This window comes from Paenibacillus sp. A3 (genome assembly GCF_001399685.1).
Classification (GTDB): domain Bacteria; phylum Bacillota; class Bacilli; order Paenibacillales; family NBRC-103111; genus Paenibacillus_G.
Window position 1 is genome coordinate 1 of record NZ_JTHN01000078.1, and the last position, 57270, is coordinate 57270.

The window sequence follows — 57270 nt, forward strand, 5'->3', positions numbered from 1 at the left end:
TTTTCAACGCTGGCAGCCCAGTTGCACAGGTCTGGTAAGACAAGCCTCTGCCTGTTTCTTGGAAGGTGTCGTTCCACCTCGCAAGGAAGTGGTTAAAGACAAAGCGAGCGCATCCAAACATCTGATGGATCAGCGTCGTTTGCTCCTCCGTAGGGTAGATGCGAAAGCGAAAAGCTTTATGATGCAACATGCGGGATTTACCTCCTTTGGTGATTTTATGATAATTATAGCACATACGTTCGCATTCATATGCAAGAGATGCTGATTCATCTCCCCCTTATCGAAGAGGGAGTCTTCTCAGCCTTAACAATAAAATCTGTAGTGGAGCTTACGGTAAACGTTCCTGGAGCAGTTACAAATTTATCAGCTTTGGTTAAATAATTATGCGCAAACGTGAATGTGTAATTTGCTACTGCCTGTTCTTGGTCCAAAAATACCTATAAACACCACAATTGAGGTATTTATGGGTTTCCGCCCCCCCCCCTGCGAAGGGCACTTCCTCTCCAATCCGCTTTGCGCCATCATCTCTCTAGCTTATTTTCCCATTCTTCCAAGTAGATCATCTGCGTCAAAGGGGACGTGTCCAGCTCAATCGGGCAAATAAACTCCAGCGAATTGCCGTCCGGGTCCTCAAAATAAATAGCTGCGTGCGCGTGCGGCCGGTTGGGCAGCACGATGGGACCCGTCGGCGCAAACCCGAAAGCTTCTCTCACCTCGATCCCCTTGTCCGCGAGCCACTGCTTGGCCCGCTTTATATCCTCCAGCTCCACTTGAAAGGCGATATGCCTCAACGACGGATGGTACGGGACGTTCACCTGTTCCGCCTCCCACAGACCGAGCCAGCTCTTTCCTTTCTCAATCCAGAAAAAGGTCAGGCCGCGGCCTTGATGCGCCAGTTCCAGGCCGATGTTTTCATAAAAGGCGATGGATCGCTTCAGATCTCTTACCGGCAAATGCGCTTCGTACAGTCCTTGGATCACGTGGATCGCCACCTTTCCAGTTTTAGAATTCTCCCTTTCGATTACAGTGTAGCACAAAACCACATAGTAACCCATATTTTTCCAGTTTATTTTAACAGCCAAAAAATTCACCCAGAAAATACCTAACGATTTTAGCGAATTGTGTCGATAAAAGGAGATGATCACATCAAAGGAGAGATACATAATGGATAAACATCACTTTATGCTATCGGTCGGGAGAAAGCTGTTCTTGTCTTTTCTGATCCTGATCTTGCTGCTGGCCGGCTTGGGCCTCACCTCACTGGGTCGGGGGGCAAAGATGCAATCCAAGACGGAGGAAATTACCGGCGCTTGGCTGTCAGGAGTAGGGATTGCCAACAACGTCAACTACTTGACAGAACACGTTCTTGTTCTGCAATATAAAATTTTGACCAATCCGGAAGTCGCCAAAAAACAACTATACATCCAGGAAGCCGATGCCACGTTTGCAGAGATCGACAAGCAACTGGATCTGTACAGCGAGACGTTCGTTAGCGACGAAGATCGCATCAATACGGAGCAGCTTCGGGCGAAATGGAACAGTTATAAAGAAGTTTACGACCGTACCCTCGTGTTGGGCAAGCAAATCGACCTGGTTCGCGGCGCGGTGAAACAGGAAAAAGAACTCACGGCGATGATGGGGCAATCCCAGCAAACCTATGACGAAATGCAGAAACTGCTGAATAAAATGATCAAAATCAATAACGACGGCGCCAAAATGGCGACGCAGGAAAGCGGACAAATCTACCTAAGCACTATCGAGCTTACGATCGGGATGATCGCCATTTCGGTCATAATCGGAATCGCCTTGGTCATCGTGATGATCCGCATCATATCCAGGCCCGTGAAGCTTGTATCCGAAGCTCTGCACCGGGTGGCCGGCGGCGACTTGACGGTCGAACCGCTCGCGGTCAAGCAAAAGGACGAGATCGGAAGTCTGGTCGTTTCCCTAAACGACATGGTATCCCATCTAAAAATGACCGTGGTGCAGATACAAGAGGCATCCACGACGGTTGCCGCTTCGTCCGAGGAGCTGCAGGCCAGCTCGGAGCAAAATACGGTAGCGACCAAAACCGTTACGCTGTCCATCCAAGAGATGGCCTCCGGTACGGAGAGTCAGCTGATGCGCTCGGACGAAACCGGAAGAGCGATGGAAGAGATGGCCGCAGGCATTCAACGCATCGCCGAAACGACGTCGGACGTATCCGAATTGTCTCAAGAATCCGCTATCCAAGCGCAGCATGGTAACGACGCCATTCAAGCGGCGAGAAGCAGAATGAACGCCCTGAGCGAATCGGTCGGGCAGGCGGGCGACGATATCAAGACGCTGGAGACGCATTCCGTGAACGTCGGCAGCATTCTGCAGATTATCAACGACATCGCTTCGCAAACCGGTTTGCTGGCGCTCAACGCCTCCATCGAGGCGGCAAGAGCGGGAGAGCATGGACAAGGCTTCGCCGTCGTCGCGAACGAGGTGAAGAAGCTCGCCCAGCAGTCTGGAGAAGCCGTTCAAAGCATCTCGGACATCATCACGCAGATTCAAACCGATACGTCCAAAGCGGTGCTCACGATGAACCGCAGCTTGTCGGAGGTTCGCATCGGACTCCAAGCCGTGACCGAGGCGGATGAAGCGTTCCAGCAAATCACCCGTACCGCGAGCGACGTATCCGGCAAAATTCAGGAAGTGGCGGCGGCAGCCGAAGAAATGGCGGCAAGCTCGGAACAGGTGTCCGCTTCCGCTTCGGAGATGAACCAAATTGCCAGACAGGCCGCCGAATCGGCGCAGACGATTGCCGCTACAACCGAAGAGCAGCTCGCATCTGCGGAAGAAATTGCTTCGTCCGCGGAATCGTTAAGCCGGACGGCGCAGGATTTGTCCGAACTGGTCAACCGGTTCAAATTGTAAGGGCGCTCCCGGCGTCCAAAAAAAAGGGAAGAAGTCCCTGCAGCGTTGAAGCTGCGGACTTCCTCCCTTTTTCATTTCACATTAAGTTTCATGCTTATATTTTAAACTTGCGGACCAGCGTTTCCAGATTTTCCGCCTCCCGGCTCAATCCTTCGGACAAGAAGGAAACCTCCTGCACCAAAGCGGTTTGCGCTTGGGTTTTGTCATTGACGATCTGCACGCCATCCAGAGATTCTCTGGCAACATCGGCCATATCGGAGACGGAGGCGGCAATTTCCTCCGAGCCTGCCGCCATTTCCTCCGAAATGGCCGAAACCTCTTGAATTTGGGCGGCGACTTCTTTGGTGGCCTGCAATATTTTTTGGAACGAGTCGCTGGCAGCCCGCACCTTGTGGCTGCCCAAGGCCACCTCTTCGCTTACCCGCTGCATGGCTTTGACCGTTTCCGTCGAATCGCTGCGAATTTCCTGGAGCAGCTCGGCGATCTGTCCTGCCGAGGCTGCGGAGCCTTCCGCCAGCTTGCGGATTTCCGCCGCCACGACCGCGAAGCCCCGGCCATGCTCGCCCGCCCGGGCCGCTTCGATCGAAGCATTGAGCGCAAGCAGATTCGTTTGCTTGGACAACGTGGCGATCGTATCCGCAATTTGCCCGATGTGGGACGAACGCTCGTCCAGCTTGGACACGATCTGGGCGGAGTTGTTGACGGACTCGTCGATCTGATCCATTTGCCGCTTGGCCTGCTCCATATGTCCGAAGCCGTCCACAGCTTCTTTCTCCGTATCCACGGCGGCCTCGGACAGCTCGGTAGCCGATTCGGCCACCCGCTGCACGCCTTTGGCCATTTCTTCGATGGCCCGCGATCCGTCCAGCGTGTTCTGCACCGAAATGACGGCCCCCTGCTCGATCACCGCCATCCGTTTGCCGATTTCTTCGGTTGCGGCAGAGGTTTGCTTCGTATTGGCAATCAGTTTCTCCGACGTCTCCCATACTTTCTCGGAGGTGCCGGTAATCTCCTTGATCATGCCGTGCAGACTGTCGAGCATCCGGTTAAGCGAGCCTGCGATTTCGCCGATCTCGTCCTTCGTATTGGAGGTCAGTCTTGCCGTCAGATCGCCGCCGTTGCTGGCAAGCTCGGCAATTTTCCCATTCACCGTTTTTAAAGGCCTCAGCTTGATAAAGATCAAGGCAAAAATGCCGAACAAGGTCAAGAACGTCACTACCAGCAGGATCACGGCGAAGTTCATCATAGAGGTAGCCGTCTGACGGGCCGCGTCCGCTTCCTGCTGCGCCCGGTTGTTCATCTTGGTTTGAAACTGCTGGATATAGCCCATAATTTCTTTTTTGCTGGCATCGTATTGTTCGCCGAACATCAGCTTCCGGGCGCTGTCAAAATTTTTCTCCTCCACCGCCTTCATGGCGGCTTCCTCGGTTTTGATCAAGGTGTCGGAGCTATTCTTCGCTTTCTCGATCAAGTCCAGCTCTTCCTGCGGAGCTTCAAGCGCTTTCAGTTGTTCGACGACCTTATCGCGCGACTTGGTCTCGTTGACCTCTTTCCAATAATTATCATGGTGCCGCTTGTCCCCGAACTGGACATATCGTCTCATCTCATCGGTCAAGTAATCGGAGCCGTTCTTCAAGTCAAAGCCGAGCTGCTTGAACTGCGCCTGCCGTTGTACCGCCAGCCGTTCCTGGGCGATGCCATCCTCCAGCTTGCTGACACTGAACCAGTTGAGCAGCGATAATACCAATAAAAGTCCGCCCATCACCTTTAACCAGCTTGAAATCTTCATCCGCAGTCCCCCTGATGTCTTGATTTTATTCGACATTTTTCAACATATTTATCGACATTTTTAGACAAGAATTTGATATGTATTTTTTTACTTTACTATTTTTTCGACAAATTTAATAAGGAGAAAAGGTTGCGGCGGGCGGAAGAAGTAAGGTGAAAGGTAATCTGAAACGTTAAAGTCGCTTGGGGGTGCTGGTTCGGGGAGCGGCTTACATGCCACGCATCAATAAGCGGCCCGGAGAGGAGGAGGCGAAGGCGTATGCCTCACTTGGAGAGCAGGCGTAATATTCCGTTGGAATTTCGCGAACGTCCGGTCATAGGGCGCGGAAGCTCCATAGCAGCGGGAAATCCGGCTAGCGGCTTCCTTGCGCCAGCAGCACGACAAACCGGCATACCCTGAAGGATATGCCGGCGGTCGAGTGACGCTGCGGACTATCTCTCCCCCACCGATTCGGCGAGAAAATCAACCAGATGCATCGCTTGCATCGTCTTGTCTCTCCCGTGGCGGTGCACGCCCCATTTCATCTGAAGCAGACAACCCGGATTCGCCGTTAGAATGACGTGCGCCCGGGTGCGCTCCACCTGCTCCATCTTATGGTCGAGCACGCTGGCGGACATCTCCGGCTGCGTCAAGTTGTAGATCCCGGCGGAGCCGCAGCAGCGGTCGGCGTCGGGCAGCTCCTGCAGCTTCGCGCCGGGCACGGTCCGGATCAGCTGCCGCGGGGCCGATGCGACGCGCATCACGTTGCGCAGATGACACGAGTCCTGGTATGTGACCGTCACCTGGCCGAGCGGCTTCAGCGGCAGCGGACGCCCTTCGGCGAGCAGCTCCGACACGTCGAAGACCTGCGAGGCAAACCGGCGGGCCTCCGCCGCCTCGGGATCGCTGTGAAGGAGGTGGTCCACCTCCTTCAGGGTAGCGCCACAGCCGCCGGCGTTGCTGACGACGGCATCGACGCCGGCCGCGCCGAAGGCGGCGATGTTGGTCCGGGCCAGACGGCGGGCGCTCTCCCGTTCGCCGGCATGGGCGTGCAGCGCGCCGCAGCACGTCTGCGAGGCCGGGACCACGACCTCGTAGCCCGCCAGGCGCAGCAGCTTGATCGTGTTCACGTTCGTCTCCGTGAACAGCACGTCCATGATGCAGCCGCGGAACATCCCGACCCGGCCGAGACGTTCGCCTTCGGCCGGGATCACGAGCAGCGATTGTCCGCCGTCGCCCTGTTCCCAGCGGGCAGGCAGGCCAAGCTTCTCCCAACGGCGGATGACGCCGTCGCCGGCCGCTTGCGGCAGCACCGCTTCCATCTCGCGCATATGAGACGGAAACAGCTTCATGACGCCGAGCCCGCGCGCCAGCTTCTGCAACCCGCTCGTTTGGTAGAGCTTCAGCGACGAGCCGAGCAGCCGCATCCGGCCGTGATGCGGAAACAGCCGCTCCATGAACAGCCGCTTCACCGTCCGTACCGGCCATCGCTCGGCGGTTACCGCCGCGATCGACTCGCGGGCCTGTTCGATAAGCTGGCCGTACTTGACATCCGACGGGCAGGCCGGCTCACAAGCGCGGCAGCCGAGGCACAGGTCCATCTGCGAGCGGAACGCCGCGTCCGGCTCCATTTTGCCGTCATAGACGGCCTTCATCAATGCAATCCGGCCCCGCGGTGACGCCGCCTCCAGCCCCGTCTCCAGAAACGTCGGACAGGCCGTCTGGCAAAAGCCGCAGCGCATACAGTTGGTAAGCTGATCGGGATCGAGCGTGAGCCGCAGCTTCTCGGTCAATGGTTTGATCTCCGTGCTCACGCGTCATTCACCGCCTTTCGCCGCCGGATCGCGGCCGTCCTCAAGCGCGGCGCCGGGCGAATCCGTTTCCGGCGCATCGGCTTGCTCCGGCCCCGCGGTTCCGCCCGCTTCGTTCTCCGCTCCCGGCTCCGACGTAAACACAACGCGCTTGCGCGTCTCCGCGAACAGCTTGCCGGGATTGAGCAAGCCGTCCGGGTCGAACGCATGCTTCAGCCGCTTCATCAGGCTGATGCCGGACGCGCCGACCTTCCATTCCAGATACGGCGCTTTCACATGCCCGACGCCGTGCTCCCCGGTGATCGTGCCTCCGAGCCGGATCGCCACGTCGAAAATTTCCTCGAACGCCAGCTCCACCCGGTGAATCTCCTCCGCATCCCGCGCATCGGTCATCGCCGTCGGGTGCAGGTTACCGTCACCCGCATGGCCGAACGTGCATATCCGCACGTTGTGCTTCGCCGCAATGCGCTGCACCTCCAGCACCATGTCGGCAATCTTCGAGCGCGGCACCGTCGCGTCCTCAAGAATGGTTGTCGGCCGCAGCCGGGAAAGTGCTGCCAGCGCACTGCGCCGGGCTTCCATCACCTTGGCCCCTTCCTCCGGCGTCTCGGCCACCTTCACCTGGATCGCCCCTTCGCGTCTGCAGATCGTCTCGATCAGCTGCAGGTCCTTCTCCACCTGCGCCTCGTCGCCGTCCTGCTCGATCGCCAAGATCGCCTGCGCATCGACCGGTAGGCCGATTTTGGCGAACGCCTCCACCACCTCGATCGTCGCCTGATCCATAAACTCAAGCGTACAGGGCGTAATCCGGTTCGCGATAATCTGCGACACCGTCCGCGCTGCCGCCGGCAAGTCGGCAAACACCGCAATCATCGCCCGCCGGTACGCCGGCTTCGGAACAAGCTTAACCGTCGCTTCCGTCAAAATCGCCAGCGTGCCCCCAGACCCTACGAGCAGCCTCGTCAAGTCATAGCCCGCGACATCCTTCACCAGCTTGCCTCCCGTCCGCAGCACCTCGCCGCTCGCCAGCACCGCTTCAAGCCCGATGACGTAGTCCTTGGTCGTGCCGTACTTGAGCCCGCGCAGCCCGCCTGCGCCAAGGGCAATGTTGCCGCCCATCGTGCAGATAATCATGCTGCTCGGGTCCGGCGGATAAAACAGCCCCGTCTCCTCGACGGCCGTATGAAAGCGCTTAGTATTCAGACCCGTCTGGAACGTCGCCGTCAGGTTGTCCTGATCGATCTCCAGCAGCCGGTTCATCCGCGCCATGACCATGATCAGCCCGCCGTGCAGCGGCACGACGCCCGCACACAGATTGCTGCCCGCCCCGCGGGTGACCACCGGAATCCGATGCTGGGCGCAGACGCGCATCACCGCCGCCACTTCTTCCGTCGAAGCGGGGAAAATGACGCCGTCCGGCATCGATTGATACAGCGGCGTAGCATCGTAGCTGTACGAAACGAGCGTTTCGGTATCGTCACGGAACCAAGCGTCCCCGACAATCCTTCTTAATTCTTGACAGACCGTTGCAGCCAGCAAAGCGTTCCCTCCCGTATGTCCCTGGATTAATCAGGTCATCTGATGACTTTATTATAAAAGGACCCGGTTCCCTTCGTCAATGCTTCAGTGCCCCGCAAGGCGACATGATTCGCCCGGGTAAACATGGTACAATAAGGGAAATCTTGCACGCTGTCACTTAATGCATAGCCGCTGCATAATGTCGGCTTATGTCTCGACAGGGAGGAAAACCATGGATTTTTTTCCATCTCCAAGGGGTCCTTTCGACGGACCGCCGCCCATATTCAGCATCATTTTCACGCTTGCCCTTATCATCATCGTAGGTACCGTCTTGTACAAGATTTTCTCTTCCGTCTCCGTCTGGTCCGCAAACAATGCGTCCGAGCGCCTTACCGTCCCCTGCCGGGTCGTCGCCAAGCGCACGCAGGTGTCGGGCGGGTCCGGGGATTCGAGCGCGTTTACGAGATATTACGCGACCTTCGAATTCGAGAACGGCGAGCGGGTGGAGCTTCCTTTGAAAGGCCCCCAATACGGGCTGATGGCCGAGGGGGACTTCGGCGAGCTGACGTATCAAGGCACCCGCTTCATTGATTTTGTCCGCATGAGAAAGGAAGAGCATTCATGATCCGCAAAGGCTATGAAATCGTCGCCGACGCCCTTCGCGAGCAAATCGAGCAGGGCGTCTGGCCGGTCGGTTCCCGGATCGACTCGGTCGAGCAGCTCGCCGTGAAGTTCGGCGTCGGCCGCTCCACGATCCGGGAAGCGCTCATGTCGCTCAAAGCGCACGGCTGGGTGGACGTCCGCCATGGCGGCGGAACGTTCGTGCTCCGCAATAGCGGCGCGCTTCAGATCGAAGCGCCCGAGATCGGGAACGTGGAGCAGCTCCGGCAATGGCTTGAGCTGCGCTTCATCCTGGAAACCGAAGGCGCGGCGCTGGCCGCGGCGCGCCGCAGCAACGATCATCTGATCGAGCTGGACAAGATCCTCGCCGAGATGGCTTCCCTGGCCGACGAGGACAAGCTGGAGCAATGCGATATCCGGTTTCACCTGAAGCTGGCCGGAGCGTCCGGCAACGAGCTGCTCGTACGCACGCTGGAGACGCTTTTCCTGACCATGGGTCCGGCGATGCGGGAAAGCCGCCGGCTGTGGCTGTTCGCGGAGCAGAGTCAGACCGTCCGGCTCTCCGAAGAGCACCAAGCTATCGTCGACGCAGTGAGACTGCAGGACGCCGCCCTTGCCCGAGAACGCGTCGCCTCCCACTTGCGCAAGGTGGAGCAGATGCTCCGCCGTTTAACCTACGAAGCCTGACGGCATACGGCAATGTGCATACGAAAAAGCCCGCCGGCATCCTCCGGCGGGCTTTCCTCGTTTAATGGGCGGTTCCGCCCTTTTTCAACCATTCGCAGCCGTCCGCGCAGGAGCAGAGCGCCTTCTGCACCGAGCACCACGAACGCTTCGCATAATAAATCGGCACTTCCTGTTCCTTCGCTTGCTGCTTGATGGCTTTGGTCAGATTATGATTGACGTAATCCGTCAGCACAAGCACCGCGTCCACCTTTTCCGGAATCCCCTTCTTCACCATTTGGCATTTGCGTCCGGACATATGCATCACTTCGTCAAAACCGATATTCGCCAGATGATCGGGCATATTGCCCAAATGATCCGCTCCTACGACCAAAATCGACGGCATGTTTCAAGCCTCCTTTTCGTTAACGGGCTGTCTCCTGAGAGAGCCTTCCGTGCATGTATTTTTATCGTGTCTGCCTTCGATTCTCGTTATTTCGCGCCCGCGAGCAGCTTGAGCTTCCGTTCCTCGCGCTCGGCACTGCTCATCCGCGGACAGGTATAGCAATATCCGTGGTCCGTATCCGTCTTGTAAGCGAGACAGCAGCTGACTTTCATCCGCATCCGCTCTCCGGGCTTGCGCGGGTCGTCGATGTAGCGGAACTTCACATCGAGCGGATGCCGCGGCCGGCCGAATACGTCCGGCGGCAAGTCCGACAGCAGCGCCTGAAAGTCCTCCGTCAGCTTGGCCCGAAGCTCTTCGCTGTCCGCTTGGGCAACAACCATATCTCGGACGTAGTACATCCGGGTCGCGATCTGCCCCCACAATTGCCCCGCATCGAGCCCTGCCGCTTGTGCCAGCGATCCGAGCAGCGGCCGAAGCGTCTCTCCGTACAAGGCGGAGAGCACTTGACGCCTCCACCCGGTCCGGTCCCCCGCTGGCACCGACAACGTTCTGGCGTCATGCAGCCGGAACCCGAACATCGCGCGGCCTTCCTTCTGATACAAATTGACCGTCAGATTGCCCGGCGAAAAATCGAACGCCGCATCATACCGGCTGATCATATACTGCTGCGCCGCGCACAGCATGCCGAGCCAGCCGCTAAAGTAAGTGGCCGGCGCTTGCTCATCCAACGCGCGGATATGCTTGCCATACTTCACCAGAAGCATGTCCGCATGCCGGCGTTCGAACAGCTGCGACAGCTTGACCGACAACTCCCCCTCATCGGGAAGCTCCCGTATGAAAAAAAACTGCGCCTCCAGTTCGCTGAGACCTCGCTCCGCCAGCGCTTCATTCTTTACTTGCTCCATGCCGCTCTCCCTTCCCGTTCCGATTATTGGCGCTCGGGCGCTCTTTCGATGCTCCCCTGAGCCTTCTCCTCTTCCAACATTTGAACCGATATCCTCTGTATGTATGAACCGTACCGGTGCTCTTCCGGTTGCGACTGTAGTCTGTCGGGAATCGAACGGTCCGCAATGCTGCCTGCCCGGCTAAGGTTTCTATGCCTGATCAGCTCATACAGCAAACCCACGGACGGCTCCTCCTTATTATATGATAATGATTCTCAATAACATGTATATTACAAATGATAATGGTTATCATTCTCGTTGTCAATGGGTTGCCTCTTTTCGTGTCATGTTCATGGCCCCGTCTGCCGAACGATGCATAAAACTTGAAATCCGTTCCAAATTAATGCAAGAAGGTGCTGCATTTTGCATCGCAGGTGGAACGGACTGCTCTGAAAGCGATCCTATGCCTTATTCTTGTCTTTGTCCCCGTGCTGCTTCCTTCTCCTTCGCCCGGACTTTCCTTCAGCGGACAAACGCTCCGCCTCGGCTCCCGCGGCGATGACGTATACGAGCTGCAGGGACGTCTGAAGTTTCTCGGATACTACAACGGAAGCATAGACGGCATCTTCGGGCAGCAGACGCAAGGTGCAGTATTTTGGTTTCAGGACCGGTTCGGCATCGCCGTCGACGGGATTGCCGGGCCGCAGACGCAGAACAAGCTCTGGCAGGCGACCAAGCATTGGCGGGCTTCGGGTTCCTCGTTCAGCAACGAAGATATTACGCTGATGGCCCGAACGGTGTACAGAGAAACCCGGGGCCTTCACCGCCGTGGACGACGGCCAGATCTGGCTGACACCGGACAGCACAGCCTACAAAGCGGTCTATGACGCCGTGAACGGCTGGGACCCTTCTGGCGAAGCGCTGTACTATTTCAATCCGGCTACGGCCACCTCGCAATGGATCTGGCCCAGGCCGCAAATCAAACAAATCGGCCGCCATATTTTTTGCAAATGAGTTCACGGCTTCCATCGGAAAGAGCCGGGCCCTCACAGGTGCCCGGCTTGCCGTTACTTTCGCACGCGAAGCTTAGATGAACAAGAAGCTGCAGCTGATAATCACAAGCAGAATGAACAGAACCAGGATGACGCCTGTCGATGTGAAACCGCCAAAACCACCCACAATGATCACTCCTTCGACAAAATTGAATATCCGCCATACTCCCCATGTCGGATATTCGCAATATTAATGTATGCGAGAGACGAATGACCGGTATGGACGAGTGAGGGGGAACTTTTATTCAGACGGGCCCATTCTTTTGGCAGATCACATCACTTTAAATCGAAGGAAATCCGAGAGCACACCAAGGCAAAGCCGAAGCGGCAGAATTTCCTGCATTTTTCGACAGTGTGATTTTTTTCACATCTCTTTTCTCCCGGACATGCTATAGTAAAGGCGTAGGGAGGAAGCAAATCCCGACATCAATCAAAGGAAAGGAACATGCGATATGAACACCGTGCTTCGTTCCCGCTCCGGCCCACGACACTGCTATAGCAGCCGATCTTGCCTTACAAAAGGCTCTTACCTTATTGAAAGGCAAGCGAACGATTCTTCTTACGGTAATTTGTGAATTTTTTCACGATATCTTGTTGGAAAATCGAATGGATTCGATCGACCGTCTAATCCTGTCAGTTTAAATGGATATTATCCCTTAATGATGGTAATTTATCCCTCTTCATCTCTTTAGCGTTGTGCAATAATGAAAAAAATGAATGTGTCAAAATTTAGACACAATTTGATAACAAAGGGAGCGATTATGATGATTATGAAATGGTTAAGAGAAAACGTGTATGCTGCCGGCTTGCTGCTCATATTACGCGTATATGTCGGATGGACATGGCTTACGGCCGGGTTCCACAAACTTACCGGCGGGTTCGACGCCACCGGCTTCCTGAAGGGCGCCATTGCCAAACCGCCAATGGACAAGGCCACAAACGAATTGATTTACCCGACCTTCAACGCGTTTATCGAAAATTTCGCTTTGCCTAACGCGAAGCTGATCAACGTCATGATCCCGCTCGGTGAGTTTCTCGTCGGTCTCGGCTTAATTCTCGGGACACTGGCAACAGCAGCAGCCTTCTTCGGATTAATGATGAACTTCATGTTCCTGTTCGCCGGAACCGTAAGCACGAACCCTTGGATGGTCCTCCTCGGCTTCATCCTCTTGGCTGCAGGAGCCAACACCGGTAAATTCGGCGGCGACTACTACGTACTGCCTTACCTCCGCAAAACGTTCCGTAAGCTGAACAAAGGCGGAGACAGCCACGATCCTAACAAAACCGCCGGCGGCACCCGTGCCCCGATGGGAGTATAACGCAAGCATATGACAAGAAGACCACGGATCGATTCCGTGGTCTTACTTTTTCTTATTCACAATCAGCATCATCATAAACGAAATGACGATGATCGAGCCGGTCCACCACCAGGCGAGCGTCATGCGGCCGGATTCTACCGCCATGTAGATGGCGGTCGGAACGGTCTGCGTCTTGCCCGGGATATTCCCGGCGATCATCAGCGTCGCCCCGAATTCGCCGAGCGCCCGGGCGAAGCCCAGAATATAACCCGTAGCAAGGGAGCGCCAGGCCAGCGGCAGCGTAATGTAGCGGAGCACCTGCCACTCGCCCGCGCCCGAGGAGCGCGCAGCGTCCTCCAGACTGCGGTCGACCGAAGCGAAGCCGACCTTCATCGTTTGGTATACGAGCGGGAACGCGACCACGATCGAGGCGATGACGGCGGCCCACCACGTGAAGATGAGCGGAGCCGCGAACCACTCCTCGATCCAGCGGCCGAACCAGCTCTTCTTGCCGAGAAGCACCAGCAGGATGAAGCCGATCACGGTCGGAGGAAGCACCAGCGGCAGCATCAGCGCGGTTTCCAGCAGCGTTTTGCCCGGAAACGTACGGCGGGACAAGCCCCACGCCGCGGCGATCCCGAGGACGAACACCAGCGCGCTAGCAACCAGCGATACTTTGACCGACAGAAGGACCGGCGACAGAAAAGCGTTCCAATCGATGCCAGGCATGCTTGTTACTTCCCGCCAGGGATGGTGAAGCCGTACTTCGCGAACACGTCCGCCGCCTCTTTGCTCTGCAGGTACGTATAGAAGGCTTCGGCTTCTTTGGCATGCTTCGTCGCTTTGACGATACCGGCCGGATATTCGACCGGCTTGTAGGTTTTCGGATCGACGTTGAAGGCGATCTTCACCTTCTTGGACGTGAGCGCATCCGTCTTGTAGACGAAGCCCGCTTCCGCGTTGCCCGATTCGACGTAGGTCAGCACCTGCCGCACGTCTTTCGCCATGACGAGCTTCGGCTGCAAAGCGTCCCACTGCTTCGCGTTCGTCAGCGCTTCCTTGGCATAGCCGCCCGCCGGTACGGATTCCGGCTCCCCGATGGCGACGTGCTTCACTTCCGGCTTCGCCAAATCGTCCACCGTGCCGACCTGCGCTTTGCCGCCTTCCGGTACGACGACGACGAGCTCGTTGACGAGCAGGTTTTTCTGCTGCGCCGCATCGACAAGCTGCTTGTCCACCAGCGCTTTCATATTTTTGGCGGCGGCGGACAGGAACACGTCGGCAGGAGCGCCCTGCTCAATCTGCTGCTGCAGCGCACCGGAGGCCCCGAAGTTGAAGTTCAGCTTGATGCTGGTGTTCTTGCTTTCGTAAGCGTTCTGGATTTCCTTGAGCGCGTCGGTCAAGCTTGCCGCGGCGGATATGGTCAGCTCCACCTTCTCCGCGGGAGCGGCTTGGCTCTTTTCTTGCCCGGCTTTCGGCGCGTCCGCCGGGGTTGGCTTCGCTTCGCCACAGCCTGCAAGCCCGATGGCTAGAGATAAAGCAAGCAGCAGGAATAAACAAGAAGCAGCGATTTTACGCACAGATTCCTCTCTCCTATCTATTTAATTATGTTTAGATATAACTAGATATAATTGACTCGAAATTCATTATAAGCGAAGAAAAGGAACCCTGTAAACAGCGGTTTGAATCGCCGCCGCTTCCATCGTATGATAGATGTGACGACTTCGTGTCCAGGCCGGGACCAAGACCGGCGCTGCCTACGAAGACGAATGCAAGACGGGAGGTTTCAGCGTCATGACCAACGACGTTTCCTATACAACCGAAGAAATTGCTAAGCTCTTGAAAATATCCAAGCTGACGGTGTACGACCTGATCAAAAAGGGCGAGCTCCCCGCCTACCGCGTCGGCAAGCAAATGCGTATCGACGCCGCGGATCTGGAGGCCTATAAAGCCAGAGCCCGCGAAGGCCGCATGCCGCAAGCAGCCGCTCCGGCGCCGTCCGGTGCCTCCAGGCCGGGGGGCGTTTTTGCTCCAGGCAGCCGTCCGCTCGTCATCACGGGGCAGGACATCAGCCTCGACATGTTGGCCAAGCATCTGGAGAAGCAGGCGCCCGGAGTCCGCCCGCTTCGCTCGTATGTCGGCAGCTTGGACAGCCTGATCTCGATGTACCGCGGCGAATCGGATATCGTGAGCACGCATCTCCTGGATGGCGATACCGGGGAATACAATATTCCGTATATCCGCAAGCTGCTGGTCGGCTTTTCGTATATCGTCGTTCATCTGCTTACCCGCAATGCCGGGCTTTACGTGCCGCAGGGCAATCCGAAAGGACTGCGGGGCTGGGACGATCTCACGCAGTCCGGCCTGCGCATCGCCAACCGGGAGAAAGGCTCCGGCGCGCGCGTGCTGCTGGACGAGCAGTTGCGGCTGCACGGCATCGCTCCGGGCAGCCTTGCCGGCTATGAGGCGGAGGAATCCAGCCATATGGGCGTAGCCGGCAAAGTCGCTGCGGGCGAGGCCGATGTCGGGGTCGGAATCGAGAAAGCGGCGAACATCGTCGAAGGCGTCGATTTTATCCCGCTGATCCGGGAGCGTTACGATCTCGTGATGCTGAAGAAGCCGGATAACCGCGAATGGATCGAAGTTATCCGGCGCATCCTGCAATCGGACGCCTTTCTCGGCGAGCTGCGCTCCATCGGCGGATACGACTTGACCGAGACGGGCAAGGTGTTGCTGGAAACGTGACGGACCGGTTCCGGTAAACGCGGCCCGGCAGGACAAGGGGCAGGCATTGGAAAAAATGGATACGGATCATGACCGCCATCTGTGTCATTATTGTGGCTTGCCTTCCCTTCTATCCGAGACTGCGTTACGATCTTTATGAGCAAGACCGATTGCCGAGCAAGTACGAAGAGATCGAATACATCGTGATGGCCGCTTGGCAGAAAATTTAACCGGACTCGGGTGATCGCATCAGCATGGATTTTTCAATCATCGAGCATTTGACACAGGACAATATCAAGCATTGGCTGGAGCAATACCGCTCCCTGGGGCCGCTGCCCGGCATCCTGCTCACGTTCGCCAAATCGTTCGTTCCCCCGCTGCCTACGCTGGTCATCGTCGGAGTCAACGCGGCGGTATACGGCTTATGGTTCGGCTTTCTGTATTCGTGGATCGGCATGGTCGCCGGATGCCTGACGACCTTCCTGATCATTCGCAAAGCGGCCGGCCATCCGTACTTCGAGCGGTGGAAGCGCAAGCCCAAAGTCGAAAAAAGCATGCGGTGGGTCCGCCACAACGGGTTCAGCTATGTGTTTCTGCTGAGCGTCTTTCCGGTCGGTCCGTTCGTGCTTGTCAATATGGCGGCCGCCGTCGCGCGCATGCGGCCGCATACGTTTCTGATTGCCGTGGCCGCCGGCAAAGCGATCATGATCTTCTCCGTTTCTTACATCGGGCACGATCTGGAACGATTTATCCGCGATCCGCTTCAGCTGCTCTATGTGGTGTTGTTTATCGGGGGTTCGCTGGTTCTCAGCAAAAAAATCGAGGCTCATTTCACGAGGGTGGCTGCGGCCAAAGAGGAGCAGCGAAGTCTGAACGGACACGAGCGGGGAAGCGAATAGAGTTCCCGCGCAACGCGCCAGAGGCTATTCCCTCCCCCTTTGGGGGGAGAAGCGGCTGTGACCGTTTATTCGCAAACCTTTTCCAGATCGGCCGTGCTGCCGATGCGATTCGCGTCGTTGATTCGACAGCTTAGTTCCCTTCTATCTTTTTTAGACCTTATTTCAATCCACATCCTGTTGATTTGCAAATTTTTTACCAAATTAACCACGTTATGCACATTTTTCAACTCGTCCCCAACAGCTTTTCCATCTTCCAATCTTTCATATCGGACATCCAGATAAAGAAGCTGCCGGTCAATGGCTTCTTGAAAAGAAATATACTTGGGCCCAAAAATAATGGCGTTCTCGTCCTGAAATTCTCCGTATAGGGAATGGTAGTCCGACACTTTGTTTATGCGGTATTTTTCCTCCGGCAGCAGCTCTTGCAGCTTTGGATAAACCGTCTCCTTCAGTTCGGCGTTCCAAAAAGCTTGTACATAGTCGTCTCTAAACACGAACTGCTTGTTTTTCTCCGAAACATCCACGCGGATCTTATAATCGGGTTTTGCAACAGAATGTACTTCAACATCATAATGATCAATCGTACCGTTATACTCGACCTTTTCAATCCTGAATTCTTCCTGATATTTGTTTTTCAAATGAATGGCCAATTCTTCCTGCACTCTCTTTTCCTCGGACGAGAATTGCTTGAAGATGGCATCCAGCATCAAAAAAACCATCCCGCCCATCAGCAAGTAGAGAACCACCAAAACGCAAAAGACGGCCGCAATAATAAAAAGTACGGTTTTGAGCGCCGCCTTAACGTATCTATTGGTTAAAATCTTATCCAGCAGCGTTGGTTCCTTATTTTCTTCCGCGATCCGTTTAAACTTGTCCGCACTTGAATTCATCGCCTCAAATAAATTCCGATCCATTTGCGTCATCCCATTCTTTTCTATATGTATCTGTTCATCCTTCGGCAAAACGACGAAATCCGGAAGCATAGGCTTCCGGATAGGCTCCCGGGCTTGTGACCCTCAGGGAGACGGTTTTCGTTTGGGCAGCGGCAGGCTGTACGGTTCCGCAAGGCAAGGCATTTGTTCCTTACAGGGCATGGATCCAAGTCACACCCGAAGTTTGAAGGTCGGCTTCCCATTCCTTCGGCATGTTCGCATCGCTGATAATGATGTCGATTTCTTTGAGATCGGCCAGCTTGTAGAACTGTCCCTCGCCGATCTTCGAACGGTCGGTCATGACGATCGATTGCTTGGAATGCTCGATCAGCTTGCGCGCGAGCTGCCCCCGCTCGGCGTCGAAGCTGGTAATTCCGCGGTTCACCATCATGCCGTCGATCGAGATAAACGCCTTGTCCGCATAAAACTGCTCGACCATCCGTTCCGCCATCGAGCCGGACACCCGCGCCTGCGCGGCATTGACCTTGCCCCCGATAAAATAAACGTCGCCGGAGAACAGCTCCTTATTCTTGTAATCGATGAGCAGATACAGCGCCGGGGCGGAGAAGGCCAGCACCGTAATATTTTTCTTATTGAGCAAGAAATGAATCATCTGCTGGGTCGTCGTGCCGTCGTCGATGAAGATCACGTCGTTATCCTCCACCAGAGACGCAGCCGCCCGCCCGATCCGCTTCTTCTCCTCGGCGTACAGCTCTTCCCGCTTCAGGTGCGGCGGCTCTTCCCGCGCCAGGTTGATTTTGACCGCGCCGCCGTAGACCCGCTTCAGCTTGTTCTCCGCCTCCAGCTCCTCCAAATACCGGCGGACCGTCTCCGACGACACCTTCAGCTTCTCTACCAGCTCAAACGTCTTTACTTTTCCTTCCAGGTTGAGCGTGTTCAAAATGAAATCCTTGCGTTCTTCCCCTACCAAAGACATTCGGCGCAACCTCCAGCCCTGCGTATGATACTTGCATTATAGCACCGAGCGCCGCGGCTTACACGATTTTCCGGTCCGCCGCTTTACAACCAGAACCGGTTGCGCCCGATCGCCTCCAGCAGCCGCGCGATATCGTCCGCATGCACATCCCCGATGTTGCCGATGCGGAACGTGTCCGCGGACGAGATTTTGCCCGGGTACAGAACGAAGCCTTCGAGCTTCATCCGCGCGTAAAATTCCGCAAACGAGAACTGCGGATGCGCCGGGTACACAAACGAAGTAATGATCGGCGATTGGCGCGAGGCCGGAAGCAGCGCTTGAAACCCAAGCTCCTCCATCCCCCGCACCAGCAGGCGCTGATTGTTCTCGTACCGCTGCTGCCGCTTCGCGATGCCTCCCTCGTCCTCCAGCTCCAGAAGCGCTTCGTGGAACGCGTGCACGACATGGGTCGGCGAGGTGAACCGCCACTTGCCCTGCTGCCGCTCCATCGTCTCCCATTGATCGTACAGATCGAGCGAGAGCGACCGGGCGCGTCCGGCGCAGGCAGTCAGCTCCTCCGTCTTCGCGATGACGAAGCCGAAGCCGGGGACGCCTTGGATACACTTGTTGCTGCTGCTGATCAAAAAATCGATGCCGAGCGCCGCCACGTCGATGGCGATGCCGCCGAAGCTGCTCATCGCATCGGCGATCAGCGTCTTGCCGTGCTTCTTCGCCGTCCGGGCGACGTCCTCCAGCGGATTGCGCATCCCGGTCGTCGTCTCCGTATGAACGACCGCCACGTGCGTAATGTCCGGCTGCGCGGCCAAAACGGCTTCCAAGGCGGCTGCGTCCGCAGGCGTCGTCTCACCGAGCGCGATCCGGACGGTCGGGATGCCCAGCCGCTCCGCCATTTGCGCGATCCGCTCGCCGTAGGCTCCATTAATGAGGACCGCCAGCTTGCCGTCCGCAGGGATAGCCGAGCCGATCACCGATTCCACGACGAATGTGCCGCTTCCCTGCATCAGTACGGCCGTATACCGGTCCGTCTCCGTTGTCGCCAGCCGGACCAGCCTGCCGCGAATGTCCTGTACCAAGTCGTTGTATTCGCGGTCCCACGTGCACCAGTCCTTCAGCATGGCCGCCTTCACCCGCTTCGTCGTGGACAAAGGTCCCGGCGTCAGCAGCAAATATGGATTATCCGGCATCGCCGGAATGGTCATCGTTTCTGTCATGAGAGTTCATCCTTTCAATGCGGCTGCTGTGGAGCATGGGGATTCCCCTGCCGCCAAGCGCCGGTTAATGTCTGCAATGACCGGGTCCAATGCACCGATGGAGTCAATGACGTAGTGCGCGCCCTCCGACCGGTAGCGCCGCCCGATCTCTTCGAGCTTCTGCTGCAGATCGGCGGGATCGCATGCGTTTACTTCCGCCTCGCTCATGCCGAGCTCGCTGCTGCCCTTCAGAATGCCGACCGTCCAGGTTCCGGCGTTCAGACCTTCCCGAATATCGCTGATCGTATCTCCGATTTTAACGATATGCTTCATCGGATAAATACCAAGCCGAATTGCGTTCTCGTAGATCATCCATGGATACGGTCGGCCCGCAGGCATTTCGTCCGGCGTTACCAGCCCGTCCGGCGCATAGCCCTGCTTCTTCGCCTCGGCGGCGACGATCTCCATCATCTCCGTCGTATATCCCGTGGTTGAGCCGACCTTGATCCCCTGCGATCTCAGCCGCGCCACCAGTTCGATCGCTCCCGGAATCGGGGTCGCATACTGCTTCAGGATGCCGAACAGCATCAGCTCGAAATCCGCGTACAGCGCATCGACATCGGCTTCCTCCGGCGCCCGGCCGAAGGCCGCCTTCCACTGCTCCGCCACGCTGTCCAGGCGGCAAAGCTCGCGGAGATGGTCCCGCTTCAGCATCCCCATCGGCCCGCGCGCTTCCTCGGCCGTCAGCGCAATGCCCCGCTTCGCGAACACTTCCACGAATACCGCCACCGGCGCGAAGCAACCGTAATCCACAGCGGTTCCCGCCCAATCCAAAATGACTCCTTGTACCGTCATATCTTGATTCCTCCCGTATTATTTGTGCATTTGCCAAGCTTCCGTCCGCCGCCTCACGCCCCGCAAAATCAGCTCGTAAAGCAGCCGGATGGCGATATTCGTTCCCAGGATCAGCACCGACATAGCCGCCGCGGCCGCCGTGTCGCCCGCATCGTCCATATGGACGATAGAAACCGCCGCCAGCTTAAAGTCCGGCGAAGTCAGGAAGACGAGCGCCGACACCGTTACCATAGAGTTGACGAAGAAGTACATCGCCATCTCGATAATAGCCGGCAGCGACAGCGGCACCGTCACCTTGAGGAACGTCCGGTAGAACGGCACTCGCATCGACTCCGCCACCAGCTCGAACTCCTTGTCTTGCTTCTTCAGCGTCGTCATTGCCGTGATGAAGGGCACCGAGAAAAAGTGAACGACATTTGCCAACACCAGAATGGCTACGGTGCCGTACATCGGGTGCAGCGGGTTGTCCGGCGCGTTGAAGAAGAAAATGTATGCCAGCCCGATGACCATGCCGGGCAGCGACAGCGGCAGGATGGCCAAGAAATAGCCGAGCTGCCGGGCGCTTCGCAGCATCCGCGTTTTTTCGATCAAGTACGCCGTGACGAACGCAAATAGCGTGCCCAGAACTGCCGTCAGCAGCGAGAGAACCAAGCTGTTCCAGAACGGCTCGAACCCGGCCGCCGCCTTCGCGGAGAAATCAAAATGCTTGAGCGACAGCGTCAGGTTGTAAGGCCATACGTTCACCAAGGAAGCATAAACGATTGTCAGCAGCGGAATGAGAATTCCGATGGACATCAGGGTGCAGAACAGCGTGAACAGCGTGTCCCGCAGTCGGCCGCTCGCAATGCGGTATGGCGTCGATTTGGACGTGATCAGCGCATTTTGCCTGCGCTGCACGAGCCGGTCCACCACGAACGCGACAACCGCCGGGATCGTCAGCAGAATGCCGACCGCCGCGCCCATGGACATGTTTTGCTGGCCGATCACCTGCTTGTAAATATCCGTCGCGAGCACATTGAACTTCCCGCCGATGACCTGCGGCGCTCCGAAATCGGTGAAGCACGCGGTGAAGCATACAAAGATAGCGCTGATCAGCCCGAACTTCACCGACGGCAGCGTCACCGTGAGCAGCCGTTTGAGCCTTCCCGCGCCGAGCGTCTCCGCCGCCTCGTACAGCCGGTAGTCGGTGACGGCCAGCGACGCTGCGAGAATGAGAAACGCCTGCGGGAACAAGTAGATGACCTCCGCCATGATGATGCCGACCGGGCCGTACAGCTCGATTTTAAACCCGGGCACCAGTCCGAACAGTCCATTCGTTGCAAGACCTTGGTTGCCGAACAAATACGTCAGCGCGATGCCGTGCATCATCGTAGGTGCGAACAACGGCACAAGCGCGATCGTTTTGAAGAATCCCTTGCCCCGGATCGCCGTCCGGATGACCCCGTACGCGTAGAAGAACGCCAGCGTGACGGCGATGCCCGTCGAAACGACCGAGACGTAGATCGTATTCGTTAGCGACTGGGACAGCGCCGGCGTCGAGAAGTAACGCACAAAGTTAGCCAGCCCGACGAAAGCTCCTTCACGGTCCAGGAACGCCTTGGCGAACAAGACGCCCAGAGGAAACAAAACGGACGTGAGCAGCAGCAGGACGACGATGACGACAAGCGACATCTGCCAGAGCTCCGCGCCCCCCGCTTTCGGGCTGAGCGCCCGGGTTCGTGCAGTCCACATGATGAAATCTCCTTCGCTTGGATTCAATGGGCCAAAGCTTCCGCCTGGAACGATAGCAGCTTCTCCGCGGGCACATTCAGCAGGACGCGGGCATCTTTGGCCAACGGCAGCTCGCGGGAGGCTTGGGCGGGAACGTCCACCGTTACCAGCTCGCCCGCTCCGGAGTGAAGCATTTGGAGATTCACCCGGTAGAACGGACCGCGGAATTCGACGTTACGGATGACGGCCGGGATGCCTTCGCCCGCATCGCCCGCTCTGACCTCGATATGCTCCGGCCGGACAGCGATCGCCCGCTTGCCTTCCCGTCCTACTTGCCATACCCCGTCTTCCAAGAAGTTGATCGCCCCGACAAAATCGGCGACGAACGGAGAGTTCGGGCGGTCGTACACGTCCTGCGGCGTTCCGGTCTGAACGACCTCCGCATTGTTCATGACGACGATCCGGTCGGCCATCGTCAGCGCCTCTTCCTGATCGTGCGTCACCATGATGGTCGTAATGCCGAGCTTGGTCTGCAGCTCGCGGATTTCCTGCCGCAGCTTCACGCGCACCTTCGCATCCAAAGCCGACAACGGCTCGTCCAGCAGCAGCATGTCCGGCGACAGTACGATGGCGCGGGCCAAAGCGATGCGCTGCTGCTGGCCGCCCGATAGCTGGGACGGATAGCGCTGCATAACATGCTCCAGATCGATCAGCGCGAACGCTTCACGCACCTTGAAGTCGATATCTTTCTTGGACCATTTCTTGTTCTGCAGCCCGTAAGCAACGTTCTGGTAAGCCGTCAGATTCGGGAACAAGGCGTACGACTGGAAGACCATGCCGAAGTTCCGTTTTGCAGGCGGCAGAGCGGTGATATCCTTCCCGTCTACGGCAATCCGTCCTTCGGTCGGACTTTCGAGACCCGCGATCAAGCGCAGCAGCGTCGTTTTGCCGCAGCCGCTCGGCCCGAGCAGGCAGACGAATTCGTTTTTGTACATATCGAGATTGACCTGTTTCAACGCCGTGAACGAACCGAATGATTTGGACAACTGTCGGATCGATAAATACGGTTGCATAAGAGCCTCCTTCAGACCGGCCCGCAGGAGACCGGCTTGCTTGCTTTCAATTCAAGTATAGGCCGGTTTTGTTAACGGAGTATCAAACGCAAGTAAAGATTATGTTATTTGTTTCTTTTTGTTGTGTTTATGTTGTTTTCATAAGAGAAGTTGGCAAAAAAAGCGCAGAACCTGCGGCTCCGCGCTTTCATTTGGTTGCGATTTGTTCGTTTGCGTATTATTATTTCTTGGCTTCGCTCTTGTTGTCGTAGCGTTTGCTCCACTCGTTCAAGACGCTTTCGCGGTTTTTGGCCGCTTCGTTCAAATCGTTCTTAATCAGCTGCTTGACCGGATCTTTGTCGTAGCCTTCCGGAATTTGGTTCCCATCGCTCTTCACCGCCAAAATCGCAAAGTTTTTGCCGTATTCCTTCATGGCGTCGTCGCTGATGGCCCAATCGAGGAAATCTTTGGCCGCCTGCTTGACGGTCTTCTTCTTCAGCAGCGCATTGGCTTCCACATCCCAGCCGGAGCCTTCCTTCGGAAACACGACCTCGACCGGAGCGCCCGTATTCTTCTCTTGGATCCCGCGGTAGCCGAAGGAGATCCCGATCGGATATTCGCCCGTTCCGGCCATCTTCGCCGGTTTGGAGCCGGAATGCACATACATTGCGATGTTGTCGTGAAGCTTGTCCATGTACGCCCACGCTTTGTCCTTGCCTTCCAACTGCACGAGTCCCGATACGGTCAGGAAGCCGGTTCCGGAGGAGGCAGGATTCGACATCGTAATCAAGCCCTTGTACTCCGGCTTAATCAAATCGGCATAGCTTTGCGGAACCGGCAAGCCGCGCTTCTCCATCTCTTTCTTGTTCACGATAAACGCCGTTTCCCAGGCGTCGATCCCGACCCAGCGCGTCGGGTTGTTCTTATCCTTGAAGTCCGGTTGTACTCGGTCGACACCCTTCGGCGAGTACCCTTCGAGCATCCCCTTCTGATCCAGCACGAGCAGGCTCGTTGCGGCAAGCCCCCACACGACGTCGGCTTGCGGGTTATCCTTCTCGGCGATCAGCTTCGCCGTAATGATGCCCGTCGAATCGCGAACGATGTTCAGCTTCACGTCAGGGTACTTCGCTTTATACGTCTCCAGATATTTTTTGATCTGATCGTCTTCCAGCGCGGTATAAACCGTGAGCTCTTTGCTTTTCGTATCGATGCCCGCATCGGCGCCGGCGCTTCCGGTATTGCCCGCTCCCGCAGCTTGCCCCTTTGGCGCGGGCTCCGTTTTTCCGCAAGCGGCCAGCAGCATGGAAATCGCCAGCATAAGGATCATCATAAGCGATAAAGACTTTTTCACGTCATGTTCTCTCCTTTAATTGGATATGACACCTTGGGCTTGGCCCGTTATCCTAACTATAAGAGAGTTTTGTAAAATACATATTAAATGCACGTTAAGTTATTGTGTTGTTATTCTTTTAATTGTTTTTAGTTTTGTTTTATATTAAAAATCAGAGCTTTTCTGTCCGTCGCCCCGATAGGCTCCCGTGCATATGGTAGTAGCATACTTGCGACTCTTCTGCGAAGGAGCTGCTCCCCATGCCATACCGCATTATCGTCGATTTGTCGCAGCGGATGCTTCATCTGCTGGAAGGCGACCGCGTGATCCATTCATACCCGGTCGCGATCGGCAAAGTGCTGACGCAGTCGCCCGTTGGCGAATACAAGATTGTGAACAAGGTACCGAATCCGGGCGGACCTTTCGGCGCATTCTGGATGGGGCTGTCGCGCCCGCATTACGGCATCCACGGCACGAATAACCCGGCGTCCATCGGCCACGCCGTCTCCAAAGGCTGCATCCGCATGTACAATGAAGACGTGCTGGCGCTTTCCCGCCTGGTCCGCCTCGGCACGCGGGTCACGATCCGTCCTTAGCTTCCGTAGACGGCAGGAGCTTCCGCGCCCGTTCCAGCCCGCGCTCCCTGTGCCGGTTTACATCGCGGAATTCTCCTCGCTGGTCAACCCGGCACCCGGCCGTGTCTTGAACCGGGACAAGGAATGCATAAGCTCTTCCGCCATCTTGCTGAGCGATTCGGCCAACGCGGAAATGTCCTTCATCGTTTCATATTGACTTTGAGCGGAGGCGGAAATCCCGGCGGAATGCTGAACATGGATCTGATGATTCGTCACGACATCCGCCATGGAAGCCGCTACTTGCTCGGTGCCTGCAGCCATCTGTTGAGCGGTTGCGGTCACGTCCTGAATCTGAACGGCGATCGCCTGAAAAGTACCCGTAATGTTGTTAAACACGACGCTGACGGAATCGATCACCTCCGAGCCCTGCTCTACATCTTTAACGCCTTTCTGCATCGTTTGCGTCGCTTTTTGGGCGGAAAGCTGAATATCTTTTACCAATTGCGATATTCCTTGCGCCGACAGCGCGGATTGCTCGGCCAGCTTTTTGACTTCGCCCGCGACAACGGCAAATCCCCTGCCGTGCTCACCGGCCCGCGCCGCTTCGATCGAAGCGTTCAACGAAAGCAGCTGCGTTTGGTTGGAAATATCGGCGATCACGTTGATAATGTCCGTGATCTTCTGCGAATACTCGTACAGCTGCTGCATATCGTGCGCCGTTTGGCCTACCGATTCGCGAATCGACTTCATTTGGCTGACCGCATCCTGAATGGCCCGGTGCCCTTCCTTGATTTCCTGCATCGACCCATCCGATACTTCCGCAACGATGCTGGACGATTCGGCTACCCTCTGCACCCCGATCGCCATTTCCTCCATCGCCCGCGAGGTTTCTACGGCGCTGTTCAACTGACTTTCGCCGCCGTCGGTCATTTCTTTCACCGCCGCTCTGATATGATCGGAGGCTCTGACCGATTCGAGGGAGGAAGCCGTAAGCTGCTCCGAAGCGGCGGCCATTTGCTCGGAAGCCAAGTGGAACCGGTTGATCATCACGGAGAACGCATCCAGCATCCGGTTGAGATTGTCGGCCACCTGCCCGACCTCGTCCTGACTATCCACCGCCAGCGTCGGAGTCAAATCGCCATGCGAGATTTGCTTGATCGTTTCGGACATTTTCGGGATGGTACGCAGCATGTAACGAAGCAGGAAATAAACGGCCAAGATCAGCACGAGCGTCGAACCCGCGAAATACAAAATTGTCGTCCAGACAAACGACCGCAAGCCTGCCAGCGCTTCGGCTTCCGGCATGACGCTGACGACCTTCCAGCCGGTCAACGCTACGGTGGAATATCCGAAATACGCGACCGTCCCCTTGTCGTCTTTTCCAAACATTAAGCCTGCGTCGTTCTTGTCCAACTGCGCGGCCAATCCGCCGAGATCGCCGGTCATCTCGCCAAGCTTCCGCTTCATGACGTATTCTTGGTTCGGATGATACATCATCGTGCCGTTATTATCGAGCAGGAAGGTATACCCGCTCTGTCCGAGCTTGTACGACTCCATAATTTGCGGAAGCGTATCCAAAAACAAATCGACGGCGACAAAACCGATCAACGCTCCCCCGTCCCTTACCGGGTGCAGAATACTGACGACCAGTTTGCCGCTCTGCGCATCGAGATACGGGTCGGTATAGGCCATATCCTTCGCCTTGGACGCCGCCGCGTACCAGGGCCGCTGCTTCACGTCATAGTCCGGCTTGGACAACGCGCCGCCGCTGCCGACATAGAAGCCCCCTTTGTCGCTGGCAATCCATGTAAACGCTATCGTTTTATCCGTTGCGGAGATTTCGTTCAAGGTCGTGTCTACACTTTTATACAGAGGGCCGCTTTGCGCATGATCGCGGGCCTGCACGGTTTTTAAATAGTTGACGATTTCCTGGTTGGTGGCCATTTGGCGGACCAGCGTTCCCTTTTCCTTGAACAGGGCGCCTGCCTGGTCGGCTATCGCTCCGCTCTTGGTGGCCAGATTCGTTTCGATTTCGTTCTGCAGCAAACGGCTGGTATGAGAATAAATCAGATAGCCTGTAAGGCATGAGGAGAGGATAATGACGGCAAGCATCGCAATAGCCAGCTTTGTGGAAATGCTTTTCCTGATGTGTGTGGCAGAAATCCATTGGTGTATGATATTCATGTTGTCGACGACCTCTTTCGGAGTCTTATGTAGTTTCCACTAACGCAACCTTCAGCTATGTTGTCACATGGTCGTCTCGAACTTGGCCCTCCGTCCCGGCATGGCCGAGTTGTCTTTCACCGCCTTATGTCCCCCGATTATCGCTTGGATGTATTCATTAAAACACAATTCGACTAATTTCGACAATAACCCAATTTGAAAACCAATGCGTATTTTTAAGCCGGTTCCTCTCTTGACTCTCCCTGATTTCTGCATGCCCATAAAATGAGGTATACTGGCTAACAGAATGAAACATTGAACATAAGGTCAGGTGAGCGGGCTTGCTGCGGATATGCGCCGTTACTCACGATGCGGTTTTACTTACCGATATTGGACTGGACAGGCTGGACGATCCCGACATCGACTGGTATTGGGTCGACTTCAATCAACCGACGGAGCAGGAAGCGAAGCTGCTGGAAAGCCATTTTCGTTTCCACCCGCTCGCGATTGAGGACTGCTACCATTTGCTGCAGCGGCCGAAAGTGGACCATTACGAAACCGTTCATTTTTTCGTGCTGCATGCGCTCAATCCTCAAAAGCTGTCGGCGCAGGAGGTGGATATGTTTCTGGGCAGCCGCTTCCTGGTGACGTTTCACTTCGGACAACAGCCGGAGCTCGACGAAGCATGGCAGCGCGTGCAGGAGCAGCCTTCCTGCCGGGAGAAAGGACATCTGTATGCCGCCTATCTGGTGATGGACAAGCTGGTGGATGAATATTTTCCGGCGGTGTACGAGCTGGAGGACCAACTGCTCGCAATTGAGGCCGGAAGCCGCAAACGGTCGGTGCAGCAAATGATGGACGATATTTTCGAAATTCGCGGCCGGCTGCTGAAATTACGGCGGACGATCGTGCCGATGCGCGACCTGCTGTACCGGGTCGTGAACTCGGAGCGGATCGAGGGGGTCAAGGAGCATCTGTTTTATTTTACCGACGTATACGACCACCTGCTCAAGCTGGCGGAGATGATCGAATCGAACCGGGACATGACCGCGGACATGCGCGACAGCTACATCTCCATGAACTCCAACCGGATGAACACGATCATGAAGACGCTCACGGTTATCACGACCATTTTCATGCCGTTGACGTTTATCGCCGGTATTTACGGGATGAACTTCGATTATATGCCCGAGCTGAAGTGGCATGCCGGGTACTTCTTCGTGCTCGGCGTCATGTTCGGCATCGGGGCTGGGATGTTCTGGTGGTTCAAGCGAAAGGGCTGGTTCGACTGAACCGGCGAGCCGTGCTATACTTTCTGAAGAGCTTATTGTAATTGAAAGGCTCTGTTTCGTTATAAAGGAGAGCGGTTTTCGATGATCATCCAGTTCATTCGTTATCGTTAATGTAAGGTGCAGAACAGGCAGCCCCCCCTTTTTTTCGAGCTATGGGACGGGTTTCTTTGTGCTGTGCCTTTTTCATTCAACGAAAACGAATGAACGAGGTGTTTTTTGGTGTTGAAAAAAATCGATGCGGCCGCCCGATTGATCGGCCGGTACAGCTCTCTGTTTCAATGTCCCGTCTGCGGGCTTGCCATGGAAATGAACGAAAACCGGACGTTGCTTTGCCGGAATCGGCACGGTTTTGATACCGCGAAGCCCGGCTATATTTCATTATTGACGAAAGCCGTCAAAAGCGATTATGGAAAAGCAATGTTCGAAGCCCGGAATCTCGTGTGCCGAAGCGGCTTCTTTCGTCCTCTGATCGAGCGGATCGGGTGGACGATCCTTACGAATATAAGCGGGGGCGGCTTGGAGCCGATCACCGTGTTGGATGCCGGATGCGGCGAGGGTTCTCAGTTAGCGCAGCTTGCAGACGTATGGAAGCGCGGAACGCCTGAGGGGTTCCTCGGGGCCGGGCTCGATCTGTCCAAGGAAGGCCTCGCGATCGCTGCGCGAGAGCATGCGGGTTTCATCTGGTGCGTGGGCGATCTGGCGCGGAGCCCTTTTCGGGACCAGTCGTTCGATGTCATCCTGAACGTATTATCCGCTTCGAATTATGGGGAATTCAGCCGCTTGCTGCGCAAGGACGGCATGTTGATCAAGGTCATTCCGGGCAGCGGGCATTTGCGGCAGCTGCGGGACGCCTTGTACGACCGTTCGCCCAAGCAAACTTATACCAACGACAAGACGAGAGCGCTTTTCATGCGCCATTTCGACATCTTGGATGAACAGCAGCTGCGATACGACGTCACTTTGCAAGAGGAGCTGCTTGAACCTCTGGTCCGGATGACGCCGCTGTCGTGGGGCGCCCGGGACGAGCAGATTCAGCAGGCGCTGCGGCTGGGGATCCGGGAGGTTACCGCGGATTTCACCGTGCTGGTCGGGCGCGCAAAAGTCCGGTAACCCGGTTAAGTCATGGATATAGAGGACACCTCCGCTGCGGTTGTGAAGCAGGCGGAGGTGTTTTTTAGCTATACGGAAAAACTTGGCTCGCCCATTTTCAGCTTGCATTCAGGTTCATGTCATGATTTCTTCATCTTTGTCTGCCATAATGCTTTAAAAAGCAGGCAACTTGTGCAAGAAAGGCTGGACGGAATGGAGCGGAAACACAATTTCTTTTATATTCAAGCGGCCCGCGGCGTTGCCGTTCTGCTGGTCATGCTGTTTCACGCTTCGCAAACGGGGCAGCATTATTTTGGATACAATTATCTCGGGATCAGCGAAATGGGACGCTCGGGAGCCTATACGTTTTTTTTCGCTTTGACCGGTTATTTAATGTTCACGCTGTATCGCGAACAATTCGGAAGGACGGAGCTGTTCGGAACGTTTTTGCTCAAACGGTTCTATCGCATTTATCCGTTATACTGGCTCATCATGGCTGCCGTCGTCCCGATCTATTTTTTGGTGCCGTCGTTCGGCTTCGGATATGAGCGCAATCCCGGGGTCATTTTCAAATCGATGCTGCTGTGGCCGCAGGCTCAGGCGCCGATTCTGGGCGTCGCTTGGTCGCTGACGTACGTCGTGTGGTTTTATCTGATGTTCTCCCTGGTGTTTCTCTTGAAAGAAAAAACAGTCGCCGCGATTTATTCGGGGTGGCTGACGATCATTACCCTCAACGCCATCGGGTGGATTCAGGTGAAATCCGGGCTGCTGGAGCAATTTTTGTTTAGCGAGGCACACTTGGAGTTTTTCGCCGGAATGCTCGTCGCCTATCTCGTCCGCAAGCGTTCGCTCGGCCGCAGCCTATGGTGGATTGCAGGGGGCGGAGCCGTCTACGCGATTCTCTGGGTACTGCGGTACGAGCAAGCCGGTCTGCGATATACGGATCTGCTGCATACGTTCGGATCGGCGTTGGTGCTGGTCGGGGTAACGACGTGGAAAGGTCCGGCGTACCGCTGGCTGAAACCGCTCGCGCTATGCGGGAACGCCTCCTATTCGATCCTGCTCGCCAGTCTGCCGATGATGTCGGTCACCTTCAAGCTGGCGCGGGCCGCGCATGCGGTGGAGCGGATCGGGCCGGCGCTCACAGTCACGCTTTGCTTCCTGTCGGGATTGCTCCTGTGCCTTGCCGTGTACCGCTGGATCGAAAGACCGCTGAACGCGTTGACCAAAAAAGCCGTGCAAGCACGGAGCCGCCGCAAAGCCCAGGAAGTCTATTCGCGCGCCACGTAGATTCGAAAAGCCGTATTCCATAAGAGGAGGGGAACCCCTGCTTGCGGAATACGGCTTTTTAGGTTGTTGCAGACACGTATGAAACGGCTCCCGGCGGCGGCCCAGTTTATTCCAATGCATGGTCTGCCGGAGTATATCCGCCCGACCATGCTTTTCGCGATGTCCAGTCCGCCGCTTCATTCTGCCAGAACGGGCGGTCCGCCGAAAGCCCGAGCGGCAGAAAAACGGTGGCGCACAAGTACAAGCTGCCGGTGGAAATGTACGGCTCTCCGATTTCCGGCTGATGCCCGCAGAAGCCGATCGTCAGCCAGCCGCCCGCATCGAACGTGCCCGGCGCTTCGATCATGCGGCGCATAATAGCGGTCAGCGCACAGCGCACTTGGGCCGGCGCGACATCGTCGGGCAGCTGCTCGCGCAGCGCCATCTGGGCCAGCAGTTGGAACGCGCCGAAGCGGTAAGCAAGCGAACGTCCGACGACGGGAAACGTTCCTTCCGGCGAAATGGACCGTTCCTGCACGGCGGCGTAACGCACCGCCCTCCGCTGGATGCGCTCCCGCAGTTCCGCCCATTCGGCATAGCGGTCGCCGACCGTCTCCAGAAGATCGAGCAGCATCGGCTGAATGACGAAGCTGTTGTAGTAGTCCGCATGGTAATGAGGCCCGTCGCCGTACATGCCGTCGCCGAGATACCACTGCTCATGCTGCTTCAGCGCATAATCGATCCGCATCGGGTCCCACGTGTCATCGCCGATGACGCAGAGCGCCGCTTCGATCATGGCCGCGAACAGCAGCCAGTTGTTAAACCACGGCTTCCGGGAACGGGTCGCCCTCAGCGCTTCCTTCACGTTCGACTTGACGCGGTCGTCGAGCCCGCTCCACAACGACGTAGGCGCCCGCAAAATCGCATGGGCCAGAAAGGCCGCATCGACGATCGGCTGGTAGCCCTCGGAGAAGTTCATCCGGTCCGGCGACTGCGGATCGGTCGCCGCATCCATCGCCAGCTGCGCCAGCCGGACGTACTCGCCGCGCAGCTCCCCTTCCGCTCCCGTCCTCGGGCCATGCTCCAGCCACGGCGCGATGCCTGCGAGCAGCCGGCCGTACGCCTCCAGATACGTGTACAGCTCCCGGTCGTCCAGCTTCGCCTCCACCGGCATCCGCTCTTTCAGCTTGCGCTGCGACAGCGCTTCGAGCACCGGCTTCGCGATGCGCTGCATCGTCTGCAGCCAGTAGTCTCGGTCATCGGCATGAGTCGTCACGTTCGATCTTCCTCTCGTTTGATGTTGTTCCGTAAGCGCCAGCTACATCACGCCGGATCTCGACTTGTACTCCCCGGGCGTGACGCCGATGTATTTTTTGAACACCTTGGAGAAGTACGTCCGGTCCGAATAGCCGCAGCGCAGCGCGACGACCTCGATGGAATCCTTCGTCTTCTCCAGCAGGTCGGCGGCGATCTTCATCTTGTACCGGTGGACGTAGTCCGTGAAATTTTCGCCGGAAAGCTTCTTAAAGTACCGTGAAAAATAGCTCGGGTTCAAATACAAATGCGTCGCAATATCGATCGAGGTGATCGTCTCCGCCAAATGCTGCGCGATGTACTGATCGATCGTCTGCAGCTTCGGCTCCTTGCTCGCCTGCGGCTCCCCGAGCCGTCGGCCGTTCATGATCTGCCGCAGCTTCAGCCCCATCAGCCCGAGCGCATCGCCTAGCGTCAGCGTCTGCTGCAAGCAGGCGTACAGCGTCTCGCCGCTGAACGCCCGGTACTGGAGCTCGACGAGCCGCAGCCTGTCCGCGCACTGATGCACGAACGAAGCCGGTTCCGGCCGCAGCTCCAGCGCGGAACGACGAATGCCCGCCAGCGCCTTCTCCAGCAGCGCCTCGTCGTGATCCCGGACCGCCTGCGACAGTTCGGCGTACTCCTGCTCGAACCCTCCGGCTCCCGGATGATACGCGTGCGGCAATCCCGCCGCGGGCAGCACGGTCACCGGATGCTCGCTGTAGAAAGCGGAGTAGCGCTCCGCCGCCATGCGGCGATGGGCTGCGCCAATCTCCGTAACCGTCAGCTTGTCCGCACTCGAGCTGGCGAAGAACGTCGTGCCTACGCCGAGAAATTCTTTGCATTTGGCTTGAAGCTTCGCCACAAATGCCAGCAGATGCTCCTGCGCGTTCCATTTCAAGGAAGGCCGGTAATTGAGCAGCACGGCCAGTCCTTCGCCGTCGTTGAATGTCGTGATGCCTTCGAACTCGCCCGCCAGCTCGGCTGCAATATTCGCGACGCCGTAGCGGATGAGCGGCAGGTCCTTGTGCGCATAGCGCGAGAGCACGTCGTAATACGACACGTAGCCGAGCGCCAGCAGAAACGACGGCTGGTCCCAGACGAGGCCGAGCCGCGCGGCGGAATCGGTCAAATAAGCGGCATCTCCGCCACGCAACAACTGCTTGAAAAAAGAATCACGCAGCACATTGGCATGCCGGCTCCAATCCTCCCGGTACGTCAGCTGCTCCGTCTGCGCTTTCGCCGCGCGCAGAAGCCTCACGGATTTCTCCAAGCTTTGCGCCAGCTGCTCGGCCGTCAACTCGTCCTTGATCAGGTAATCGTCGACGCTCAGCTTAAGCGCCTTCTGCGCATAGTGGAAGTCTTCATGGCACGTCAGAAAAATAACCCGCACCTCCGGCCGCCGCCGCAGCATTTCCGAAGCCAGCTCCAGCCCGTCCATTTGTGGCAGGCCGATATCCGACACGACGAGGTCCGGCCGAAGCTCATCGAACAGCCGCAACGCCTTGACGCTGGAGTACGTATCCGCGACGATCTGCAAGCCGAGCGCGTTCCAATCGATCAGCTGCTTCAAATATTTCAGCATCGGCACATCGTCGTCGATGATCAGGACTTTGTACATGACTATCCTCTCCCGTTGTCCATAGTCGCTCGTCAGGCTCGCATATTCAAAATAACGGTTAAGCCCCCGGACGGATTCGCCCGAAGCTTCATCGTCGCATCCGGCCCGTACGTCAGCCGAAGCCGCTGCAGCACGTTGATCAGTCCGACCCGCCGGTACGTCTGCGGCTTGTCCGTCTCGGGCCCCTCCAGCATCCGGTTCAGCGCCTCCCGATCCTCGTCCGGCATCCCCTCGCCGTTGTCCGTCACCCGGATCTCGAGACGCGAGTCCAGCCGCTCAGCCTCGATGTCGATTTTTGCATCGTCCAGCTTCTCGGCAAACCCGTGCAGCAGCGCATTCTCGACGATCGGCTGCAGCAGCAGCTTCGGCACCTCGAATTCGGCCGCCTCGGGAGCCAACGTTACCTTCAGCTCGACGTGAAGCTCGCTGCGCAGCCGCATAATGTCCATATAATGCTCAAGCAGCTTGCATTCCGCGGCCAAGGAGGTCGGCTCGTTCACCTTCATGTACGCCCGCAGCAGGCTCATCAGCGAATCGATCTGGCGGCTGTGCCGCTGGTCGCCGCCCAGAATCAGGCTGCATTTGATCGAATTGAGCGTATTGATCAAAAAATGCGGCCGGATTTGCGCGAACAGCGCCTGCAGCTCGATCACGCGCTTCTGCTCCTGCTCCTGCTCGATGTTCGTAATGAGCTGCTCGATCTCGTCAAGCATCCGGTTCCACGTCTGTCCGAGCTGCGCAATCTCGTCCTTGCCCTTGCCCTGAAAACGGATCAGCCGGTTCCCTTGGCTGAACTGCTTGGCCATGAAGTCCAGCTTCTGAATTGGCCGGTGCAGCCGTTTGGCCAGCAGCAGCGACACGATAAAGAACAGCGCAAAAAACGGAACGACGAACAGCATGGCCATGTAAAAAATTTTATAAATTTGCCCGGTCACTTCTTGGTCGGACGTCTCGTAGATCATTTTCCAGCCGGTCTTGGACAGCGCCGCTTCGCTCCGCAGCGTTTGGTCGGACGCGCCCACGCCGCCGAACCGGACGGTAGCATCCCCAGCAATAAGCCGTCCTTCCTCGTCATAGAGCGCAAAGGTGCCGGAGGCCGCCTGCCGGAACAGCTTCTCGAAGTACGGGTTGGTAATGCCGATGTACAGCGTAGCCAAATAAGCATTGTCGGCCGGATCACGGATCACCCTGGCCGCGTAATAAACGGGCTCGCCCTTGCCTCCCTCGGTTTGGACACGGCTCAGCCACTGCAGCCGCTTCGGCGTATCGAGATCGACCTGGGACTGAAGCTGCTCCCAGTGCTGCCGGAACGGAGCCAACTGATCGGGCTCGCTGGACGGGATGATGAAGCCCTTGCCGTTGACCAGAAACATCCGGATGTCCGTATTGAGCGTCTTCGCCAGCACCAGACCAAAAAAGTCCTGAATGTGCTGCTGTCTCTGGTAATCCGCGAAGCTGGCGATTTGCCGGGTATCGGCGAAGCTGCGAAGCTGAGCCCTCGCGCTCGGGTCTTGTATGAAAAAATTCGACGCATACGTCAGATCGTCGATCGTCTTCGTAATATCCTTCGCCATCACGTCGACGACCGACTGGTTGGTCAGGCGAATTTTGTCCATCACCGCATCCCGCGTCATAGACAGCAAAAATACGGACACGATGACAATCGGCAGCAAAATGAGAATCAGAAACGAGAGCTGAATACGCCGGTAGTAGGAAAATTGAAACATGCTGTTCATGGTGTCGAAAGCTCCCCTCTCTTTCCTTTCCCCATTGTATCACCGGTCCTGCGTCGACCCAAGCATTTGCTTCGCCCGAACCAAATAAAGGAACTGATCTGTCGCTATCCAGTGCGGTTCCAATTAGCATAACGAATAGAGGAACACACGTTCTCTATTCGTGTCGAATTTGACTTTGAACCCCTCATTTTCCGCATATAACGCACCTAGGATGATTTATTTCTTGTTTACCGCCCGATCCATGGCGATTAACGCATCTGCGATGCTCTATTTTTACCACAAGACCTTCGACTGACCGGGCCTGAAAAAGCCGTGCTTTCCAACGCCCGGTTCGTCCCGGCGCAAAGAAAGGACGCCCTGCGGCGCCCCTTTCCTTGACTACTTTTTGCTGTTCTCTTTGATGACCTTGTTCGCCTGCTCGACCATTTGCTTCTGGGCGTCCTCGGCAGACTTGCCGTCCAGAATGAACGAGCTGAAGCCGTCTTCGAGCACTTTCTTCAGCTGCGGCGCATACGGCGCAACAACCTCGGACGGAGCCGGCGCGTGAATGCGTTTGTCGAACAGCGCTTTGTCAAGCGATTCGGTGTTGAAGAGATCTTTGCTTTTCGCGATCGCGCCTTCGATGATCTTCTTGTCGTCGGCTTTCTTCCAGCCGGACAATTCCTTCTTCGCATCCGACGTATTCGTCGTTACGAAACGGATGAATTGATACGCTTCGTCTTTGTACTTCGAACCGGCAGCAACGGAAATGAACTGTCCGCCGATGCTCGTTTGACCGAGCTCCGCATCCTTCGAGGAGCGCGGCACCGGCGCGAACGCCACTTTGAAGTTATGCGGGTATTTCTGCACGTCGGCCGAATCGGCAACCATCCAGCTGCCCGTAACGAGCATCGCCGCTTTTTCGTTGAAGAACTCCGTACGGTACGCCAGCTTCGCGCCTACCACATCGGCGAATGGTGTCGTGGACTTGTCTTCTTTCTCCATCGCGCGGCGGAGGTTGAAGAACGTCAGTGTCGACGGATCGTCGAATTGAGTCGTGCCATCTTCCTTCAGGAACGGATTCCGCTTTTCGTTGAACAGAATCGGGTTGGCGTAATCGCCCCAGTTATGGAAGTAAGCTCCATACCGTTTATTATTGCCTTCGCCTTTGGTCAGCTTCTTCGCGTATTCACGGAAGTCGTCCCAGGTCCAACCGAGCTCCGGCACCGGCAGCTTCGCTTCGTCGAGCGCCTTCTGGTTCAGCAGAACGATCCAGTTGCTGCGCTGGTACATCGCAGCGTAGTTTTTACCTTTGTACTTCGGATTGACGTAATACTCATCTTCCGGCTTCACGTTCTCTTTAGCGTACATATCATCCAAAGGAGCCAGCACGCCTTGCGCCGCGCGGGCCAGCGTCTCGTCGATGCTCGGGAACAGCACGAGGTCGATCTGCTCGCCGGAGGACATCGTCACGTCCAGCTTCTTGAGCGTCTCAACGGAGTTGCCCGGCACGAGCGGTACGGACTCGACTTTGATGTTCGGATATTTCGCTTGGAATTGGTCGATGAGCGCCTTGGTCGTCGCACCCATGACCTCGTTGTCCCAGTTGTAATATTTCAACGTAACGCTCTTCTGTCCGCCCTCGCCGGACGCTTCCTGCTTCTCCGCCCCTTGGCCGCAGCCGCTCAGTACGGAAACCGCAAGTACCGCCCCGCTCAACAGCAACGCGCTTGTTTTCTTCATGTGAACTCCCCCTCGGGTCATGATGATGTAGGTCTCTATAGCTTGCATTCTAAAGCTTTCACGCCCAAAACGATGTGTCTAATTTTTGCCTGTCCCGTGCAATATTTTGACCTTTATCCCTTTACCCCACCGAGTGAGATACCGTTAATGACCTGCTTCTGGAGTATGACGAAAATGATCAGCAGCGGCAGGATCGCAGAGAGCGAAGCCATCATGATCACCGCGTAGTTGTCGGCGAATTCATCCTTGAACATTTGCATCCCCAGCGGGATCGTGTACAGACCTTTGTTGATCAGGAAAATAAGCGGCGTCTGGTAATCGTTCCACGTCCAGATGAACTTGATAATGCCGACCGTCGCCAGAATGGGCTTACAGAGCGGCAGGATGATGCTCCAATACGTTTTAAAATAGCCTGCGCCGTCGATTCTCGCCGCTTCAATAAAATCGCTGTGTATCCCCATCATAAACTGCCGAAGCAAAAACGTGAAGTAGATGGAGAACATGCCCATCAGAACCATGCCTTCGTGCGTGTTGTACATATGCAGCCATTTCATCAGAAGATAGCGCGGCACGAGCGTCGCCTGCTCCGGAATGACCATGAACGTGAGCAGCACGCCGAAGGCAAGATCCCGGCCCTTGAAGCGCAGCTTCGTGAACGCAAACGCCGCCATCGACGAGAAGAAGATCGTGCACGCCGTCATGATCAGCGCCAGCTTGAGCGAATTCAAGTAAAAGAGATAGAACGGCACCTTGCCCAGCCACACCTCTTGGAAGTTGCCGATAAAGTTCCAATCCTTCGGAATCCAGCGGATCGGGAATTCCATGACGTCCTTCTCGAACTTCGAGGCGGCCGAGATCATCCAGATCAGCGGAACCAGGAACAACACGGAGAACGCTCCGAGAAGGATCGTCAGGAGCCATTTGGTGAGATCGAATTTTCGTACAGGCATACCCTTCTACTCCTCTCTAGTAATGTACTTTGCGCTTCTGGAGCTGCCAAGTGGCAAGTGTCGCCAGTCCGACAATCGCGAACAGGAGCCAGGAAATCGCGGAAGCGTAGCCCATCTTGAAGTTGCGGAAGCCTTCCTCGTAGATGCGGAAGACGATAACTGTCGAAGAGTCGTTCGGTCCCCCGCCGGTCATAAAGGCGACAAGGTCAAACACCTTGAACGACGACATCAGCAGCGTGATGAACAAGAAGGACGTCGTCGGCCCGAGCAGCGGCAGCGTGATCTTCGTAAACTTATGCCAAGGCGAGGCGCCGTCGATGCTGGCCGCTTCGTACATTTCTTCGGGAATGTTCGTCAAGCCCGCCAAGTAGATGACAATCTGGTAGCCGATGCCGGCCCAGATCGCAATAATAATGATCGAGAGCAGCGAGTAGTTCGAATCCGCCAGCCATTTGGGCGGGTCCGTGATGCCGAGGCTGATCAGAAACTGGTTGATCGGCCCTTTCGAAGGATGGTACAGCGCGCTCCATACCGCCCCAAGCGCGACGAGCGACGAAATATACGGGATGAAAAAAGCGACCTTAAAATAGCTTTTCCCGTAGACGCGCGAATGAATTAGCACGGCGAGAATCAAGGCGAGCAGCATGCCGACCGGCACCGTGAGCACCGTGTAAATCAAGTTATTTTTGAGTGCCATCAGCACTTTCTCGTCATCAAAGAGCTTCGCGAAGTTCTCGAGTCCGACGAATTTAATGGAAGAAATACCCCCGACCAGATTCCATTCGCTGAAGCTGAGATACAGCGAGAACAAGACCGGAAATACGTAAAGCAGCACAATCCCGACAAATTCGGGAGCCAGAAACAGCCAGCCGACCAGCGCTTCCTTCTTGGAATTGTTCCATTTGGATTTGGCCGCGTCGCCCGACGTCCGGTTCGAAAGCTTGTTTGTCTCCATCGTTATCACCCCTGTAAGTGAACAATACTATTGTTGCTTCTTACTATATAAGAGGCTCCTCTCCCCGCGCTGCGGACGATTCTGACCGAGTTGTGCAAAATTTTTACCATGCGGGACGGGATTGGAAGGAGCGGGGCGGGCATAGCAAAAAGGACAATCCGGGTTGAGTCTCAACCTGAATTGTCCTGCTTGGGAGCATTTCAAGGATGATGCCTTTTCTGAAAGTCTTTCACTTCTTCCAAGGTGATGACATTCGCTTCGATCAAAGGCGTCATATCCAAAATTTCTTTTGGACCCGCCTTTAATTTGTATTCTTCGCCAGTTAATTTAATCCAGCCTTCGTACCCGTTATGATAAGTCCAGCTGCCTTCTAAATCCGGAGAAGTTAAAGAGGTGCTATACTTCTCCTCAATTGCAAAATACAGGTCATGGTACTTTACTAAATGAGCTAGATTTACGTCTTTTTCCCAACTAGTTCCCAGAGCTTTTTCTCGTTCCTTTCTGACTTCTTCGGAAAGAGCCTTCGCTTCTTCCAAAGTGATAAGTTTCGCATCAATGAGAGGCCTGATGTCCACCCTCGTATGCCCGTCCGCTATCGTTCTTTGTAATTTATACTCTTTACCGTTGATCAGAATTGTCGTTTTATCCCCCGAAGCGCCTCCGTCGCCGACGCTGTAGTTCTTTTTCCCTAAGGCAGCATTCAAGTCCATAAGACGAATAGAATAGTCTACGAACTGGGTGTCGGCTTTCGCCGCTTTCTCAGCCTCCATACCGTTAATTTTGAAGTTAAACTTGGTAAAGACTGCCTTGATTTCCTTGCCGATATCTTCCGCTGCAAATGCCGTTGCCGCCGACCCAAGCATCATTCCCACAGTAAGTCCGATTGCGAGTTTTTTCATTTTCAAGTAGCTCCTCTCCAGTTTTGGAAACTTACTCCCATTTAGATGTACAAAAAGAAAAAATGTTTCCATTTTTTATACTTTTTTATCCGAAGCATCCGTCAATTTTCATTTTGCCAACGAGCCGGGATTCCGTGTAAGATAATCGTGAATACTATTATTAAAGGAGGGGTGACTGTGACGTTCGGAGCCCGCGTATTGAAAACGGGGATTGCGGTTACCCTGGCACTGTATATTAGCGTACTGGTCGGGTACACGCCCCCTGTCATCGCTGGAGTCGCTGCGATTTTTGCCATGCAGCCATCCATTTACCGGTCGTGGCGTTATTTTCTCGAACAGCTGCAAACGAATACACTCGGGGCCGTGTTGGCCTTGGTCGCCGGTATGATTTTCTCGAACGACCCGGTTGCGGTCGGCATTGTTTGTATCCTTGCCATTATGATCTGCCTGAAACTCAAAATGGAAGAAACCGTCGGCCTGACACTGGTGACCGTCATTGCTGTCATGGAAGCGTCCGGTCAGTGGGATTTCGCGCTCAACCGGTTTTTGCTGAGCTTAATCGGGATCGGTTCCGCTTTTTTGATCAACATTACGTTCTTCCCTCCCCGCCCCAGAGTACAATTCGTGAAGCAGATCGAATCGATTTTCTTCAAAATGTCTCTGCTGCTGCGCACGGTCATTTCGGACGAAATCAAGGAAAGCGTATTCCGCGACGAAAAGCAGGCGCTCGAAGGAGCACTCAAGTCGCTGACGGACAAGTACACCCTGTTCGAAGAAGAGCTGCATAAGCTCAAGCGCGCCAAATTTAGCGAAGCCCGTCATTTGGTCGTTTACAAGCAAATGCTGCACACGCTGCACAAAGGGATGGAAGTGCTGGAATCCGTCGAGGAGCATTATTTTCAAGCTACCCGCACTCCGGAGATCGATCGGGAATTCGACCGCCATCTGGAAAAGCTGATCAAGTTCCACGAGCACGTGCTCTTGAAATTCGAGAATAAGCTAAAAGCGGACATTTCCGAAGCCGCAGTTATCGAAGTGGAGAACGATCGTTTCCTGAAGAGTCTCATGAACCGGTACGCCGATGCCAACGACGGCGACCTGCGCCTCTCGATCGTAGCCGCGGCCATGTATGACTACGGCTACCAAACCGGCAGGCTGAACAAGCTGGTCGAGCAGTTCGACCGCGGCGCGGAGGACAAAGAAAATGAACTATTGGAGTCCGTGTCCGCGTGGATTAATAAGAAGTAGGCGAACGGCCCTTTTGCAGACGATACGCTGTAAGAGGGCTTTTGCATCAAATAACCGCGCGGGATGGATATCTATTCAACGCAATAGAAACTTTTATTCGACCTTCCTCAACAATCAGTTCTGATTGAAAAGCTTTGTATGAAATCCCTTTTATCGATACAAGATCAACTAGCTCTAATATAAACAGAAGCTGATCGATGTTCGGAACGCTAGATTCTATAATTGTGTCATCAGGCAGTAACCATAGAACATTCATGATTATTCTCTTCCTTCCATAGTTTTTACACATTTTGTGTAGATTGAAATTAAATATATCATACACCGAATGTGTTATCAACACTTTTAGTGTAAATCTTTATTACCATGATGCTTTATTGTTACAATGTTGATGAAATGTGAGGTGACGACCTATGTCCGTACTTGCCGAACGGTTGAGGCACTTGAGAGAAGATAAAGGCTGGTCTCAAACCTATGTAGCCGAACGATTAGGTATCAAACGCAGCAGCACTTACGCCAATTGGGAGTACGGGATACGTGATCCGGATACCGAAACATTGGTTAAGCTTGCACAAATCTTTGAAGTGACTACAGATTATTTAACCGGAGCATCGGACCATGTCCAGTTTCCGCCATTAGACGAGCTGGATCGGAAGCTATTTCAAGCGATTCGCAGCTTAAACAATGAAGATAAGGAATACGTGCTAGGATTCATACAACGAATTAAAAATAAGTAACGACATGAGTGACATAATAAAAAAACCAGGATGCGCTGTGATACACACATCCTAGTTTTTCACTTACCTATGCGCAGAACTTCCTCATCAAAACCCTTTTCCCCCGATCGGCCGGACCTTTACGCCACCGGCTTCCGCAATCAAATGACGGCAGCGCCCGATGAGCTCGCGCACTTTTTCGTTCTTCAGCGACGCGGCATGCGCCTCCTGGCTCTCCCACAGCTCCGTGATCCACAAGACGTCCGGATCTTCTTCTGCTTCATGCAGAATATAATAGATGCAGCCTTCCATTTCGTTTAATGTATCGGCTTCCAGCATCATTTTTGCAAGCTCTTCCCGTTTCCCCGGGTGGGCGGTCAACTTTCCGAACATAGCGTATTTACTCATGATTCATCTCCCTTTCTACTTGTGTGATCAGATAACATCGCTTCGTAATGCGCAAATATGCGGGCGCTAGCCTCCGTCATTTTCCGGACGAGCAGCTCCGACTCGATCTGCAATGCCGTACTGTACGGCATTAGAAAACAGGGCACGTAAGTCTGCAGTGTCGAACGTTCCAAACGGAATACGGCTTCTTCCGGCTGACGCTCCACAAGCGCATGGCCGAACAGCCAATGCCGGCACAGCTCGTTCAGCACCTGCTCCTTCCCTCGAATAAGCACGGTCTCAAACTCCGCGGGACCGGACGGATCGGGGAGTAAATTGCCGAGCAGATGATCCTTGGCGGAGAACCCCGCCGGACGCTCGAAGCGTCCCTCGGTCTCCCGCAGCCCGCGTATGCGGTCCACGCGAAAGCTCCGTATCTCTCCCCGGTAGCCGCAATGCCCGACCGCATACCAGCCTCCTTTCCAGAAGACAATGCCGTAAGAATTGAACAGCCGCGGAGGAGAAGCCTCCCCCTTGCCCCGGTCATATTCCATTTCCAGCGTCCGCCCCTGTCCGGCCGCCTCCTCCAGCACTTGCAGATAGGCCTGATCCCCGCCGTCGGCGGGCGGATAAATGACCGACAAGCCGCCGCTATGGCGCTCAAGCAGGTCCAGCTGCTTTTCGTTCGCGTAGCGCTTCAGCTTGTCCACCGCCCGGGCCAAAGCGTCCGAGTACGGGTACCCGGCCTCCTTGGCGAAGATCGTGGCATGGATCAGTCCCTTCTGCTCCTCGGCATCGAAGACGAGCGGGGAATCGGCGAAACGGCTCAAAATGCTGTAGCCGCCGTTTGGACCGGATTCCGCGACGATCGGCACTCCGCTGGCGCACAGAGAATCGATGCAGCGGTAGACCGTCCGCACGTGAATCTCCAGCTCTTCTGCCAACTGCTTGGCGGTCATCCGCTTGCCCGAGCGAAGCATCCAGAGGATCGATAACATGTTATCCGCTTTCGTCATGGTCCAAACCAACCTTCTTTCCCGCAATCGTCTGGAATCGATTCTTTTGTACGCCGGTCAGTCCAAAGGGGCCTTTCCCTTATCCACCCATGTCTCGTAAGTCGGGCCGTAGATTTCAGGGGGACGCAATCCGGCTTGCCTCATCAGCACCGTCATCTGGCCCCGGTGGTGGGCCTGGTGCATGAGAAAATACCGCAAAGCAGCGCTAATCGGCCACTTCCCTCCCCCAATCGTGCACGACTCGCGAAGCCTGTCATCAGTCCATTGCGTCTTTGCGGCTTCGAGTAAAGCACCGCTGATACGCCTGTACTCCTCAGCGATGACTTCCGCCGATTCCGGAGCTTTCACGCCTTCGCTCACTCCCTTGAAATCAAGACCCAACGCGGTCATAAAATCAATCGACGTGACCAGATGCCAAGCCAGCGCTCCCAACGTTCGGCGATCGGCGTCAATCCTCCGTTGTAACGACTCGTCGGTCAGTCCGTTCAAAACCTGAACGGTCAATTCCGCCTCCTTCTCCCATTCCGCCGCAAAATTCGCTATCGTCGTAAACATGCCCATTCCTCCCGGGATCTTTTTTCTCCTCATCATGAGTATAATTTCAGATCCCTGACAGAAACGGTCAGTCATTCCGATGAGTCATTCTTTCTTTTCCAGACGGCAGTTTTCCCGTTAAGCCTGCATCGCTTTCGCCAGCGCAGCCAGTTTGTTCATCGTATTCCAGTTGCGCGTTGTCGCCGTATCGCCCAGCTTTTGCAGATGCTTCGCCAGCTTGGAATCCAGTATGCTTTGACGGAACAAGAAGTAAATCTCGTGTCCGTGGATGTGGTATTCATCGTTATCTCGTTCGCTGGTGGACAATAGGTCGACAAGGCAGCGTCTCCGGGCTCTCTTCCGATTCGAACAGGACATTGCCGCTTTGAATATATGTTTGGACCCGATGCAGGCCCATCGTTTCCAGCGTACGCTTCAATTCGGCCATCTTGATCTTATTATATCCGCTCACATTAATTCCCCGCAGCAGCGCGATATAAATAGTCATTCTGCCACCTCTTCTTCGGAAGTATAAATACAAGGCTGGGACATGCTCTGCTGTGAATTTGCTAATTCTTAGTATACCTTTGCTGTTCCCTTTTGAATATGTCTTTCATGCGTCGGAGCGATATGGTGTCCATGACAGACCGCAGCAAGTACGGTGTTGTTTTTTCGCCACGAGCCAAATTTTGGTATACTATTCTTCAGGAGTCATTTTAACGGAACAACGCGAGGTGAATCATGAAAGACCCGGTTATCGTCTTAACTTACAACGATTCGTGGCCCGATGGATTCAAAATCATCGGAGAGCGCATAAGACAATCCTTGGGAGACGCCGCCATACGAATTGACCATGTCGGGTCCACTTCCGTGAAGGGGATCGATGCGAAGCCCATTATCGACATTCAAATTTCAGTAAAGCAGCTTGCATCTCTGGAGACTTATAAGCCGCAGCTGGAAAGCATCGGCTTCATTCATCGAGAGGATAACCCTGACAAATCCAAAGCCTATTTCAGAGAAAGTCCGGGAACAAAAAGAACCCACATCCATGTCAGAGAACACGGCAGTTGGTCCGAGCAGCTGACTCTTTTATTTAGAGACTACTTGCGTTCCCATCCGGAAGCTTGTACGGCCTACGTCAAGGAGAAGCATCGTCTCATGGAGCTATACCGGAATGAGCGGGAGAGCTACGTGGACGGGAAGACCCCTGTGATTTGGAGCATTTTGCAGCAAGCGCATTCCTGGTCTCAAGAAACGGGATGGAGGCCCGGAAATAGCGATTGGTAAGCTAGGTAAGCCACGAAATGGAGGAGAAAAACATGAACTACCAATTGGAAAGAGTTGCCAGTGAATCGGACGAATACGGGTTCGTTCGGAATCAGCTGATAGCTTACAACCTCAAGAACGTGGACGCTTCCTACGATTTCATAAACTTCATTGTAAAAAACGAAAACCAAGAGATCATCGGCGGACTGCTTAGCCGTCGGTTCGGTGAAGGTATTTTTGTTGAAATGCTGTGGGTAGATGAAGGCTCTCGTAAATTGGGACTGGGATCGCGCTTGCTTCAAGAGATCGAACAGGCCGGAAGACTGCAAGACGTAAAACTCATTTATTTGGACACCTTCAGCTTCCAGGCTCCGGATTTCTATAAAAAGCACGGCTTCGAGGTGTTCGGGACTCTGGAGGATTTTCCGATTCAGGGGTGCACGAAATACTTTTTGAAGAAGACTCTGTAGCAGGTAACGGAAAATGGTGAAATTCGACCTGATATCGGACATCCACTTGGACTTTTGGGTGGAGCATTCGGGCAATTTGACGAAAATGAACCGGCAGTTGGATGCTTTTATTCAGCTGCTTTTGCCTGCCTCTCCCTCAAGCACTCTAGTCATCGCCGGTGATCTCGGACATTTCAATAAACAGAATGCAATGATGCTTACGAGGCTCAAGGAGCATTACACTCATATCGTCATCGCAGCAGGCAACCACGACTACTATTTAGTGTCCAAATCCATCAAAAATAAATACAAAAAGAACTCGTTCCACCGATGGGCCGAAATGAAGCGGCTCCTTGACCCGCTGCCGGACGTGCATATCTTGGACGGAAGCTCGACCGAAATCGATGGGATTCGGTTCGGCGGCTGCGGCATGTGGTACGACTTTCAGTACGGTCTCCAAGTATTAAAGGCTGACGAGGACCAGATCTACGACCATTGGAAAACCATTTCGAACGATTCCGCGTTAATCGAAGGTAGACCGAGATTGGTGAACTGGATGTTTCAAGAAGAGAATCGGAAGCTTCGCCAAGTTCTCCCGGACAGCGATGTTATCGTAACCCATGTATCGCCTGACTGGACGCATGTCCCTGCCGACCGGGCGGAACAACTGGCGACGAGCTTTTATTATTTTGACGGCTCGGAGTATTTAAGGCACATTCACAATAAGATATGGTGCTTCGGGCATGTACACAGCCGAATGGATTACACCAGCCATGGTTGCCGGTTTATTAATGCTTCGCTCGGCTATCCGGACGAGAATAACGGGGTACCGCAACCTATCGTGACTGTTCAACACTAGCCGTAACGAAAGGATCGTGTTGCCAATGCATAAAACCCACCCCATTTTGCAGGTGGTTTTGGTTATCGTGTGCTGCCTGTCCTTCATCTACGGAGCCAAACTAATCGCCGATGCCATTCAAGCTGCCTTCGTGCCCAAGGATTCGAGCAAGCCACGAGCACTGTCCAACGCAATGCTTCTAACGGATGAAGAAGCGGCAAGCTATGTAGGTCTGCCTGAAGCCAGCTTCAAAGAGCTGGTAAACAAATCGGAAGCGATCCGAGAGAAGCTGTCGGCTTACGATACCAATCAATATATTTCGTTCTTTCAAATTAACGGCCGGCGCTATTACAGCAAAAGCACGTTGGACAAATGGATCGACTACCATATGCTCCATTCAAGAGGAAAAGATCCGTTTAGCAGTTGACGTACTGCTGCACCCGGATCAGCCCACCGGCGCATAGGATGAGTAACTTTTATTCAGAAAGGATCTGGCACTGTGAAAAAATACGTCGAAGGCTGGTTCGTCACCACAATCGCCTATCTTCTATGCCTGTTTGTCACCGTTCAAGCCTACATGCTGATGACCGGCCTTCCCGTCGACCGTCAGCGACATATTTCAGGCGCGATTATTGGATTCAGCGTACTCATCCTCCCCTATATCACAGCAGGGCTGTATGCAAGAAAGCAGTTTGCACGGCCCCGTCAAGGAGCTTTCTGGATCAGTATCGCACCCGTGGTGGGAGAGCGGGTTTTGTTGTTTCTTATCGGCGCGACTTTTGTAGCCTCAGGCGGGGATGGCGGCGGCGACGGAATCGTGAATTGGACAAGCGTGCTGCAGTTTGTTGAGGCGGAGGCGCTTCCGTATTATACGAACACGTACATCGCATCCGGAGTAGTCAGTATCGCCGTTTGCGTAGCAGCAGCTTCCATTCGTAAATCCGAAAAAGAACAACTATAAAAGGAGCGATATCCTATGGCTTCCAAGACCGCATCGTTCTCCAAATCGATCCAATCTTATTTAACCTCTACCGAGATGCCATGGGGACAGTTATTTTATGCGACAGCCTGGCATCAAATCGACCGTTTTCTCGAAGGAGCCGGACAATCGATTCTGGACATCGGCTGCGGCTTCGGCATCACCAGCTCGGAGTACGCCAGGAGAGGAAATCGAGTGACAGGAATCGACCCTACGCCGGAAATGATCGAAATCGCGAAGCAATCCGCGTCGAACAATCGCATGAGCATCGATTACAGGGTGTCCACACTTCAAGAGGAGCTTGCTTTGCCGGGACGGTATGACTGGCTATTTTGCCATAACGTCCTGGAATATGTGGAAGAGCCCGGAGACTTGCTCAAGCGAATCGGCTCCAAGCAGAACGAACGCGGCTATTTATCGCTCATTGCTCATAACCCTGTGGGGAAAGTGATGAAGAAAGCGGTCATCCTTAAAGATCCCGAGGAAGCCTTGCACGGCCTCGAAACCGATCAGGACTACAGCAGCGTCATTCAAACGGACATCACCACGTATCCCTATGAACGGCTGCAGCAATGGCTTCAGGAAGCGGGTTACGAAGTTCTTGACCGGTGCGGCATCCACAACATCTACGGATACATTGCCGATAATGAAATCAAGCAGCAGGAAGAGTGGCACCGCCGGGCCGTGAAACTGGAACTCGAATTAGGACGTCTTAGTCCTTATCGAGATATTGCGGTATTCACCCACCTCATCGCCCGAAAAAATAACACTACAACTAGCAAAGGATGATACACAGTGAAATCAGCCCAAGAACTTGAAGTTATCAATCTGTCGCAAGTAAGCGGCAGCGTCGAAGAGCAGTACCGCAACGTTGTCGTCAGTACCGTCAATGAAAGCTGTCTTCGGCTGGCCGTGTTCACCGGCGAATATCAATGGCATTATCACCCGACCTCCGACGAGCTGTTTATCGTGCTGGAAGGCGAGCTGCTCATCGATTTCCAAGACCGCGACACCGTATCGTTGAAAGCCAACGATTCCATCACCATTCCTGCCGGAGTCGTTCACCGGACCAGATCGAACGTGCGGACGGTTAATCTGTGCTTCGAGCATACGGATGCCGATACGGTGTTTATTTAGTCTCTTAAAACGATTCTCGATATTACATCCGCCATTCAGGTGATCAAGATACGGGACGCCGTATCCAAGTCTTTAGAAGCAAAAAATTTATTTCAATAAACTTTTTTAGTAAATCGTTTTAAAAATTCATGAGATTAGACGATATAGTAAAATAAGGATTGCTTTTACAATAAAATCACGGAGGAGGATCCTATTCATGCGCGTTTCCTTAGACTTACGGCCTTCGTTTGTCGGCGCACATGGTAATCACACGTTCGCTCGGCGATCCAATGCGAACGAACAGCAGGAGCACAAGCAACAGCAGCAGGACAGGGTTACCATCCGCAAGCCTTTCCTTAACGGTCCCGGTCAAAAAACGGCGGCCTCAGCACTGGAGCGGTTAATGGAACAAAAGCAAGGGCTGATGGAACGACGAGACAATTATTTAAGCGAGGCTTTGAAAAAAGGCACGAGTGCGGAATCGATGAAAGCGGAGCTCGAAAACATCGACAAGCAAATCCGGGAGCTGGAAGAGCAGATGAGAAAAATCCAGCTCGAAGAGCAGCGGAAGGCAGCGGGATTAGACGAAGAGAGCAAGAAAAAGGGCGAGAAGTCGAACGCCTCCAGTCCTGGCGGCGGCTACCCGAATGAGCGGTCCCAAGAGGACTCTGTTTTATCTTCAAACACAATGCAAGCGGTTGTGTCGGCGAGCCAGGAGAAGCAGAACTTCGGCCGCATCAAGATGGCGCAAAATACGCTGCGAACGGAGGCCAAAGGCTGGGAGCACAGCGACCCTGTACGCTCAAGCGAATTGAAGGAAAAAGCCGAGAACTTAAATGGCAAGCTTATGGAACTGTCCGGTAATATCGCAAGCGACATCGCTAAAGCGGTCCGGGAGGAGGACAAGATCGCTTCCGCCAAGCCCGCCAAACAAACGAAAGAAGATGAAAGCTTGGATAAACCGCAGCAATCCGGGAGGAGACAGCTAACGGCGCAAGAAATCGAGACGTACTCGGAGAAGCGTAAAGGAAATAAATCACCCGCCGGAACAATCGTGAACTTGACGCTGTAAGCTCAATCGTACAAGAGCGGGATTCCGACACAAAAAACTTTCAAAATAAAGCACATTTCTAGATAGGAAGGGGCGGCATACAGCGGCTGGCCTCGTCCTTCAAGAAAGGTGCTTTTTTGCATTCGCCTTGGGTCGAAACCAAAAACAGCGAAACCATGAAAACCCCTCGTCGTAAGCATATAAAAATAGATGAGGAGTGGTACACCATGTGGAAACCTGCCGATACCCGATTTTACGCCAAACGATTGCCTGTTGCGATCGCTGCGATCGACGACGGCGGCGAGGCCAATTTTATTCGTACGACCCTGGAACAATTCAATACGGTTACGCTGTTTCATGCCATCGGCACGCCGGGGGATTTTCTGCAAGTGATCGGACAAGGAGAAGAAAACGCTCCGCCTTACCTTATTATTAGCGCTCATGGGGACAAGGGCGGGATTATTTTCGGCGAATATATCGAAGAAATCGACGTTTCGAGCTTGCACGATGAGGTTATGCTTCCGGAGACGATAGGCCAAGCGATTGATCTGCCGGGAGCGGTTGTCATCAATACGGCCTGCTCTGCGGGTGTCGAAGAAGCGGGCAAAGCTTTTATGCAAGGAAACCTTAAAGCGTATATCGCCGCCGATATCGATGTTTCGGGAGAAGCGGCCGCGCTGTTCATCATGCACTTTTTCCATCGGTTGATCAAGACGGAATCGCTGGAAGAAGCATGGCAGCACGCAGCCGCTTACGATGAGGAAAGCCGCTCCTACCGGTTGTACGTACAGGACGGCTTCTATCAGCTGACGCCGGAGGGACAATGCAGTAAGACGGCATATTGAGCTTGGTCTTTCGACCAGATATTATGGAAGTAGTCTGAACCGGTCTGAGGAGGAAAACGAATGCTGCGGTTATTTCGCTACAATTGGATGGTACGGGACGAATGGTTTGAAACCTTCGAGGCAATAAGCGAGGAAGAGCTGCTGCGCGAACGCACCGGCGGAGTCGGCTCCATCCTGAAAACGCTGTTTCATATCGTCGATGTGGAGTGCAGCTGGATTCGGGCCATCAAGGGCGAGCCGGACCCGGAGCCTGCTTTCAACGACAACGCCAGTTTGGACAAAATACGGCAGCTGTCCGCACAGTATCGGATCGAAGTCGAGGACTTTCTTGTACATTGGACAAATGAATCGGATGGAGAACCTATTACACCTTCCGGGATGGAAGAAACGTTTACCCAAGGCGAAATCTTAAGACATGTGATCGCCCACGAAATTCATCATGTCGGACAATTGTCCGTCTGGGCCAAGGATTTGGGCTTGCGGGCGGTTTCGGCAAACTTCATCCGCAGAGGCTTATAGATAGGCAACCGCCGGCGCCTCCCGGCTCCCTTGGGGCTGGCGGTTGCCTGGACTGGGACAAAGCCCCCTATCTCCTCTCGACACGCACGCGCAGGCCGACCTCGAACATCCGGCTCCACGGCATGTGGCAGTCGTCAATCACGACGCGGTGCCCTTCGTCGTCGATCTGCTCCCGGGCAAACCGCTGCAGCTCCTGCTTCACAAGGTCCGCCACCGCCCCCCGCTCCCCGTCGACCGAGAAGTACGTATGCCCCATGGACGGCAAGCACGACCGGGTGACCTGCTGACGGACGGATGCGCAGTAGCCCGCGTCCTCTACGAACCGCAAGGCCAGAAAATCGCGATGGCCCGGCGTATCGCCGTACAAGTAATAGAGGAGCCCCTGCGCGAGGCACGTGCCAAGCGTATTGCCGTTGGTGTTCCAACCGGCGTAGGCGGCCAAGCGGAACAGCAGACCCTTCTGCCGCAGCAGCGCCAGCAGCTCCAGATCGGAGCCGTTGGCATAGGCGACGTCGGCGACCAGACACGGCTTCTTCCAGCGGTGAACGACCTCGTGCGCCACTTCGGTCAATTCGACGAGGTTCCGCAGCACGGTATATCCGCGGTTCGGATTCGGCAGGGCCTGCTCACCGGCTTCGATCATCTGCTCTCCCGGCGTATTCACGCACAGAACCAGATCTGCTTCGCTGACGGAGGAAGCCATCAGCGCGCCTGCGGCCACGATGTGGCATTTTAGCGTCTCGTACAGCATCCGGTCTTCGTACAGCGGCGTCACGAACGGACCCTGCACACTCGAAAAATGCGGGTAAATGAGCGGCCGGACGCCCATAAACCCGTTGATCATGCGGGCCAGCAGCGTGCAGCCGACCTCATCGGCTCCCGGGTACATATGCACCTGGAGCTGCAGACTCAGGCTCCGGATATGCTCGCGCACGCGCTGCTGGTCTACGGCCGTCAGCCCGAAGGGCGCCGAGTCGTCCTGCGGCACGATCATGAAATCGACGATCCGCTCCTTCACCAGTTCGACCGCCCACCGGTTGACCTGCAGATTGACGTCCCGCCGTGCCGTGTAATCCTGCCAGACATCGGCAGGGACAGCCGCATCCAGCTGTTTCAGCTCCGCAAGCTCCTTCTCGTCCGCCAGCCCAAGCTCCGCCCGGTGCCGAAGAACCCCCCGCCGGAAAATGTCCTTCCCCCACGACTCGTAATAGTCCGGTTCCTCGTCGCTGCTCGAATAGCTCGGACAACGCATGATCAGATTGAAGGCATACAGCCGCAGCTTCGGATTGATTTGCTTCAGCTTGCGCAGCCTATCCAGCCGCTCCCGGCACTGCTCCGGGGACAGCCGATGCAGTCTCGACGGCACGATGCCTCCGTACACCAGCGTATCCAGCGAAACGATCGCGCCGTCGGCTTCGGCCGCCTGCTCGAACAGCCAGGCCCATAGCCGTTCCACGTCCGCAGGCGATTTTTTGCGCCCCATCGCCTCCGGCTCCGGCCTCACGAGCCGAAAATCCGTACCGGCGGCCAGATCGGCCGGAAAATCGAAGTTGCACGGACGTTCATCTAGCGGAACATACAGTATGGTTCGCATGGTTTCTCCCTCCCCCGGCCGCTTCAACTCTAGCCGCTCTCCCGAATGGCGTGCACGAACCGTTCGGTAATGTGCTGCGGACGCGTAATCGCCCCGCCGATGACGACGAACTGCGCACCTGCGTCCAGCGCTCGCTTGACGTCCTCCGGCTTGCCGTATCTTCCTTCCGCAACAACCGGGACTTGCACGGCTGCGGCCAAGCGGGCCACCAGCGCGATGTCCGGCTCGGCCGATTGCGTGCTGTACGGCGTGTAGCCCGACAACGTGGTCGATATCCAGTCAACGCCGAGCTTCGCGGCGTATCGCCCTTCCTCCTCGGTCGAAATATCCGCCATAATCAGGATGTCCCGCCGCTTCAGCTCCTTCACTGTATCCGCCAGCGTCCGTCCGTCAGGCCGCGGCCGGTTCGTGCCGTCCAGCGCAATAATATCCGCGCCGGCGGCATGAACGGCGAGCGCATCCTCCAGCGTCGGCGTAATATACACGTCGCTGCCTTCGCAGCTTCGTTTGTTCAAGCCGATCACCGGTACAGCGACGGCTTGCTTCACGGCAAAAATATCCGCGAGCCCGTTCGCGCGAATGCCGACCGCCCCGCCAAGCACCGCCGCTTTGGCCATCTCGGCCATATGATGGGGGCCGAACAGCGGCTCCCCCTCATACGCTTGGCAGGAGACGACCAGGCCTCTCTCCGCAATTCTTTGTCTCATCATATGATCTCCCAACCGCAAATAGGATGCTAAAACCGGATTTCCTCGCCCGACTGGGCCGATTCGTAGATGCCGCACAGCATTTTCATCATTTCTACGCCGTCCTGAACCGGGCTGATCGTCTGCTCCCGGCCTTGGCAGCAATTGATAAAATGATCGATCTCGTTCTGGAAGCCGCGTTCGAAATCGAACGACAAGTGATCGATCTGCGGCGTGACGTTCAAGATCGTGTCGTGCCGCTCCGTGACAATCGTCAGCTCCGGCTCGACCTCGACCCCGCCCTTATCACCATACAATTTGACAGCGAACTCGTCCTTCTTGGTCTGAAGCGTAAAACTGACATCCACGAGCAAGGAAGCGCCGTTCTCGAAACGGATCAGCGCGTTCGCCAGATCCTCCACCGTATTGTGCTCATTGTAATCGGCCGCCTTATAGTAATCCAAATGTTGAATATGGCTCCGGTTGCCCAGCTTCCGGTACGCATTGCCGCTGATCGATTTGACCTTCGGCTTGCCCATTAGATACCAGCACAGATCAATGATATGAACGCCGAGGTCGATGAGCGGACCGCCGCCCGAGCGCTCGATGTCGGAGAACCAGCCGCCCGGATTGCCGAGACGGCGCAAGCAGGTCGCTTTGGCGTAATAGATTTCGCCCAGTTCGCCCGCATCAATGAACTTCTTCAGCACGCGCACGTTGGTGCCATACCGGCGCACATAGCCGATCTGCAGCGTCTTGCCGCTCCGGCCGACTGCCGCCTCCACCTGAAGCGCTTCCTCTACCGTCTTGCACAGCGGCTTCTCGCACAGCACATGCTTGCCCGCCTCCAAGGCGGCGATGCTGATGGCGGCGTGGCTGTTGTTCCACGTGCACACGCTCACCGCGTCGATGTCCGGATCGGCAAGCAGCTGCATGTAATCCGTAAATACTTTTCCCGCGCCGTAGGCTTCCGCCTTAGTTTTCGCCCGCTCCCCGTTCAAATCGCAGATCGCCGCAAGCTCCGCCTCCGGGTTGCCCGCATAAGCCTTCAAATGCATTTCCGAGATACTTCCCGCTCCGATAACGCCGATTCTCACTTTACTCATGACGAATCCTCCCGATCCGAGTATATACTCAGGTTTACAGTTCCTTCCACATGGCGCGGACGTAATCCATGCCGATCTTGGCTCCCTGCTTACAATCTTCCATGCCTTCAAATTCGATGGATACGTACCCGTCGTAGCCCGACGCCTTGATGATGCGCAGCACCTCCGGCATATCGATGTCGCCTTGACCGGCAATCGCCCCGCGCAAATAGCTGCCGCCCGCCGACCGGAACCATCCCTCGCCGGGATTCCGGTACGAAGGCCGGACGTAAAAATCCTTCACGTGCACCATCGAGGCGATGGGAATATTTTTGCTGACAGCCGGAACGGACAGCTCGTCGACGCACAGGAAGTTGCCTACGTCCAGCGTCGTCCGGAAATTATCCCGGTCCACCCGGTCCACCAACCGCTGCACCCGGTCGCTGTGCTGGATGTAATACCCGTGATTTTCCACGCTGGTGACGATGCCGTACGAAGCGGCATGGTCGGCTACCTGACGGCAAGCCTCCGCCACCCGCCCCAGATCCGCTTCGAACCGGGAGATCGTCGTTTCCGGCAGCGGCCGGGACGCCGCATCGTGCCGCATGAGCCGGATGCCCATGCGATGCGCAAGCTCGACGTGCTTTTTGACCCGCTCGATTTCTGCCAAGTACGCCTCGTCCGACTCCGTCACAAAGTTCGCGCCGATCGCGTAATTGGACAGCTCGATTCCGCACTGCGCCGCTTTTTCCCGGATCCGGTCCGCCAGCTCCGGCTGCTCCAGCAGGTCGTACTCCAGCGGCACGATTTCCGCGTGCTCGCCCCCGTTCTCCGCAATCCATTCGATAATGTCCAGGATGGTCCAGCCTTCGCGCTGCACCGCCTGATACAAGCTGTAGGAGCTGATGCCCAGCTTCATTGTCAATTCCTCCCCGGATGCTGCTTTTGGTTATTTCATCCCCGTGATGGAGATGCCCTCGATAAATTTTTTCTGCACGAAAAAGTACATAATAATGATCGGAACAGTGAACAAGGTCGAAGCCGCCATCAGCTGCCCCCAAGCTACTTGATTCTCGCGGATGAACTGCTTCAGCCCGATCGACAGCGTCCACTTCTCCGGATCGTTCAAATAAATGAGCGGGCCTTGAAAATCGCCCCACGCCGCCAGAAACGTGAACAGCCCCACGGTTAAAATCGCCGGCTTCGCCAACGGAAGAATAATTTGCGCATAAATGCGAAACTCCGAAGCGCCGTCAATCTTCGCCGACTCCGTCAGCTCGTGCGGGATGCCCATAAAAAACTGCCGCACCATAAAAATGTAGTACGCCATGCCGGTGCCAAACCACGAGGAAAGCACGATCGGCCAGTACGAATTGATCAGATCCAGCTTGTTGAACAGCACGTAAAGCGGAATCATCGTCACTTGAAAAGGAAGCATCAGCGTGCTCATCATCACAAGGAACAGCGCATTTCTGCCCTTAAACTGAATCCGAGCGAACCCGTAAGCGACTAGCGGCGCGATGACGACAACGCCGAGCACGCAAAGGGCGGAAATCAGCACCGTATTCATTGTGTATTGGAAAAACGGAATGGCCTTCATCGCATTGACGTAGTTGCTCCACTGGACCGTCTCGGGCCACCACCGGACCGGCACGACGAAGATTTCCTCATCGGTTTTGAGCGACGTAATGACCAGCCAGACGAACGGCAGCAGAAACAGCAGGCCGACGAGCACGAGCGGCAGATGCGTCACCCAGCTTGGGCGCGCCCCGAGAGCTCGCTTTCGCTTATTCCGGCTAACGGATAGGGAAGACGTTGCGGCAGTTGCCTTGGACATTAGCGCTCACCTCCGTAATAAACCCAGCGGGCCGATGTTTTGAAGACCAGAAAGGTCAGCAGGAAGACGATAACGAACAGCACCCAGGCCATCGCCGACGCGTAGCCCATCCGCAGGAACGAGAACGCCGTCTGGTACAAGTACACCGCGTAGAACAAAAGCGAATTTTCCGGTCCGCCGATCGCCTGCCCGTTGCCGTCCGCGAACACGTAGCCTTGCGTGAACATTTGCAGCGCCCCGATGACGCCCATGATGACCTGAAACAGCGTCATCGGCGAGATCGCCGGCAGCGTAATGTGGCGGAACTTCTGCCAGGCGTTGGCTCCGTCGATCTCCGCCGCTTCGTAATACATGCGCGGCACATCCTGCAGGGCGGCCAAATACATAATGCTCGCCGTCCCCGTTCCCCAGAAGCCCATCAGGATCAGCGCGGGCTTCGTCCATTGCGGCTCCAGCAGCCAGACGGGCTGCGGCAGTCCCAGCATGCCGAGCAGCTCGTTGATCAGCCCGTACTGCGCGTTCAGCAGCCACATCCACAGCAGCGTCGCGGCAACCGTCGGCACGAGCGTAGGCAGAAAATATATTGTACGGTAGAGCGATTTTCCCTTAACGTCTTTGTTGAGCAGCATGGCAATGCCGAGCGCGAAAGCCAGATGCGGGAACAGCCCGAACACCGCCATAAAAAGCGTATTGTACAGCGATTGCCATACCTTACCGTCTACGACCAGCTCCGCGTAATTCGCGGCGCCCGCCCACTGCGGGGCTTCGAACAGGTTGTACTCCGTCAGGCTGTAATAGAACGAAGATATGATCGGCAGCAGCTGAAACAGCAAAAATCCGATCAGCCACGGACTGATAAAGCACAACCCGACGAGGAGACGCTGGCGCTCTCTGCGCTTGATTCCGATTCGATTGACTGCATCCATCTCCGGTCCTCCTCTTCTTCGATGTTCGGGGCGCGCGAACGGCGCGATAACCGCATGCGCGCG

58 protein-coding genes and 2 pseudogenes are annotated in these 57270 nt (G+C 55.5%); 24 read left to right on the forward strand and 36 right to left on the reverse strand.

Annotated features, from left to right (window positions below):
* On the reverse strand, positions 1-190 hold a 190-nt coding region (locus QJ48_RS11355; RefSeq protein WP_157261597.1), incomplete at its 3' end, for a helix-turn-helix domain-containing protein.
* 331 nt (positions 191-521) lie between these two features.
* Positions 522-980 carry a VOC family protein gene (locus QJ48_RS11360; RefSeq protein ID WP_054973714.1) on the reverse strand — a complete coding sequence of 153 codons (459 nt, stop codon included), beginning with the start codon at positions 978-980 and terminating at the stop codon, positions 522-524.
* 184 nt (positions 981-1164) lie between these two features.
* On the opposite strand from QJ48_RS11360, the gene QJ48_RS11365 reads away from it, so the two are divergent.
* Positions 1165-2904: a methyl-accepting chemotaxis protein gene (locus QJ48_RS11365; RefSeq protein WP_054973715.1), complete on the forward strand. Its 1740-nt coding sequence runs from the start codon at positions 1165-1167 to the stop codon at positions 2902-2904.
* A gap of 94 nt (positions 2905-2998) precedes the next feature.
* On the opposite strand, the gene QJ48_RS11370 is transcribed toward QJ48_RS11365, so the two are convergent.
* From QJ48_RS11370 to QJ48_RS11380, 3 genes are all read right to left on the reverse strand, one after another.
* Complete coding sequence (locus QJ48_RS11370) at positions 2999-4693, reverse strand: methyl-accepting chemotaxis protein (protein WP_054973716.1); 1695 nt, start codon at positions 4691-4693, stop codon at positions 2999-3001.
* A gap of 431 nt (positions 4694-5124) precedes the next feature.
* The gene (locus tag QJ48_RS11375; protein ID WP_054973717.1) at positions 5125-6486 is read right to left on the reverse strand and encodes a (Fe-S)-binding protein; all 1362 of its coding nucleotides are present in this window, start codon (positions 6484-6486) and stop codon (positions 5125-5127) included.
* A 3-nt stretch (positions 6487-6489) separates the two neighbouring features.
* Positions 6490-8022 (reverse strand): FAD-binding oxidoreductase, encoded by a 1533-nt coding sequence (locus QJ48_RS11380; RefSeq protein WP_054973718.1) that lies wholly within the window; start codon positions 8020-8022, stop codon positions 6490-6492.
* A 211-nt stretch (positions 8023-8233) separates the two neighbouring features.
* Here QJ48_RS11380 and QJ48_RS11385 point away from each other — a divergent pair, with 211 nt between their 5' ends.
* Positions 8234-8626 carry a DUF2500 domain-containing protein gene (locus QJ48_RS11385; protein ID WP_054973719.1) on the forward strand — a complete coding sequence of 131 codons (393 nt, stop codon included), beginning with the start codon at positions 8234-8236 and terminating at the stop codon, positions 8624-8626.
* Complete coding sequence (locus QJ48_RS11390) at positions 8623-9309, forward strand: FadR/GntR family transcriptional regulator (protein WP_054973720.1); 687 nt, start codon at positions 8623-8625, stop codon at positions 9307-9309. The genes QJ48_RS11385 and QJ48_RS11390 overlap by 4 nt, the downstream gene beginning before the upstream one ends.
* A gap of 61 nt (positions 9310-9370) precedes the next feature.
* Here the strand turns inward: QJ48_RS11390 and QJ48_RS11395 are convergent, their stop codons facing one another.
* From QJ48_RS11395 to QJ48_RS11405, 3 genes are all read right to left on the reverse strand, one after another.
* On the reverse strand, positions 9371-9691 hold the full coding sequence (locus tag QJ48_RS11395; protein WP_054973721.1) for a DUF2325 domain-containing protein: 321 nt from the start codon (positions 9689-9691) through the stop codon (positions 9371-9373).
* A gap of 86 nt (positions 9692-9777) precedes the next feature.
* A complete protein-coding gene (locus QJ48_RS11400) occupies positions 9778-10596 on the reverse strand; it encodes a ferric iron reductase (RefSeq protein ID WP_054973722.1) in 819 nt (272 codons plus the stop codon).
* A gap of 23 nt (positions 10597-10619) precedes the next feature.
* Positions 10620-10817, reverse strand: a complete 198-nt coding sequence (locus tag QJ48_RS11405) for a hypothetical protein (RefSeq protein ID WP_054973723.1) — start codon at positions 10815-10817, stop codon at positions 10620-10622.
* Between the two features lie 246 nt (positions 10818-11063).
* Here QJ48_RS11405 and QJ48_RS11410 point away from each other — a divergent pair.
* Positions 11064-11589: pseudogene (locus tag QJ48_RS11410) on the forward strand (peptidoglycan-binding protein).
* A gap of 72 nt (positions 11590-11661) precedes the next feature.
* Here QJ48_RS11410 and QJ48_RS11415 read toward each other — a convergent pair.
* Positions 11662-11763, reverse strand: a complete 102-nt coding sequence (locus QJ48_RS11415; protein WP_157261598.1) for a dihydroorotate dehydrogenase — start codon at positions 11761-11763, stop codon at positions 11662-11664.
* A 628-nt stretch (positions 11764-12391) separates the two neighbouring features.
* Between QJ48_RS11415 and QJ48_RS11420 the strand changes: the two genes are divergently transcribed.
* Positions 12392-12946, forward strand: a complete 555-nt coding sequence (locus tag QJ48_RS11420; protein WP_054973726.1) for a DoxX family membrane protein — start codon at positions 12392-12394, stop codon at positions 12944-12946.
* 42 nt (positions 12947-12988) lie between these two features.
* Here QJ48_RS11420 and modB read toward each other — a convergent pair whose 3' ends face one another.
* Positions 12989-13654 carry a molybdate ABC transporter permease subunit gene (gene modB, locus QJ48_RS11425; RefSeq protein WP_054973727.1) on the reverse strand — a complete coding sequence of 222 codons (666 nt, stop codon included), beginning with the start codon at positions 13652-13654 and terminating at the stop codon, positions 12989-12991.
* A 5-nt stretch (positions 13655-13659) separates the two neighbouring features.
* Positions 13660-14505, reverse strand: a complete 846-nt coding sequence (gene modA, locus QJ48_RS11430; protein WP_054973728.1) for a molybdate ABC transporter substrate-binding protein — start codon at positions 14503-14505, stop codon at positions 13660-13662.
* A gap of 214 nt (positions 14506-14719) precedes the next feature.
* Here modA and QJ48_RS11435 point away from each other — a divergent pair, with 214 nt between their 5' ends.
* The 3 genes from QJ48_RS11435 (at position 14720) to QJ48_RS11440 (ending at position 16548) form a co-directional block, all read left to right on the forward strand.
* Positions 14720-15670 (forward strand): helix-turn-helix transcriptional regulator, encoded by a 951-nt coding sequence (locus tag QJ48_RS11435; RefSeq protein WP_054973729.1) that lies wholly within the window; start codon positions 14720-14722, stop codon positions 15668-15670.
* A 68-nt stretch (positions 15671-15738) separates the two neighbouring features.
* Positions 15739-15879: a hypothetical protein gene (locus QJ48_RS36820; protein ID WP_157261599.1), complete on the forward strand. Its 141-nt coding sequence runs from the start codon at positions 15739-15741 to the stop codon at positions 15877-15879.
* A gap of 24 nt (positions 15880-15903) precedes the next feature.
* Positions 15904-16548, forward strand: coding sequence for a TVP38/TMEM64 family protein (locus QJ48_RS11440; protein WP_054973730.1), 645 nt, complete (start codon positions 15904-15906; stop codon positions 16546-16548).
* A gap of 65 nt (positions 16549-16613) precedes the next feature.
* Here QJ48_RS11440 and QJ48_RS11445 read toward each other — a convergent pair whose 3' ends face one another.
* The 7 genes from QJ48_RS11445 to QJ48_RS11475 all read right to left on the reverse strand — a co-directional run bounded on the left by QJ48_RS11445 (position 16614) and on the right by QJ48_RS11475 (position 24554).
* A complete protein-coding gene (locus tag QJ48_RS11445) occupies positions 16614-17531 on the reverse strand; it encodes a hypothetical protein (protein WP_054973731.1) in 918 nt (305 codons plus the stop codon).
* A gap of 100 nt (positions 17532-17631) precedes the next feature.
* The gene (locus QJ48_RS11450) at positions 17632-18417 is read right to left on the reverse strand and encodes a DeoR/GlpR family DNA-binding transcription regulator (protein WP_054973732.1); all 786 of its coding nucleotides are present in this window, start codon (positions 18415-18417) and stop codon (positions 17632-17634) included.
* Between the two features lie 83 nt (positions 18418-18500).
* Positions 18501-19601, reverse strand: a complete 1101-nt coding sequence (phnW, locus tag QJ48_RS11455; protein ID WP_202813831.1) for a 2-aminoethylphosphonate--pyruvate transaminase — start codon at positions 19599-19601, stop codon at positions 18501-18503.
* A gap of 33 nt (positions 19602-19634) precedes the next feature.
* On the reverse strand, positions 19635-20462 hold the full coding sequence (phnX, locus tag QJ48_RS11460; protein ID WP_054973733.1) for a phosphonoacetaldehyde hydrolase: 828 nt from the start codon (positions 20460-20462) through the stop codon (positions 19635-19637).
* A gap of 18 nt (positions 20463-20480) precedes the next feature.
* The gene (locus QJ48_RS11465) at positions 20481-22193 is read right to left on the reverse strand and encodes a putative 2-aminoethylphosphonate ABC transporter permease subunit (RefSeq protein ID WP_054973734.1); all 1713 of its coding nucleotides are present in this window, start codon (positions 22191-22193) and stop codon (positions 20481-20483) included.
* A 23-nt stretch (positions 22194-22216) separates the two neighbouring features.
* Positions 22217-23245, reverse strand: a complete 1029-nt coding sequence (locus tag QJ48_RS11470) for a putative 2-aminoethylphosphonate ABC transporter ATP-binding protein (RefSeq protein ID WP_054973735.1) — start codon at positions 23243-23245, stop codon at positions 22217-22219.
* A 220-nt stretch (positions 23246-23465) separates the two neighbouring features.
* Complete coding sequence (locus QJ48_RS11475) at positions 23466-24554, reverse strand: putative 2-aminoethylphosphonate ABC transporter substrate-binding protein (RefSeq protein ID WP_157261601.1); 1089 nt, start codon at positions 24552-24554, stop codon at positions 23466-23468.
* A gap of 260 nt (positions 24555-24814) precedes the next feature.
* On the opposite strand from QJ48_RS11475, the gene QJ48_RS11480 reads away from it, so the two are divergent.
* Positions 24815-25150 (forward strand): L,D-transpeptidase, encoded by a 336-nt coding sequence (locus QJ48_RS11480; RefSeq protein ID WP_054973737.1) that lies wholly within the window; start codon positions 24815-24817, stop codon positions 25148-25150.
* Between the two features lie 57 nt (positions 25151-25207).
* Here QJ48_RS11480 and QJ48_RS11485 read toward each other — a convergent pair whose 3' ends face one another.
* Positions 25208-27313, reverse strand: a complete 2106-nt coding sequence (locus QJ48_RS11485; RefSeq protein WP_054973738.1) for a methyl-accepting chemotaxis protein — start codon at positions 27311-27313, stop codon at positions 25208-25210.
* A gap of 320 nt (positions 27314-27633) precedes the next feature.
* On the opposite strand from QJ48_RS11485, the gene corA reads away from it, so the two are divergent.
* The 3 genes from corA to QJ48_RS11500 all read left to right on the forward strand — a co-directional run bounded on the left by corA (position 27634) and on the right by QJ48_RS11500 (position 30963).
* Positions 27634-28584 (forward strand): magnesium/cobalt transporter CorA, encoded by a 951-nt coding sequence (gene corA / locus QJ48_RS11490; protein WP_054973739.1) that lies wholly within the window; start codon positions 27634-27636, stop codon positions 28582-28584.
* A 219-nt stretch (positions 28585-28803) separates the two neighbouring features.
* A complete protein-coding gene (locus tag QJ48_RS11495; protein WP_063858071.1) occupies positions 28804-29694 on the forward strand; it encodes a putative RNA methyltransferase in 891 nt (296 codons plus the stop codon).
* Positions 29695-29865: 171 nt separating this feature from the next.
* Entirely contained in the window at positions 29866-30963 is a 1098-nt protein-coding gene (locus QJ48_RS11500) for an acyltransferase (protein ID WP_054973741.1), read from the forward strand.
* A 106-nt stretch (positions 30964-31069) separates the two neighbouring features.
* Here QJ48_RS11500 and QJ48_RS11505 read toward each other — a convergent pair whose 3' ends face one another.
* The 7 genes from QJ48_RS11505 to QJ48_RS11535 all read right to left on the reverse strand — a co-directional run bounded on the left by QJ48_RS11505 (position 31070) and on the right by QJ48_RS11535 (position 40118).
* Positions 31070-32218: a DUF2264 domain-containing protein gene (locus tag QJ48_RS11505; RefSeq protein WP_272948121.1), complete on the reverse strand. Its 1149-nt coding sequence runs from the start codon at positions 32216-32218 to the stop codon at positions 31070-31072.
* Positions 32219-32260: 42 nt separating this feature from the next.
* The gene (locus QJ48_RS11510) at positions 32261-33856 is read right to left on the reverse strand and encodes a response regulator (RefSeq protein WP_054973742.1); all 1596 of its coding nucleotides are present in this window, start codon (positions 33854-33856) and stop codon (positions 32261-32263) included.
* 32 nt (positions 33857-33888) lie between these two features.
* The gene (locus tag QJ48_RS11515) at positions 33889-35592 is read right to left on the reverse strand and encodes a sensor histidine kinase (protein ID WP_054973743.1); all 1704 of its coding nucleotides are present in this window, start codon (positions 35590-35592) and stop codon (positions 33889-33891) included.
* 378 nt (positions 35593-35970) lie between these two features.
* Complete coding sequence (locus tag QJ48_RS11520; RefSeq protein ID WP_054973744.1) at positions 35971-37314, reverse strand: ABC transporter substrate-binding protein; 1344 nt, start codon at positions 37312-37314, stop codon at positions 35971-35973.
* A gap of 113 nt (positions 37315-37427) precedes the next feature.
* Positions 37428-38264, reverse strand: coding sequence for a carbohydrate ABC transporter permease (locus QJ48_RS11525; RefSeq protein ID WP_054973745.1), 837 nt, complete (start codon positions 38262-38264; stop codon positions 37428-37430).
* Positions 38265-38280: 16 nt separating this feature from the next.
* Positions 38281-39219, reverse strand: coding sequence for a carbohydrate ABC transporter permease (locus QJ48_RS11530; RefSeq protein ID WP_157261600.1), 939 nt, complete (start codon positions 39217-39219; stop codon positions 38281-38283).
* A gap of 200 nt (positions 39220-39419) precedes the next feature.
* The gene (locus tag QJ48_RS11535; RefSeq protein ID WP_054973746.1) at positions 39420-40118 is read right to left on the reverse strand and encodes a hypothetical protein; all 699 of its coding nucleotides are present in this window, start codon (positions 40116-40118) and stop codon (positions 39420-39422) included.
* Positions 40119-40295: 177 nt separating this feature from the next.
* Between QJ48_RS11535 and QJ48_RS11540 the strand changes: the two genes are divergently transcribed.
* The gene (locus QJ48_RS11540; RefSeq protein WP_054973747.1) at positions 40296-41366 is read left to right on the forward strand and encodes an aromatic acid exporter family protein; all 1071 of its coding nucleotides are present in this window, start codon (positions 40296-40298) and stop codon (positions 41364-41366) included.
* Between the two features lie 410 nt (positions 41367-41776).
* On the forward strand, positions 41777-42100 hold the full coding sequence (locus tag QJ48_RS35315; protein ID WP_063858068.1) for a helix-turn-helix domain-containing protein: 324 nt from the start codon (positions 41777-41779) through the stop codon (positions 42098-42100).
* 87 nt (positions 42101-42187) lie between these two features.
* Here QJ48_RS35315 and QJ48_RS11555 read toward each other — a convergent pair whose 3' ends face one another.
* The 4 genes and pseudogenes from QJ48_RS11555 to QJ48_RS35320 form a co-directional block, all read right to left on the reverse strand.
* A complete protein-coding gene (locus QJ48_RS11555; protein WP_054973749.1) occupies positions 42188-42487 on the reverse strand; it encodes a putative quinol monooxygenase in 300 nt (99 codons plus the stop codon).
* Positions 42484-43482: a YafY family protein gene (locus QJ48_RS11560; protein WP_054973750.1), complete on the reverse strand. Its 999-nt coding sequence runs from the start codon at positions 43480-43482 to the stop codon at positions 42484-42486. The genes QJ48_RS11555 and QJ48_RS11560 overlap by 4 nt, the downstream gene beginning before the upstream one ends.
* A gap of 57 nt (positions 43483-43539) precedes the next feature.
* The gene (locus QJ48_RS11565) at positions 43540-44037 is read right to left on the reverse strand and encodes a DinB family protein (protein WP_054973751.1); all 498 of its coding nucleotides are present in this window, start codon (positions 44035-44037) and stop codon (positions 43540-43542) included.
* 117 nt (positions 44038-44154) lie between these two features.
* Positions 44155-44524 (reverse strand): annotated as a pseudogene (locus QJ48_RS35320) (DUF1697 domain-containing protein).
* 233 nt (positions 44525-44757) lie between these two features.
* Here QJ48_RS35320 and QJ48_RS11575 point away from each other — a divergent pair.
* The 10 genes from QJ48_RS11575 (at position 44758) to QJ48_RS11620 (ending at position 51079) form a co-directional block, all read left to right on the forward strand.
* Positions 44758-45303, forward strand: a complete 546-nt coding sequence (locus tag QJ48_RS11575) for a GrpB family protein (RefSeq protein ID WP_054973753.1) — start codon at positions 44758-44760, stop codon at positions 45301-45303.
* 32 nt (positions 45304-45335) lie between these two features.
* Positions 45336-45752 carry a GNAT family N-acetyltransferase gene (locus tag QJ48_RS11580; RefSeq protein ID WP_054973754.1) on the forward strand — a complete coding sequence of 139 codons (417 nt, stop codon included), beginning with the start codon at positions 45336-45338 and terminating at the stop codon, positions 45750-45752.
* 13 nt (positions 45753-45765) lie between these two features.
* On the forward strand, positions 45766-46590 hold the full coding sequence (locus QJ48_RS11585; RefSeq protein WP_054973755.1) for a metallophosphoesterase: 825 nt from the start codon (positions 45766-45768) through the stop codon (positions 46588-46590).
* A 25-nt stretch (positions 46591-46615) separates the two neighbouring features.
* A complete protein-coding gene (locus tag QJ48_RS11590) occupies positions 46616-46996 on the forward strand; it encodes a helix-turn-helix domain-containing protein (RefSeq protein ID WP_054973756.1) in 381 nt (126 codons plus the stop codon).
* A gap of 72 nt (positions 46997-47068) precedes the next feature.
* A complete protein-coding gene (locus QJ48_RS11595) occupies positions 47069-47530 on the forward strand; it encodes a hypothetical protein (protein WP_054973757.1) in 462 nt (153 codons plus the stop codon).
* A gap of 15 nt (positions 47531-47545) precedes the next feature.
* Positions 47546-48337: a methyltransferase domain-containing protein gene (locus tag QJ48_RS11600; RefSeq protein ID WP_054973758.1), complete on the forward strand. Its 792-nt coding sequence runs from the start codon at positions 47546-47548 to the stop codon at positions 48335-48337.
* A 6-nt stretch (positions 48338-48343) separates the two neighbouring features.
* Positions 48344-48685, forward strand: a complete 342-nt coding sequence (locus tag QJ48_RS11605) for a cupin domain-containing protein (protein WP_054973759.1) — start codon at positions 48344-48346, stop codon at positions 48683-48685.
* A 196-nt stretch (positions 48686-48881) separates the two neighbouring features.
* A complete protein-coding gene (locus QJ48_RS11610; protein WP_054973760.1) occupies positions 48882-49736 on the forward strand; it encodes a hypothetical protein in 855 nt (284 codons plus the stop codon).
* Positions 49737-49942: 206 nt separating this feature from the next.
* Positions 49943-50560 carry a hypothetical protein gene (locus tag QJ48_RS11615; RefSeq protein WP_054973761.1) on the forward strand — a complete coding sequence of 206 codons (618 nt, stop codon included), beginning with the start codon at positions 49943-49945 and terminating at the stop codon, positions 50558-50560.
* Between the two features lie 60 nt (positions 50561-50620).
* Complete coding sequence (locus QJ48_RS11620) at positions 50621-51079, forward strand: DinB family protein (RefSeq protein ID WP_054973762.1); 459 nt, start codon at positions 50621-50623, stop codon at positions 51077-51079.
* A 67-nt stretch (positions 51080-51146) separates the two neighbouring features.
* Here the strand turns inward: QJ48_RS11620 and QJ48_RS11625 are convergent, their stop codons facing one another.
* The 6 genes from QJ48_RS11625 to QJ48_RS11650 are packed head-to-tail and all read right to left on the reverse strand — an operon-like array spanning position 51147 to position 57207.
* Positions 51147-52673, reverse strand: coding sequence for a DUF4127 family protein (locus QJ48_RS11625; protein ID WP_054973763.1), 1527 nt, complete (start codon positions 52671-52673; stop codon positions 51147-51149).
* Between the two features lie 29 nt (positions 52674-52702).
* Complete coding sequence (locus tag QJ48_RS11630) at positions 52703-53380, reverse strand: N-acetylmannosamine-6-phosphate 2-epimerase (protein WP_054973764.1); 678 nt, start codon at positions 53378-53380, stop codon at positions 52703-52705.
* Positions 53381-53409: 29 nt separating this feature from the next.
* Positions 53410-54465: a Gfo/Idh/MocA family protein gene (locus tag QJ48_RS11635; RefSeq protein ID WP_054973765.1), complete on the reverse strand. Its 1056-nt coding sequence runs from the start codon at positions 54463-54465 to the stop codon at positions 53410-53412.
* Between the two features lie 34 nt (positions 54466-54499).
* Positions 54500-55363, reverse strand: coding sequence for a sugar phosphate isomerase/epimerase (locus QJ48_RS11640; RefSeq protein ID WP_054973766.1), 864 nt, complete (start codon positions 55361-55363; stop codon positions 54500-54502).
* Between the two features lie 30 nt (positions 55364-55393).
* Entirely contained in the window at positions 55394-56281 is an 888-nt protein-coding gene (locus QJ48_RS11645; protein WP_054973767.1) for a carbohydrate ABC transporter permease, read from the reverse strand.
* Positions 56281-57207 (reverse strand): carbohydrate ABC transporter permease, encoded by a 927-nt coding sequence (locus QJ48_RS11650; protein ID WP_054973768.1) that lies wholly within the window; start codon positions 57205-57207, stop codon positions 56281-56283. The genes QJ48_RS11645 and QJ48_RS11650 overlap by 1 nt, the downstream gene beginning before the upstream one ends.
* Positions 57208-57270: the final 63 nt, after the last annotated feature.

Coding starts and splice junctions, on each gene's coding strand:
- QJ48_RS11585 (WP_054973755.1), top strand. CDS start 45,766: ATGGTGAAATTCGACCTGATATCGGACATCCACTTGGACTTTTGGGTG.
- QJ48_RS11560 (WP_054973750.1), bottom strand. CDS start 43,482: ATGACGAAAGCGGATAACATGTTATCGATCCTCTGGATGCTTCGCTCG.
- QJ48_RS11635 (WP_054973765.1), bottom strand. CDS start 54,465: ATGAGTAAAGTGAGAATCGGCGTTATCGGAGCGGGAAGTATCTCGGAA.
- modB (WP_054973727.1), bottom strand. CDS start 13,654: ATGCCTGGCATCGATTGGAACGCTTTTCTGTCGCCGGTCCTTCTGTCG.
- QJ48_RS11450 (WP_054973732.1), bottom strand. CDS start 18,417: ATGTCTTTGGTAGGGGAAGAACGCAAGGATTTCATTTTGAACACGCTC.
- QJ48_RS11640 (WP_054973766.1), bottom strand. CDS start 55,363: ATGAAGCTGGGCATCAGCTCCTACAGCTTGTATCAGGCGGTGCAGCGC.
- QJ48_RS11485 (WP_054973738.1), bottom strand. CDS start 27,313: ATGAATATCATACACCAATGGATTTCTGCCACACACATCAGGAAAAGC.
- QJ48_RS11395 (WP_054973721.1), bottom strand. CDS start 9,691: ATGCCGTCGATTTTGGTCGTAGGAGCGGATCATTTGGGCAATATGCCC.
- QJ48_RS11610 (WP_054973760.1), top strand. CDS start 48,882: ATGCGCGTTTCCTTAGACTTACGGCCTTCGTTTGTCGGCGCACATGGT.
- phnW (WP_202813831.1), bottom strand. CDS start 19,601: ATGCCGGATAATCCATATTTGCTGCTGACGCCGGGACCTTTGTCCACG.
- QJ48_RS11615 (WP_054973761.1), top strand. CDS start 49,943: ATGTGGAAACCTGCCGATACCCGATTTTACGCCAAACGATTGCCTGTT.
- QJ48_RS11590 (WP_054973756.1), top strand. CDS start 46,616: ATGCATAAAACCCACCCCATTTTGCAGGTGGTTTTGGTTATCGTGTGC.
- QJ48_RS11385 (WP_054973719.1), top strand. CDS start 8,234: ATGGATTTTTTTCCATCTCCAAGGGGTCCTTTCGACGGACCGCCGCCC.
- QJ48_RS11390 (WP_054973720.1), top strand. CDS start 8,623: ATGATCCGCAAAGGCTATGAAATCGTCGCCGACGCCCTTCGCGAGCAA.
- QJ48_RS11535 (WP_054973746.1), bottom strand. CDS start 40,118: ATGAAAAAACTCGCAATCGGACTTACTGTGGGAATGATGCTTGGGTCG.
- QJ48_RS11620 (WP_054973762.1), top strand. CDS start 50,621: ATGCTGCGGTTATTTCGCTACAATTGGATGGTACGGGACGAATGGTTT.
- QJ48_RS11370 (WP_054973716.1), bottom strand. CDS start 4,693: ATGAAGATTTCAAGCTGGTTAAAGGTGATGGGCGGACTTTTATTGGTA.
- QJ48_RS11475 (WP_157261601.1), bottom strand. CDS start 24,554: ATGATGATCCTTATGCTGGCGATTTCCATGCTGCTGGCCGCTTGCGGA.
- QJ48_RS11435 (WP_054973729.1), top strand. CDS start 14,720: ATGACCAACGACGTTTCCTATACAACCGAAGAAATTGCTAAGCTCTTG.
- QJ48_RS11465 (WP_054973734.1), bottom strand. CDS start 22,193: ATGTGGACTGCACGAACCCGGGCGCTCAGCCCGAAAGCGGGGGGCGCG.
- QJ48_RS11575 (WP_054973753.1), top strand. CDS start 44,758: ATGAAAGACCCGGTTATCGTCTTAACTTACAACGATTCGTGGCCCGAT.
- QJ48_RS11565 (WP_054973751.1), bottom strand. CDS start 44,037: ATGTTTACGACGATAGCGAATTTTGCGGCGGAATGGGAGAAGGAGGCG.
- QJ48_RS11365 (WP_054973715.1), top strand. CDS start 1,165: ATGGATAAACATCACTTTATGCTATCGGTCGGGAGAAAGCTGTTCTTG.
- QJ48_RS11625 (WP_054973763.1), bottom strand. CDS start 52,673: ATGCGAACCATACTGTATGTTCCGCTAGATGAACGTCCGTGCAACTTC.
- QJ48_RS11630 (WP_054973764.1), bottom strand. CDS start 53,380: ATGAGACAAAGAATTGCGGAGAGAGGCCTGGTCGTCTCCTGCCAAGCG.
- QJ48_RS11420 (WP_054973726.1), top strand. CDS start 12,392: ATGATTATGAAATGGTTAAGAGAAAACGTGTATGCTGCCGGCTTGCTG.
- QJ48_RS11470 (WP_054973735.1), bottom strand. CDS start 23,245: ATGCAACCGTATTTATCGATCCGACAGTTGTCCAAATCATTCGGTTCG.
- QJ48_RS11525 (WP_054973745.1), bottom strand. CDS start 38,264: ATGCCTGTACGAAAATTCGATCTCACCAAATGGCTCCTGACGATCCTT.
- QJ48_RS11650 (WP_054973768.1), bottom strand. CDS start 57,207: ATGGATGCAGTCAATCGAATCGGAATCAAGCGCAGAGAGCGCCAGCGT.
- QJ48_RS11600 (WP_054973758.1), top strand. CDS start 47,546: ATGGCTTCCAAGACCGCATCGTTCTCCAAATCGATCCAATCTTATTTA.
- QJ48_RS11530 (WP_157261600.1), bottom strand. CDS start 39,219: ATGGAGACAAACAAGCTTTCGAACCGGACGTCGGGCGACGCGGCCAAA.
- QJ48_RS11480 (WP_054973737.1), top strand. CDS start 24,815: ATGCCATACCGCATTATCGTCGATTTGTCGCAGCGGATGCTTCATCTG.
- QJ48_RS11555 (WP_054973749.1), bottom strand. CDS start 42,487: ATGAGTAAATACGCTATGTTCGGAAAGTTGACCGCCCACCCGGGGAAA.
- QJ48_RS36820 (WP_157261599.1), top strand. CDS start 15,739: ATGACCGCCATCTGTGTCATTATTGTGGCTTGCCTTCCCTTCTATCCG.
- QJ48_RS11400 (WP_054973722.1), bottom strand. CDS start 10,596: ATGGAGCAAGTAAAGAATGAAGCGCTGGCGGAGCGAGGTCTCAGCGAA.
- QJ48_RS11515 (WP_054973743.1), bottom strand. CDS start 35,592: ATGAACAGCATGTTTCAATTTTCCTACTACCGGCGTATTCAGCTCTCG.
- QJ48_RS11510 (WP_054973742.1), bottom strand. CDS start 33,856: ATGTACAAAGTCCTGATCATCGACGACGATGTGCCGATGCTGAAATAT.
- QJ48_RS35315 (WP_063858068.1), top strand. CDS start 41,777: ATGTCCGTACTTGCCGAACGGTTGAGGCACTTGAGAGAAGATAAAGGC.
- QJ48_RS11645 (WP_054973767.1), bottom strand. CDS start 56,281: ATGTCCAAGGCAACTGCCGCAACGTCTTCCCTATCCGTTAGCCGGAAT.
- phnX (WP_054973733.1), bottom strand. CDS start 20,462: ATGACGGTACAAGGAGTCATTTTGGATTGGGCGGGAACCGCTGTGGAT.
- QJ48_RS11440 (WP_054973730.1), top strand. CDS start 15,904: ATGGATTTTTCAATCATCGAGCATTTGACACAGGACAATATCAAGCAT.
- QJ48_RS11580 (WP_054973754.1), top strand. CDS start 45,336: ATGAACTACCAATTGGAAAGAGTTGCCAGTGAATCGGACGAATACGGG.
- QJ48_RS11520 (WP_054973744.1), bottom strand. CDS start 37,314: ATGAAGAAAACAAGCGCGTTGCTGTTGAGCGGGGCGGTACTTGCGGTT.
- QJ48_RS11445 (WP_054973731.1), bottom strand. CDS start 17,531: ATGCTTCCGGATTTCGTCGTTTTGCCGAAGGATGAACAGATACATATA.